This window comes from Paraburkholderia sp. 2C, assembly GCF_054589215.1.
The window spans coordinates 708,776-764,347 of record NZ_BAAILL010000032.1 but is presented as its reverse complement, the minus strand read 5'-3'; the positions used below and the strand labels follow the sequence as shown (position 1 = coordinate 764,347).

The 55,572-nt window shown below is 61.1% G+C and carries 55 protein-coding genes and 3 pseudogenes (2 of these 58 only partly in view); 32 read left to right on the top strand and 26 right to left on the bottom strand.

Annotation, left to right across the window (positions count from 1 at the left end; translation table 11 throughout):
• The 4 genes from ACYPXD_RS11730 to ACYPXD_RS11715 form a co-directional block, all read left to right on the top strand.
• Positions 1 to 264, top strand: the 3' portion of a protein-coding gene (locus ACYPXD_RS11730) for a putative quinol monooxygenase (RefSeq protein WP_459711057.1). 69 nt of this gene lie to the left of the window's left edge; only the last 264 of its 333 coding nucleotides appear in the window; its start codon lies beyond the left edge, outside the window; the stop codon is at positions 262 to 264.
• 34 nt (positions 265 to 298) lie between these two features.
• Positions 299 to 1,120 (top strand): AraC family transcriptional regulator, encoded by an 822-nt coding sequence (locus tag ACYPXD_RS11725; protein ID WP_459711055.1) that lies wholly within the window; start codon positions 299 to 301, stop codon positions 1,118 to 1,120.
• Between the two features lie 161 nt (positions 1,121 to 1,281).
• On the top strand, positions 1,282 to 2,244 hold the full coding sequence (locus ACYPXD_RS11720; RefSeq protein WP_459711052.1) for a quinone oxidoreductase family protein: 963 nt from the start codon (positions 1,282 to 1,284) through the stop codon (positions 2,242 to 2,244).
• A gap of 47 nt (positions 2,245 to 2,291) precedes the next feature.
• Complete coding sequence (locus ACYPXD_RS11715; protein ID WP_459711050.1) at positions 2,292 to 2,468, top strand: DUF1427 family protein; 177 nt, start codon at positions 2,292 to 2,294, stop codon at positions 2,466 to 2,468.
• A 48-nt stretch (positions 2,469 to 2,516) separates the two neighbouring features.
• Here the strand turns inward: ACYPXD_RS11715 and ACYPXD_RS11710 are convergent, their stop codons facing one another.
• A complete protein-coding gene (locus tag ACYPXD_RS11710; RefSeq protein ID WP_459711046.1) occupies positions 2,517 to 3,347 on the bottom strand; it encodes an alpha/beta fold hydrolase in 831 nt (276 codons plus the stop codon).
• Between the two features lie 517 nt (positions 3,348 to 3,864).
• Here ACYPXD_RS11710 and ACYPXD_RS11705 point away from each other — a divergent pair.
• From ACYPXD_RS11705 to ACYPXD_RS11670, 8 genes and pseudogenes are all read left to right on the top strand, one after another.
• Positions 3,865 to 4,398, top strand: a complete 534-nt coding sequence (locus ACYPXD_RS11705; protein WP_459711044.1) for a DUF2844 domain-containing protein — start codon at positions 3,865 to 3,867, stop codon at positions 4,396 to 4,398.
• A gap of 23 nt (positions 4,399 to 4,421) precedes the next feature.
• Entirely contained in the window at positions 4,422 to 5,630 is a 1,209-nt protein-coding gene (locus ACYPXD_RS11700; protein WP_459711042.1) for a DUF3443 family protein, read from the top strand.
• 147 nt (positions 5,631 to 5,777) lie between these two features.
• The gene (locus ACYPXD_RS11695) at positions 5,778 to 7,916 is read left to right on the top strand and encodes a type I secretion system permease/ATPase (protein ID WP_459711040.1); all 2,139 of its coding nucleotides are present in this window, start codon (positions 5,778 to 5,780) and stop codon (positions 7,914 to 7,916) included.
• A gap of 16 nt (positions 7,917 to 7,932) precedes the next feature.
• On the top strand, positions 7,933 to 9,354 hold the full coding sequence (locus ACYPXD_RS11690) for an HlyD family type I secretion periplasmic adaptor subunit (RefSeq protein ID WP_459711038.1): 1,422 nt from the start codon (positions 7,933 to 7,935) through the stop codon (positions 9,352 to 9,354).
• Positions 9,344 to 10,816 (top strand): TolC family protein, encoded by a 1,473-nt coding sequence (locus tag ACYPXD_RS11685; protein WP_459711036.1) that lies wholly within the window; start codon positions 9,344 to 9,346, stop codon positions 10,814 to 10,816. The genes ACYPXD_RS11690 and ACYPXD_RS11685 overlap by 11 nt, the downstream gene beginning before the upstream one ends.
• Before the next feature lie 362 nt (positions 10,817 to 11,178).
• Positions 11,179 to 12,054 carry a hypothetical protein gene (locus ACYPXD_RS11680; protein ID WP_459711033.1) on the top strand — a complete coding sequence of 292 codons (876 nt, stop codon included), beginning with the start codon at positions 11,179 to 11,181 and terminating at the stop codon, positions 12,052 to 12,054.
• A 132-nt stretch (positions 12,055 to 12,186) separates the two neighbouring features.
• Positions 12,187 to 12,405: pseudogene (locus ACYPXD_RS11675) on the top strand (lysozyme family protein); the annotation flags it as partial.
• A gap of 45 nt (positions 12,406 to 12,450) precedes the next feature.
• Positions 12,451 to 12,612 (top strand): Rieske 2Fe-2S domain-containing protein, encoded by a 162-nt coding sequence (locus ACYPXD_RS11670; RefSeq protein ID WP_459711030.1) that lies wholly within the window; start codon positions 12,451 to 12,453, stop codon positions 12,610 to 12,612.
• Here the strand turns inward: ACYPXD_RS11670 and ACYPXD_RS11665 are convergent.
• The 4 genes from ACYPXD_RS11665 to ACYPXD_RS11650 form a co-directional block, all read right to left on the bottom strand.
• Positions 12,609 to 12,860 (bottom strand): hypothetical protein, encoded by a 252-nt coding sequence (locus ACYPXD_RS11665; RefSeq protein WP_459711028.1) that lies wholly within the window; start codon positions 12,858 to 12,860, stop codon positions 12,609 to 12,611. The genes ACYPXD_RS11670 and ACYPXD_RS11665 overlap by 4 nt on opposite strands.
• A gap of 181 nt (positions 12,861 to 13,041) precedes the next feature.
• A complete protein-coding gene (locus tag ACYPXD_RS11660; protein ID WP_459711025.1) occupies positions 13,042 to 14,331 on the bottom strand; it encodes an SUMF1/EgtB/PvdO family nonheme iron enzyme in 1,290 nt (429 codons plus the stop codon).
• A gap of 106 nt (positions 14,332 to 14,437) precedes the next feature.
• Complete coding sequence (locus ACYPXD_RS11655; protein ID WP_459711023.1) at positions 14,438 to 15,226, bottom strand: helix-turn-helix domain-containing protein; 789 nt, start codon at positions 15,224 to 15,226, stop codon at positions 14,438 to 14,440.
• Between the two features lie 146 nt (positions 15,227 to 15,372).
• Positions 15,373 to 15,852: a universal stress protein gene (locus ACYPXD_RS11650; protein ID WP_459711020.1), complete on the bottom strand. Its 480-nt coding sequence runs from the start codon at positions 15,850 to 15,852 to the stop codon at positions 15,373 to 15,375.
• Between the two features lie 268 nt (positions 15,853 to 16,120).
• On the opposite strand from ACYPXD_RS11650, the gene ACYPXD_RS11645 reads away from it, so the two are divergent.
• The gene (locus ACYPXD_RS11645; RefSeq protein WP_459711472.1) at positions 16,121 to 16,810 is read left to right on the top strand and encodes a FadR/GntR family transcriptional regulator; all 690 of its coding nucleotides are present in this window, start codon (positions 16,121 to 16,123) and stop codon (positions 16,808 to 16,810) included.
• A 140-nt stretch (positions 16,811 to 16,950) separates the two neighbouring features.
• Positions 16,951 to 18,465 carry an MFS transporter gene (locus ACYPXD_RS11640; protein WP_459711470.1) on the top strand — a complete coding sequence of 505 codons (1,515 nt, stop codon included), beginning with the start codon at positions 16,951 to 16,953 and terminating at the stop codon, positions 18,463 to 18,465.
• Between the two features lie 205 nt (positions 18,466 to 18,670).
• On the opposite strand, the gene ACYPXD_RS11635 is transcribed toward ACYPXD_RS11640, so the two are convergent.
• Positions 18,671 to 19,267, bottom strand: a complete 597-nt coding sequence (locus ACYPXD_RS11635) for an acyl-homoserine-lactone synthase (RefSeq protein WP_459711018.1) — start codon at positions 19,265 to 19,267, stop codon at positions 18,671 to 18,673.
• A gap of 150 nt (positions 19,268 to 19,417) precedes the next feature.
• Between ACYPXD_RS11635 and ACYPXD_RS11630 the strand changes: the two genes are divergently transcribed.
• Positions 19,418 to 19,726, top strand: coding sequence for a helix-turn-helix domain-containing protein (locus tag ACYPXD_RS11630; RefSeq protein WP_459711015.1), 309 nt, complete (start codon positions 19,418 to 19,420; stop codon positions 19,724 to 19,726).
• Here the strand turns inward: ACYPXD_RS11630 and ACYPXD_RS11625 are convergent.
• Complete coding sequence (locus ACYPXD_RS11625; RefSeq protein ID WP_308836095.1) at positions 19,710 to 20,414, bottom strand: helix-turn-helix transcriptional regulator; 705 nt, start codon at positions 20,412 to 20,414, stop codon at positions 19,710 to 19,712. The two genes, ACYPXD_RS11630 and ACYPXD_RS11625, sit on opposite strands and share 17 nt — an antisense overlap.
• Positions 20,415 to 20,948: 534 nt before the next feature.
• Here ACYPXD_RS11625 and ACYPXD_RS11620 point away from each other — a divergent pair.
• The 4 genes from ACYPXD_RS11620 (at position 20,949) to araD (ending at position 26,422) form a co-directional block, all read left to right on the top strand.
• A complete protein-coding gene (locus ACYPXD_RS11620; protein WP_459711012.1) occupies positions 20,949 to 21,890 on the top strand; it encodes a dihydrodipicolinate synthase family protein in 942 nt (313 codons plus the stop codon).
• A gap of 81 nt (positions 21,891 to 21,971) precedes the next feature.
• Complete coding sequence (locus ACYPXD_RS11615) at positions 21,972 to 23,552, top strand: aldehyde dehydrogenase (NADP(+)) (RefSeq protein WP_459711010.1); 1,581 nt, start codon at positions 21,972 to 21,974, stop codon at positions 23,550 to 23,552.
• A 157-nt stretch (positions 23,553 to 23,709) separates the two neighbouring features.
• The gene (locus tag ACYPXD_RS11610) at positions 23,710 to 24,651 is read left to right on the top strand and encodes an SMP-30/gluconolactonase/LRE family protein (protein ID WP_459711467.1); all 942 of its coding nucleotides are present in this window, start codon (positions 23,710 to 23,712) and stop codon (positions 24,649 to 24,651) included.
• Between the two features lie 37 nt (positions 24,652 to 24,688).
• Positions 24,689 to 26,422, top strand: a complete 1,734-nt coding sequence (araD, locus tag ACYPXD_RS11605; RefSeq protein WP_459711004.1) for an L-arabinonate dehydratase — start codon at positions 24,689 to 24,691, stop codon at positions 26,420 to 26,422.
• Positions 26,423 to 26,490: 68 nt separating this feature from the next.
• On the opposite strand, the gene ACYPXD_RS11600 is transcribed toward araD, so the two are convergent.
• Entirely contained in the window at positions 26,491 to 27,096 is a 606-nt protein-coding gene (locus ACYPXD_RS11600) for a short chain dehydrogenase (protein WP_459711000.1), read from the bottom strand.
• Between the two features lie 172 nt (positions 27,097 to 27,268).
• Positions 27,269 to 27,655 (bottom strand): DUF3005 domain-containing protein, encoded by a 387-nt coding sequence (locus ACYPXD_RS11595; protein ID WP_459711464.1) that lies wholly within the window; start codon positions 27,653 to 27,655, stop codon positions 27,269 to 27,271.
• 540 nt (positions 27,656 to 28,195) lie between these two features.
• On the opposite strand from ACYPXD_RS11595, the gene ACYPXD_RS11590 reads away from it, so the two are divergent.
• Both ACYPXD_RS11590 and epsC read left to right on the top strand, forming a co-directional pair.
• On the top strand, positions 28,196 to 28,429 hold the full coding sequence (locus ACYPXD_RS11590) for a hypothetical protein (protein ID WP_459710998.1): 234 nt from the start codon (positions 28,196 to 28,198) through the stop codon (positions 28,427 to 28,429).
• A 121-nt stretch (positions 28,430 to 28,550) separates the two neighbouring features.
• Entirely contained in the window at positions 28,551 to 29,492 is a 942-nt protein-coding gene (gene epsC, locus ACYPXD_RS11585) for a serine O-acetyltransferase EpsC (RefSeq protein WP_459710995.1), read from the top strand.
• Between the two features lie 23 nt (positions 29,493 to 29,515).
• Here epsC and folE read toward each other — a convergent pair whose 3' ends face one another.
• Positions 29,516 to 30,199, bottom strand: a complete 684-nt coding sequence (gene folE, locus ACYPXD_RS11580; RefSeq protein ID WP_459710993.1) for a GTP cyclohydrolase I FolE — start codon at positions 30,197 to 30,199, stop codon at positions 29,516 to 29,518.
• Positions 30,200 to 30,531: 332 nt separating this feature from the next.
• A complete protein-coding gene (locus ACYPXD_RS11575) occupies positions 30,532 to 30,918 on the bottom strand; it encodes a hypothetical protein (protein WP_459710991.1) in 387 nt (128 codons plus the stop codon).
• A gap of 673 nt (positions 30,919 to 31,591) precedes the next feature.
• On the opposite strand from ACYPXD_RS11575, the gene ACYPXD_RS11570 reads away from it, so the two are divergent.
• Complete coding sequence (locus tag ACYPXD_RS11570) at positions 31,592 to 32,293, top strand: 3-oxoacid CoA-transferase subunit A (RefSeq protein WP_459710989.1); 702 nt, start codon at positions 31,592 to 31,594, stop codon at positions 32,291 to 32,293.
• A gap of 15 nt (positions 32,294 to 32,308) precedes the next feature.
• Positions 32,309 to 32,947 carry a 3-oxoacid CoA-transferase subunit B gene (locus ACYPXD_RS11565; protein ID WP_459710986.1) on the top strand — a complete coding sequence of 213 codons (639 nt, stop codon included), beginning with the start codon at positions 32,309 to 32,311 and terminating at the stop codon, positions 32,945 to 32,947.
• A gap of 8 nt (positions 32,948 to 32,955) precedes the next feature.
• Here the strand turns inward: ACYPXD_RS11565 and ACYPXD_RS11560 are convergent, their stop codons facing one another.
• Positions 32,956 to 33,207, bottom strand: coding sequence for a hypothetical protein (locus ACYPXD_RS11560; RefSeq protein WP_459710984.1), 252 nt, complete (start codon positions 33,205 to 33,207; stop codon positions 32,956 to 32,958).
• Positions 33,208 to 33,349: 142 nt separating this feature from the next.
• Here ACYPXD_RS11560 and ACYPXD_RS11555 point away from each other — a divergent pair, with 142 nt between their 5' ends.
• A complete protein-coding gene (locus ACYPXD_RS11555) occupies positions 33,350 to 33,871 on the top strand; it encodes a DUF6496 domain-containing protein (protein ID WP_459710980.1) in 522 nt (173 codons plus the stop codon).
• A 102-nt stretch (positions 33,872 to 33,973) separates the two neighbouring features.
• Here the strand turns inward: ACYPXD_RS11555 and ACYPXD_RS11550 are convergent, their stop codons facing one another.
• The 7 genes from ACYPXD_RS11550 to ACYPXD_RS11520 all read right to left on the bottom strand — a co-directional run bounded on the left by ACYPXD_RS11550 (position 33,974) and on the right by ACYPXD_RS11520 (position 41,308).
• Positions 33,974 to 35,110 (bottom strand): branched-chain amino acid ABC transporter substrate-binding protein, encoded by a 1,137-nt coding sequence (locus tag ACYPXD_RS11550; RefSeq protein ID WP_459710978.1) that lies wholly within the window; start codon positions 35,108 to 35,110, stop codon positions 33,974 to 33,976.
• Between the two features lie 430 nt (positions 35,111 to 35,540).
• Entirely contained in the window at positions 35,541 to 35,996 is a 456-nt protein-coding gene (locus ACYPXD_RS11545; RefSeq protein WP_459710975.1) for a universal stress protein, read from the bottom strand.
• 215 nt (positions 35,997 to 36,211) lie between these two features.
• On the bottom strand, positions 36,212 to 36,703 hold the full coding sequence (locus ACYPXD_RS11540) for a hypothetical protein (RefSeq protein WP_459710973.1): 492 nt from the start codon (positions 36,701 to 36,703) through the stop codon (positions 36,212 to 36,214).
• A gap of 209 nt (positions 36,704 to 36,912) precedes the next feature.
• Complete coding sequence (locus ACYPXD_RS11535) at positions 36,913 to 37,527, bottom strand: LysE family translocator (RefSeq protein WP_459710971.1); 615 nt, start codon at positions 37,525 to 37,527, stop codon at positions 36,913 to 36,915.
• Between the two features lie 333 nt (positions 37,528 to 37,860).
• Positions 37,861 to 38,760, bottom strand: coding sequence for a PAS domain-containing protein (locus ACYPXD_RS11530; RefSeq protein WP_459710966.1), 900 nt, complete (start codon positions 38,758 to 38,760; stop codon positions 37,861 to 37,863).
• A 780-nt stretch (positions 38,761 to 39,540) separates the two neighbouring features.
• Complete coding sequence (locus ACYPXD_RS11525) at positions 39,541 to 40,617, bottom strand: sensor histidine kinase (RefSeq protein ID WP_459710962.1); 1,077 nt, start codon at positions 40,615 to 40,617, stop codon at positions 39,541 to 39,543.
• Positions 40,601 to 41,308, bottom strand: a complete 708-nt coding sequence (locus ACYPXD_RS11520) for a winged helix-turn-helix domain-containing protein (protein ID WP_459710960.1) — start codon at positions 41,306 to 41,308, stop codon at positions 40,601 to 40,603. The genes ACYPXD_RS11525 and ACYPXD_RS11520 overlap by 17 nt, the downstream gene beginning before the upstream one ends.
• A 142-nt stretch (positions 41,309 to 41,450) precedes the next feature.
• On the opposite strand from ACYPXD_RS11520, the pseudogene ACYPXD_RS11515 reads away from it, so the two are divergent.
• A pseudogene (locus ACYPXD_RS11515) lies at positions 41,451 to 41,753 on the top strand (BufA1 family periplasmic bufferin-type metallophore); the annotation flags it as partial.
• A gap of 14 nt (positions 41,754 to 41,767) precedes the next feature.
• Here the strand turns inward: ACYPXD_RS11515 and ACYPXD_RS11510 are convergent.
• Together ACYPXD_RS11510 and ACYPXD_RS11505 are read right to left on the bottom strand one after the other, a co-directional pair.
• Positions 41,768 to 43,381, bottom strand: coding sequence for a methyl-accepting chemotaxis protein (locus tag ACYPXD_RS11510; RefSeq protein WP_459710958.1), 1,614 nt, complete (start codon positions 43,379 to 43,381; stop codon positions 41,768 to 41,770).
• A gap of 519 nt (positions 43,382 to 43,900) precedes the next feature.
• Positions 43,901 to 44,203, bottom strand: a complete 303-nt coding sequence (locus ACYPXD_RS11505; protein ID WP_459710956.1) for a hypothetical protein — start codon at positions 44,201 to 44,203, stop codon at positions 43,901 to 43,903.
• A gap of 531 nt (positions 44,204 to 44,734) precedes the next feature.
• Here ACYPXD_RS11505 and ACYPXD_RS11500 point away from each other — a divergent pair.
• Positions 44,735 to 45,465 (top strand): annotated as a pseudogene (locus ACYPXD_RS11500) (porin).
• A 203-nt stretch (positions 45,466 to 45,668) separates the two neighbouring features.
• Here the strand turns inward: ACYPXD_RS11500 and ACYPXD_RS11495 are convergent.
• Positions 45,669 to 46,208: a DUF417 family protein gene (locus tag ACYPXD_RS11495; protein WP_459710954.1), complete on the bottom strand. Its 540-nt coding sequence runs from the start codon at positions 46,206 to 46,208 to the stop codon at positions 45,669 to 45,671.
• 440 nt (positions 46,209 to 46,648) lie between these two features.
• Here ACYPXD_RS11495 and ACYPXD_RS11490 point away from each other — a divergent pair, with 440 nt between their 5' ends.
• Positions 46,649 to 47,587 (top strand): MBL fold metallo-hydrolase, encoded by a 939-nt coding sequence (locus tag ACYPXD_RS11490; protein ID WP_459710952.1) that lies wholly within the window; start codon positions 46,649 to 46,651, stop codon positions 47,585 to 47,587.
• Positions 47,588 to 47,638: 51 nt separating this feature from the next.
• Here ACYPXD_RS11490 and ACYPXD_RS11485 read toward each other — a convergent pair whose 3' ends face one another.
• Both ACYPXD_RS11485 and ACYPXD_RS11480 read right to left on the bottom strand, forming a co-directional pair.
• Positions 47,639 to 48,733, bottom strand: coding sequence for an enolase C-terminal domain-like protein (locus tag ACYPXD_RS11485; protein ID WP_459710949.1), 1,095 nt, complete (start codon positions 48,731 to 48,733; stop codon positions 47,639 to 47,641).
• A 41-nt stretch (positions 48,734 to 48,774) separates the two neighbouring features.
• Entirely contained in the window at positions 48,775 to 48,942 is a 168-nt protein-coding gene (locus ACYPXD_RS11480) for a hypothetical protein (RefSeq protein ID WP_459710947.1), read from the bottom strand.
• A 296-nt stretch (positions 48,943 to 49,238) separates the two neighbouring features.
• Here ACYPXD_RS11480 and ACYPXD_RS11475 point away from each other — a divergent pair, with 296 nt between their 5' ends.
• The 4 genes from ACYPXD_RS11475 (at position 49,239) to ACYPXD_RS11460 (ending at position 52,122) form a co-directional block, all read left to right on the top strand.
• Positions 49,239 to 49,529 carry a hypothetical protein gene (locus ACYPXD_RS11475; protein WP_459710945.1) on the top strand — a complete coding sequence of 97 codons (291 nt, stop codon included), beginning with the start codon at positions 49,239 to 49,241 and terminating at the stop codon, positions 49,527 to 49,529.
• A gap of 231 nt (positions 49,530 to 49,760) precedes the next feature.
• Positions 49,761 to 50,129, top strand: coding sequence for a histidine kinase dimerization/phospho-acceptor domain-containing protein (locus ACYPXD_RS11470; protein ID WP_459710942.1), 369 nt, complete (start codon positions 49,761 to 49,763; stop codon positions 50,127 to 50,129).
• Between the two features lie 284 nt (positions 50,130 to 50,413).
• A complete protein-coding gene (locus ACYPXD_RS11465; RefSeq protein WP_459710938.1) occupies positions 50,414 to 51,184 on the top strand; it encodes an MAPEG family protein in 771 nt (256 codons plus the stop codon).
• A gap of 281 nt (positions 51,185 to 51,465) precedes the next feature.
• Positions 51,466 to 52,122 carry a response regulator transcription factor gene (locus tag ACYPXD_RS11460; protein WP_459711462.1) on the top strand — a complete coding sequence of 219 codons (657 nt, stop codon included), beginning with the start codon at positions 51,466 to 51,468 and terminating at the stop codon, positions 52,120 to 52,122.
• A gap of 84 nt (positions 52,123 to 52,206) precedes the next feature.
• On the opposite strand, the gene ACYPXD_RS11455 is transcribed toward ACYPXD_RS11460, so the two are convergent.
• Positions 52,207 to 52,866 (bottom strand): hypothetical protein, encoded by a 660-nt coding sequence (locus tag ACYPXD_RS11455; protein ID WP_459710936.1) that lies wholly within the window; start codon positions 52,864 to 52,866, stop codon positions 52,207 to 52,209.
• A gap of 301 nt (positions 52,867 to 53,167) precedes the next feature.
• On the bottom strand, positions 53,168 to 54,829 hold the full coding sequence (locus tag ACYPXD_RS11450; RefSeq protein ID WP_459710933.1) for an ATP-binding protein: 1,662 nt from the start codon (positions 54,827 to 54,829) through the stop codon (positions 53,168 to 53,170).
• Positions 54,830 to 55,353: 524 nt separating this feature from the next.
• On the opposite strand from ACYPXD_RS11450, the gene ACYPXD_RS11445 reads away from it, so the two are divergent.
• Positions 55,354 to 55,572: the 5' portion of a LacI family DNA-binding transcriptional regulator gene (locus ACYPXD_RS11445; RefSeq protein ID WP_459710930.1), read on the top strand. It continues 801 nt past the right edge of the window; 219 of the gene's 1,020 nt are visible here — the first part of the coding sequence; it begins with the start codon at positions 55,354 to 55,356; the stop codon falls past the right edge of the window.

The window sequence follows — 55,572 nt, the reverse complement described above, 5'->3', positions numbered from 1 at the left end:
AGCCTGCTCGAGGTGCTCGACGAAATGTCCAATGAGCCGGATTTTGTGAACACCTACCTTCATCGTTCAACTGACGATCCCGATACGCTGGTGCTCTATGAAACCTGGGCGTGCAGCCCACCGTATTTCCAGGCGCATCACCTGAAGAAGGCATATCGCGTCGACTACGAGCAAAAGCTCAGCGGATTTCTGAAGGCGGATCGCCGCTTCGAATGGCTCGATCCGGTCCGGTCGTACGAGAAATTGGCGAAGCGCTTAGCATGAGCGCTTGGACAAACCGACGCCCACTGACCCCATCATGCCGAAGGCTCTTCCTCCCGACCTTTCCAGCGACGCCGCCCCGGGCAAGTCGCTGGCAAGGCATTATCCGCGTGGAACGCGGATCGACCCGCATTCGCACGCGTGGGCCCAGGTGCTTTATGCGGTCGCTGGCGTGATGTGGGTCGAGGTCGGGCAGGAGGCGCTTGTCGTGCCGCCGCAGCGCGCGGTGTGGCTGCCTCCCGACTCCGTGCATTCGATCCGGATGATGAGCGCGGTGGACATGCGCAACCTCTATCTGCGCGAAGCCGACGTGCAGCACCTGAGCAAGGCGCCCGACGTGTTCGAAGTGAACGGTTTGCTGCGCGAGCTGATCGCGATGCTGGCGGAACACGAGTCGGAGCGCGACACGCACTACGCCGATCTCGCGTATCGGCTCGTCGCGCTCGAACTCGCACATGCGGCCCGCTATTCGCTGCGTATTCCGCTGCCCGATGCGTCGGATCGCCGGCTCGACACGCTTTGTCGTGCCGTCATCGAGAATCCGTCAGTGGACGTCAGCTTTGAACAGCATGCAGCGTCGGTCGGCGCGAGCGTGAGAACGCTTGCGCGCTTGTTTTCGCGCGCGCTGGGGCTTGGTTTTGCCGAATGGCGGCGCCAGGTTCAGCTTGCGATTGCATTATCGAGACTTGCCGAAGGTCAATCGATCAGCGCAGTGGCGCACGCGCTCGGCTATCGCCTGAGCAGCTTCAGCGACATGTTCCGGCGCGAACTCGGTGTCTCGCCAAGCGAGTTTGCGTCGAATCGGACTTTGGCCGGCCCGAATGCCGACGGCGCCGGGCGTGCGGTAACAGAGGCGTAATCAACGCCTGAGCGGCGCGCGGCCGTTTGTCCGAAACTCGAAACTTCTTGTCCTGAAGCGCAGCGGATGCGGTCCTAAACTTTGTCCTGTCGCTGCTGGAAACCGGGCACGGAAGAACTCGGCAACACCCGGAAGCAGCCTCCACCGATCAAGGAGCAAGCATGAAAGCCGTTCAATTCAAATCGTTTGGTGAGCCGGACGTGCTCGAGTACCTCGAACTTCCGACGCCGCGTGCGGATGCCGACAATGCCATCGTGCGCGTGAAGGCCGCGTCGATCAACCCGAGCGACGTCAAGAACGTGTCGGGGCATTTTTCGCATACGGTGCCCCCGCGCGTGCCGGGCCGCGATTTTAGCGGTGTGGTGGTCGACGGTCCGATCGAATGGATCGGCACTGAAGTGTGGGGCACCGGCGGCGACATCGGCTTTACGCGTGACGGTACGCATGCCGAATTTATTCGCGTGCCCGTGGCGTCGCTCGTGCGCAAGCCCGCGAATCTGAGTCACGAGCAGGCGGCATCGATCGGTGTGAATTTTGTCGTCGCGTGGCTGGGCACGGTCGAATACGCGAAGCTCGCGGCCGGCGAAACGATTGCGGTGATCGGCGCGTCGGGCGGCGTCGGCGGCGCCGTCACGCAGATCGCGAAGGCACGCGGCGCACGCGTCATCGCCGTGGATCGCCACGCGCCGGATCCGAACTCGCCGGCCGGCCGCCTGATTGACGAGTATGTTCCGATTGGCGACGACACGGCTCCGCGTGTGAAGGCGCTTGCGGATGGCGGCGTCGACGTTGTGTTCGATGCGGTTGGCGGCGTGACGTTCGAAGTGGCGCTGAGCCTCGCGAAACGGCGCGGACGCGTGGTCGAGATCAGCGCGACGGGCAAGCGGCGCGTCGAGTTCGATCTGATCGATTTCTATCACAACGAGACGCAACTGTTCGGCACCGATAGCGCGAAGCTCGGCGTGACCGATTCGGCGCCGCTGCTCAAGGCGCTTGTCGAAGGTTTCGAGCAGGGAAAATTCGAGCCGCCCGTGATTGCGCAGTCGTTTTCGCTTGCCGAGGCGAAGGCCGCTTATCGTGCCGTGGCGGGAGGGACGCGAGGCCGAGTCGTGCTGCAGATGTAAACGCGCGACTGTCTACATCTACGACACGCGAACTGGAGGATCAGAACGTGAAAGGCTATCTCGTTTCGCTCGCAGTCGGTGTGCTGGTCGGGCTGATTTACAGCGTGGTCGACGTGAAGTCGCCGGCGCCGCCGACCATCGCACTCGTGGGTCTGTTCGGCATGCTGATCGGTGAACACATGATTGCGTTCGTGCGGCATGTCGTCACGCATATGGCGGGTTGAGTCGTGCGCGGTGCTTCCTGCTGGCGAGGCCACCGCGGCGCGCTGTGCTTACGCTTGTGTGTCCGCTCCCACGTGCTGCTCGAGCCATGCAAGAAGCTCGCGATTGACGAACGACGGGTTCTCGAGACACGAGATGTGGCCGGCATCAGGGACCAGCACATGGCGGCAACCGATGGTCTCCGCCATGCGGATCGCTTCGGACGGCGGGCGCGGAATGTCGAGTTCGCCGCACATCACGAGTGTGGTCGCGGGGTCGAGCGCGCAGAGGCGCGCGACTTCATCGGGGCGGCCGAAGGTAATCCGCCCGAGCGGCGCGACCGATTGCCGGATCTGATCGGCTGAAAACGCCGCGAGCGAACGCTTGAACGAGATGATGAGGTCGCTGTCGGGCGGCGCGCCACGACGGAAAAACAACGGTGCGACCGCGTCGATGATCGGCGCGGGAATTTGCCCGAGCGATTCGATCGTGTTGATCATTTGCGTGTACTGCGCGAGTGTCGCCGCGGGTTCGGCGCCGCGGTCCGAGTCCATGATCACGAGCGCCTTCACACGCTTCGGTTCGCGCAACGCGAGCTCGGATCCCCACATCCCGCCGACCGACAGACCGATTACCGCGCACTGCCCGATATGAAGCGCGTTCAGCAGTTCGCTTGCCTGCGCGGCGAGATCGCCGAAGTTGCGCGTGCTCTCGGGCATCGCGCCCGATTGGCCGTGGCCCCAGAGCTCGGGCACGATCACTTGATACTTTTGTGACAGCGCTTCGATTTGCGGTTGCCACATCGCCGCGTCCCACAAATAGCTGTGTCCGAGCAGCACCGGAAAACCGCTGCCGTGAATCCGATAGTGCAACTGCTGTCCTGCGATGGTGATGAATGGCATGTCGATATGGGCGTGGCGTGCAAGAAATGGTGACTCGAAAGCGGGACTCGAGCGGCAGAAATTCTGCCTGAAGATCGTAATAACGAAAAGTTAAAACGTAAGGTTTCCAATTGGCTGCCGTTTGCACGCCTTCAAGGACGTGGGCCGCTATCGCCAGTCTGCGCTAAATTCGCAAAGCCGTCGGCGCCTTTCTCCAGGAGGGGCGGCGCTCGCGTTGTCTTCCGCTTCTGTTCAATAAATTCCCGATTGATTATAAATAGTTGGAAAATTTGATGTTATATAAAAGTCAGTTACTAATAAATTAAATTGTAAGATTTTATTCAAAAAACAATAACCGTATGCTTTCCTAAAGCTTTTTAACTCACAAGACAAAGCAATGAGGTGCGGTTCGGTCAATCAAATTTCAAATTTAAATAACACATAGTCTACTGGCACTTTTTGAGCGTGGTCCGGTTGTTATACGAGCTATCCGCGTGGTCTTTAGCGCGTAACAACCGAACTCCATTTGAGAAAGGCCATGAAAACTGAAAACAACGTATTGAAAGCAGGATTTATTGGATTGGCCATAGCCGTCGGCATCGGCTTTACCGCGAATACGGCCGTTGCCGCACTGGGCGACTTCCCCTTGACCGGCGCCAATCCTCATGTGGCCGCCAATACCGTGATAGCTGCCGCGTTCATGAAGGCCTCGACGGTGTCGCGGGCTGGCGCAGCAACCTCTCCGGCAAATGCCCCCTTCAGCCTGAATGTCGTTACGCTGCATTCAGGCACCGTCGTGCGCGAATTCATTGCGCCGTCCAGTCAGAAAGTATTCGCGGTTAGCTGGAGCGGTCCGCGGCCGCCGAATTATGCGGACATTCTCGGCGCCTATTCGGAACGTTATCTGAAGCCTTCAGGCGCGGATTTGATCCGTGTGGGAGGTTTGAGCCAACGAAGCCTGAGTTCGCCGGATCTGGTTGTTCAGTCTACCGGCCATATGGGCCGGTTCAGCGGTTGCGCCTATCTTCCGTTGGAAATTCCGGTCGGTGTCTCCCTTTCAGAACTCCAATAATCGGGGCAGACATGAAAAAGCTGATGGCAATTCTCACTTTCGCTTTGGCGCTCGCAGGTTGTGGCGGCGGCGGTGGCGGCACGGGTGGCGCGGTTAGCCAGATTTCCAGCCAGAATCAGGCGGCCAATTCGGTCAACGTGACGGTGGACAACAAGTTCGGCTTTGTGAACGCGCCGTATGTCACGGTCACGATCTGCGCGCCGGGCAGCAGCAACTGCACCACGATCGATCATGTTCTGGTCGATACGGCTTCGACGGGCTTACGCATCCTGCGCTCGGCAGTGCCGGCGTCGTTAGGCCTCGTCAATGCCAGGGACTCGGCGCAAGGCAATACGATGGCCGAATGTGTCGAGTTCGGTTCGGGCGTTGCCTGGGGGCCGATTTCGAAGGTCGATCTGAAGATTGCCGGCGAAACGGCCTCGTCGTTGCCGGTTCAGATTGTCGACGACTCATTTGCCTCGATTCCCGCCGATTGTTCCAGCGCGGGCCCCGATATCGCTGCAAATGGCGCTTCGTCATTTGGAGGCAATGGGCTGATCGGTTTGGACGTCATCCGTCACGACTGTCAGACTTCTTGCCAGTCTCCCGCCGCATCGATTTACTACGATTGCGCGGGTTCGAACTGCACGGGCATTGCCGTGCCGCTGGCGGAACAGGTGCCGAACCCGGTGATACAGTTCGCGACCGATAACAACGGTATGACGCTGAACTTCCCCGCGGTCGGCGAAGGCGGCGAGAGTACGGTCTCGGGCACGATGACGTTCGGGGTCAACACGCAGAGCAACAACATACTGCCGGCCACCGTGCAGCAGATGACGACAACCGTGTTCGGCGAGGTGACCGCCAGCTTCAACGGCCTGCCGATGCCGGGCTTTGTCGACTCGGGCTCGAGCGCGTACTTTATCGTGGACCCGTCCATTAGCCAGTGTCCGACGAGCTTTTCGAGCGAGCCGTGGTTCTGCCCGCCTGCCCCGGAGCCGATTTCGGCATCGCTTGAAAGCGAGAGCGGCGTCACGCTCGGAGTTTCGTTCACCTTGTTCAATGCGATATCCGAGTTGGGCAACGGCGCGAACGCGGCGCACGAGGGTATCGGTCAGAACCTGGGATTGTTTGGCGCGGATGTACTGGACCTGGGCATGCCGTTTATTTACGGCAAACGCATCACCTTCGGCATCCAGGGTAGCGACGATCTCTCGACAGGGACACAGCCGTTCTTTGCGATTCAGTCGTGATCGGCGTCTGCGGAATAGGGGTGCATCGACAGGTGTTCTGGTCGTTGGCTGCCGGCTGCACATTTCTTTCGTCCTGCCAGATATGAACGGAGGAAGTATTTTTTGCAGCAAGCTGATCGACTGCGTGCTCAAGGATCGTGTAACCCCATGGATGAAACGGAACAACTGCACGCTCCGCCGAAGTCAACCTCGGATCCTGGCCTCGTGGCCCTTGTCGTCATCGCGGGCTTTCACGGGCTGGCCGCGGAAGTGGAGCAGCTTCGGCATGCGGCGGGCGGCAAGTCAACGCAACTGGACGACCGCGACCTCGTGTTGTCGGCGCGTTCGCTTGGACTGAAGACACGCAAGGTTTGCGTGTCCGCGGACCGGTTTGCGAAGACCCCGCTTCCAGCGCTCGCGCTCGATAAGGATGGGCGGCATTTCATTCTCGCGGGCTGTGATGGCGAGAAGGCGCTGATACTTGAAGCCGGTGCCGTTGCGCCGACTATCAGCGCGCCCGAAGCCGTGTTTGCGCGCTGCGGCGGAGAGATGCTCATCTTCGCATCGCGCGCCTCGCTTGCGGGCGAGCTGGCGCGCTTCGATTTCTCGTGGTTCATCCCGGCTGTCGTCAAATACCGGCGTCTGCTGCTCGAGGTGCTGATCGTTTCGGCCGTGCTGCAGCTGTTCGGGCTCGTCTGGCCGTTGATGTTCCAGGTGGTCATGGACAAGGTGCTCGTGAACCGCGCCTTCAACACCTTGAACGTCGTCTGCATCGCATTGCTCGTGAGTTCGACGTTCGAGGTGCTGCTGACCGGCCTGCGCAACTATGTGTTCTCTCATACGGCCAATCGCATCGACGTCGAACTCGGCGCGCGGCTGTTCCGCCATCTGCTTGCGTTGCCGCTTGCGTATTTTGCCGTGCGGCGCGTCGGCGACACGGTCGCGCGCGTGCGCGAACTCGAAAATATCCGCAACTTTCTGACGGGGCAGGCGCTCACGGCTGTGATCGACCTGTTCTTCTCAGTCATCTTCCTCGGGGTCATGTTTGTTTATAGCGTGCCGCTCACGCTGATCGTCGCGTTCTCGCTGCCGGTCTATGCAGGCATCTCGATGACGTTCAACCCGTTGCTGCGTGCCCGCCTCGACGAAAAATTCGCGCGCGGCGCGGATAGCCAGGCCTTCCTCGTGGAGACCGTGTCGGGTGCCGAAACCGTCAAGGCGATGGCGATCGAGCCGCAGTTCACACGGCGTTGGGATAATCAGCTCGCGGCCTACGTGGCGGCCGGATTCCGCGTCAGCACGCTCGGCAACATCGGCCAGCAGCTGATTCAGTTCGTCGGCAAGCTCGTGAATCTGCTGTTGCTGTTTTTCGGCGCGCGGCTCGTCATCGAAGGGAGGTTGTCGGTCGGCGAACTCGTGGCCTTCAATATGTTGTCCGAGCGTGTGGTCGCGCCCGTGCTGCGGCTTGCTCAGCTGTGGCAGGACTTTCAGCAGATCGGTATTTCGATGGCGCGGCTTGGCGATGTGCTCAACACCCGCACCGAGCTTGCGCAAAGCCGTCAGGCCTTGCCCGCGATCAAAGGCCACATCAGTTTTCAAGGCGTGCGGTTTCGCTATCGGCCCGACAGCACGCCGGTGCTCCACGACATCTCACTCGAGATTCGCGCGGGCGAGGTGGTCGGAATCGTAGGTCGCTCGGGCTCGGGCAAGAGCACGCTGACCAAGCTGCTGCAGCGCCTGTATATGCCCGAGGCGGGCCAGGTGCGCATTGACGGCATCGATCTTGCGCTCGTCGATCCGGCCTGGCTGCGCCGCCAGATTGGCGTCGTGCTGCAGGAGAATCTGCTGTTCAATCGCTCGATTCGCGAGAACATCGCCGTGACCGATCCGGGCACGTCGCTCGATCGCGTCATGTATGCGGCGAAGCTCGCGGGCGCGCACGGCTTTATCTCCGAGATGCCCGAAGGCTATGACACCGTGGTCGGCGAGCACGGCGCGAACCTGTCGGGCGGCCAGCGCCAGCGCATCGCGATTGCGCGCGCGCTGATGACCGACCCGCGCATCCTGATCTTTGACGAAGCCACCAGCGCGCTCGACTTCGAGACCGAGCACATCATCCAGCAGAATATGCGCCTGATTTGCGAGGGCCGGACCGTGATCATCATTGCGCACCGGCTTACATCGGTCAGGCATGCAAACCATATCGTTGCGATGGATCGTGGCCGCATCGTCGAGCGCGGCGCGCATGAAGAACTGGTCGCGCGGGGAGGGTACTACGCGCACCTGATTGCACTGCAAAACGCCTGATGCGGCGGATCCGGTCATGAAGCTCATTCAGCTGCAGGCCTTCGGCGACCTCCTGCGACGCTACGGCGCAATATTTCGCGCCGCATGGTCGACGCGCAAGCAACTCGATGGCGAGCCGAAGCTCGCGTACGAGCGCGCGTTTCTGCCCGCCAATCTCGAACTCGTCGAAACGCCTGTGCATCCGGCGCCCCGCTGGACGATGCGCGTGCTGGTCGCACTTGCGGCGCTGGTGCTGCTGCTCGCGTTTTTCGGCCGCCTCGATATCGTCGCGGTCGCCGAAGGAAAGCTGATTCCGGACGAGCGTGTGAAAATTATCCAGCCCGCGCTCACGGGCGTCGTGCGCAGCATTCTTGTCGAAGACGGCCAACGCGTTCAGGCGGGCCAGTTACTGATGCAGCTCGACGCGACCCAGGCTGCCGCCGATTCCGACACTGCGCGGACGGCGCGCATCGACGCGGCGCTCGCCGCGGCGCGCGCGCGTGCGTTGCTCGATGCGCAGAGCAGCGGGCATGCGCCGACCGTGCCGCCGGTCGACGGCGCTTCGCCCGCGCAGCAGGCGGAGGCACAACATTTCGCCGAGGGGTTGTACCGCGAGTACGAGGACAAGCTCAACGCATCCGAGGCCGAGCTTCGCAAACGCCAGGCCGAGCTCGAGACGACCCGCGTCGAGATCGGCAAGCTTGCCGCGACGGCGCCGCTCGCGCGCCAGCAGGCCGACGAATATCAGGCGCTCGCGACGGAAAAATATGTCGCGCGTGCCGACTACCTGACGAAAGAACAGGCCGCGCTCGACCAGGAACACGATCTCGCGGCGCGCGCCAGCAGCTCGCATGAATTGATGGCTGCTGTCGAAGAGCAGCGCGCGGATATCGCCTCGACGATGTCGGCGTTTCGCAGCAGGCAGCTCGATGCGCTCGACAAGGCGACGCAGCAGTACCGGCAAAGCCGCAACGATGAAACCAAAGCGGCCACGCGCCAGCAGCTGCTGAGCCTGACGGCGCCCGTGGCCGGCACTGTGCAGCAACTCACGGTTCATACGTTGGGCGGTGTCGCGACCGCCGCGCAGGCCGTCATGGAAATCGTGCCGGACAACACACTCGAAGTCGAGGCCAACATCGAGAACAAGGATGTCGGGTTCGTACGGACCGGACAAACCGCGCTCGTGAAGATCAAGGCGTTCCCGTATACGACCTTCGGCTACCTGAAGGGGACAGTCGTGGCGGTTTCCAACGATGCGGTTCAGGACAGGAAGCACGGCCTCATGTTCGTGACGCGCGTGCGGTTGCCGACCAACCGGATCCGCGCGAACGGCACCTGGGTCAATCTGACGCCCGGTATGGAAGTGACGGCCGAGATTCAAACCGGTAAGCGCAGCGTCGCGCGGTACTTCCTCGATCCCGTCGTCCAGTCGGGCGAGGAGAGCTTGCGTGAACGTTAGGACCGTGTCCCGCCTCTCGGTGCGGCAGTGGGGTGCCGTCGCGTTATGTCCGTTATGCGTGCTGTGCGGCTCGCCGGCGGCATGGGGTTTCGATCCGCTGCTGACGGGTTCGTCGGTGCCCGCGACGGCCGCCGCGAACATGCTCGGCGACGGGTCCGCGAGCGTCTGCGTATTCGGCGCGCTGCCGAATCCGCTGCCTTTGCAGGATGCGGTCGAACGCGCCCTGTGCGGCAACCCGAGAACGCGCGAAGCGTGGGCGCAAGTCAAGGTCGAGGCCGCGCATGTCGGCCAGAGTCGCGCCGCTTATTTGCCGAACATCAGCGCAAGCTGGCAGGGTGTGCGCGATGACCAGAAGACCGATATCAACGACCTGCCGCAGTTCGATTCGAACTTCCGCAATTTTCTGAGGACCGAAAGCGTGTCGCTGAGCTGGGTGCTGTACGACTTCGGCGGGCGCGAGGCGGCATTGAAGAGCGCGACGGAGCTGCTCGCGGCCGCGCAGGCGAACCAGCAGGCGGTGCTCGATGCGGCTTTTGCGAAGGTGGCGAAAGACTACTACGCGGCGCAGGCCGCGCAAGGCGCGCTCGCCGCCGCGCAGCAGATCGAGCAGACCGCGAACGACAGTGTGCAGGCGGCGACCGCGCGCACGAACCGCGGTGTCGCGCCGATTACAGATCAACTGCAGGCACAGACCCAGTATGCGCAGGCTGTCGTGAATCTGACGAAGGCCGAGGGTGACCGGCAGGACGCGCTCGGCGTACTCGCGAACGATATGAACCTCGATCCGAACGCGCCCATTACCCTGCCGGACGTCGGCGAGGGCGTCAAACCCGATCAGGCGTTCAGCGGATCGATTGCCGATCTGATCGACGAAGCGAAGCGCACGCATCCGAGCGTCCGCGCTGCCGAGGCACGCGTCGAAGCCGCGCTCGCGAAGATCAGACAGACGCGTGCCGAAGGTTTGCCGAGCGTGAGCCTCGTGGCGAGATACAGCCGCAACAACGAGCCGACCAGTTTTGAAATCGGGCAGCCGCAACTGCCGACGACGGGCAGCGAATGGTACGTGGGCTTTCAGATTACGATTCCGATCTTTTCGGGCTTCCTGAAGACGTACCAGGTGCGCGAACAACAGGCGAAAGCGGAACTCGAGAGCGACACGCTCGACGAAGCGCGGCAGCAGGTGGGCCTCGATGTCTGGACCAGCTACCAGGCGTTGCAGAGCGCGACACACAATCTCGATAACAGCGCGATGCTGCTCGATATCTCGAACCGCTCGTACGTGGCGGCCCAGCGTCGTTACACGATAGGGGTGGGCAGCATCCTCGAGCTGCTCAACGCGCAGTCCGCTCTTGCAGGCGCGAAACGGCAGCGCATCGAGGCGCTGACCGACTGGCGTTCCGCGCGGCTGCAACTGGCCGCCAAGCTCGGCGAGATAGGCATGTGGAGTCTGCCGGGCGAGTGAGCCGCACTGCGCGAATGCGCATTTCGTTTACGACGCATTCCGCTGCGCCGCGAAATACGAAATCAATTCGTATGGGCACGGACATATTAATTGCATGTCGAATTAAATTGAATCGGATAAGTAACGGGCAAATTGATCCGAACGGGAACGTGTTGTCGGGAATTGATTTTTAATTAATGTGCGGGAATAGTGATTTGAACATGGGTGTTTGAATAGCGATCACGCTTAACGGCTGGAAGCCCTTCTGCATCGGGCGAAACGACCTGATCGCGTGATTATTTTCCAGATATTTCATGTGCCGATTACCAAACACATTTGTGAAATACTCTGGACGTGTTTTCCCTTTCATTTTGGAGCGCAAGATGAACCAAACGCCGAACGTATTTGGAAGCCTCGGTGCGGCTGCAATGAAGCCCGAGCAGATCATCAATAATCCCGACGGCACCTCGACCGTGCTGCTTCCGCAAGGCACCGCAGCCGAGTCGGACCCGGTCATTCGGGAATTCTCGGGTTCCAACGGTACGGGGAGCTTGCTCGAGCAGGTCATCAACTTCAATTCCGGCGGGTCCGATGTCTTTATCGCGGATCCGGGGGTGCTCGCGCAGATCGGCCAGATCGGCGCGGTATTCGGCGCTGGCGACGTGGGAAGTCAACTGGCGTCGATCGACATCAAGTTCACCGGCGCGAACGGAACCGGTAATGCGACGTCGGGCGACGTCAAGACGAAGGACGGCGACACCTACGACTTTCAACTGGCTGGCTTGCCGCCGGGTGAACTCGTATCGGTGCAGGAATTTTCCGCGGCGGCTCAGGGCGGTCGGCTCGAGGAGACGATTAACGTGTTCACGGACGGCCGCATTCAGTTCAACATGCTGGCCGGGAGCGGCCTTCCGAGCGGCGTCGTCTCGATGCAGGAGAACTTCGATATGAACGGCAATCTGGCGAGCGTGCGAACCGCGGAGTCGAATGGCCAGGTAGTCGTCGAGGCGCTCCACTACGACGCGAGCGGAAATGAGATCTCCCAGACCGTGGAGACGTTCAACGCGCAAAATCAGGTCGTATCGTCCACGACCTCGGCGCCGAGCGGTCCCACGCCGCCGAAGATTGGCGGGGAGGCGGCGATCCAGTCGATCATTACGGCGCTGTCGTCGCTCAATCCGCCGGTGCCCGGCACGGGTGTCGCCTCCTCGACCGGCATCGCGCCACAGAAGGTGACGCTCGCTGCGAGCGCGCATTAAGCTTCGACATCGCCGGAGTCCGGTTGCATCCGGTAACAGCGTGGCGCGGCGCTCGCTGGGGGCACGGTATCGTGCGTCGGCGAGTATCGCGCCACCTTTTTGTCGATTCCTGTCGTTGTGCATGGTGAATGCGCCGCGTGGCATCTCAAGAAAAAGATGATCAAGTACGGCAACACGTGGGCTGCGATCGGCGCGTATCACTCGGAAACGCCGAGACAACGCGAAGCCTACGTGCGCTCGATCATGTCGACGCTGGTGTGCCGGGGCGTGTTGCCGCTGTCGCGTAGACGTGTGACTCATGCAATACATCATGCGAGCAATTCACGGTATCGCCACACAGGAAACCGATGATGTTTTATCAGGAATGCTTGGTAAATCGCGGCGTGGAGCGCTGAAGTGGCCGTGGATCGGCCTTTCGCGTGCACGCTGCTCGATGAGCCGGTCGTGCTGTTCCGCGATCCGCAAGGCCGCTCGCATGCGCTCGCGGACCGCTGTCCGCATTGCTTCGTGCCGCTGCATAAGGGCGATGTGCGCCACGGCACGGCTGGTCGTGCCTAACACGACGCGCGCTTCGACGGGACCGGCCGCTGCACGTTGAATCCGCGCGCATAAGCACCAGCCGACGTGCCCGTATGTCCTTTCGACGTGAAGTCGTACTCGTGCGCGGCCTGCTGCTTCATGATCTCGCCGCGATTGATCGCCATCCGCAGGTTGTTGATCACATCCTTCTTCTTTTTCGGGTCGTTCGCGTTCTTGTCGAGCTGCGCGGCGGCGTCATGAGCGCGATGGTCAGTCAGTGCGAGCATCGGCTTGGCACGGCACCCGTCTTCGGCGACGAATGCGGACGAGTTGCTGCGCAATGCTGACACCGCTATGTATAAAGCGAAGCGCCTGCGCGGTTCCAATGCGCGGACGTTTAGTAAGGAAGACGCGCAGCGTCTCGCACATCGCCTTCGGCTACGCGTACGCCAACTATCGCTTAATACCTCAATTCCGCACGCACCGGAACCCGGCATAAACATACTGATACCGCGGTTGAAACCAGTTGCGAAACGTCGGCCGCAACATGCATTGCGCCGTGCGCGGCGAGCCGCCCTTGATCACATAATGCTGGCCGTCGAAGAAGTTCGCCGAGTAGCCGAGATAGAACGGAAACGCTTCGAAGCCGGGCAGCGGTTCGAATAGCGACTGCGTCCATTCCCATCCATTGCCGAACATGCCCTCGGCGCCGAACGTGCTCACGTTCTCCGGATGTGCGTGCACCGGTTGCGGATCCCAGCTGCGGAAATCGAAGTTGCCGGGCAGCGCGTCGGCCGGCGGCGTGCCTTCGATTGCGCGTTGCCATTGCGCTTCGGTGGGCAGCGTCTTGCCGGCCCATCGCGCGTACGCACTGGCTTCGGCGTGACTCACATAGACAGGCCAATCGGGCGGCAACGCCACTTCGTCGAACATCGTGCGCAAGGTCCAACCGTTCTTGCCACGCGTCCAGCCCACTGGATGCGCGATGTGCTCCGCTTCTTTCCACGCCCAGTCCTTGTCGGTCCAGTACGCGCGGTTGCCATAACCGCCGGCATCGAGGAACTGCAGGAATTCGCCGTTCGTCACCATGTAGCGGTCGATCTCGAACGCCTCGACGTCGACGTGCTGTTCGCCATACTCATTGTCCCAGCCGAACTGGCCGCTTTCTCGCGGCATGCCGAGCGTGGCGCGGCCCGCGGGCACGCGAACCATCGTCGTTGCGTGCGCAACCTTGTTGGCGGCAGGTTCGGGTGCGCGTACCGGCGCGAGCTTCTGCTCGAGCGGCAACTGATGCAGCATGTACGCGAGCGTTTCCGCATGCATGAGCCGGTGCTCGATCGCGACCTGCATCAGCTGCGCGGGCGAATTCGTCGAGATGTCGCCGGCGTCGAAATCGAATGTCGCCATCGCATGATCGATTTGCGCACGCGCACGCTGTGCGTAATCGTGCACGATGTCGAGCGACGGCCAGTCGGACGGTTGATCGGTCGGAAAGCCGCCATCGACCGGGTCGATGCCGAACGCGAACAGCTTGTCGAGTTCGGCGTCGAACGCCTGCAGCGGGAACAGGCGGCCTTCGAACAGGTTGTGGTCGAACGCCTCGAGATGGCCGATGTAGAAGACGATGCGGTGACGCTCGCGGATCGGTCTTTCGTACAGATGTTCGGGTTTGACGACGGCAAACAGCGCGTCCGTGACACGACGGGCGTCCAGCAGACGTTGGACAAGCGGGTGCTGCAAACGAAGATCGCGATTCATTTCGCCGGGTCTCCTTGCGAAGGGGACGGGTTTAAGACTGTAACGCGTATTCACTTTTCATGTGAAGCCGCGTGAACGCAAAATCCCGGCGATGAGCGTTTAACGGTTACAGGTCACGCAGTCCTTCCAGGTCGACAATACGAATGAACTTGCCGCGTGCGTCGATCAGGCCACGCTTCTGGAATTTCGACAACGTGCGGCTGACCGTTTCGAGCGTCATGCCGAGGTAACTGCCCATGTCCTCGCGCGTCATGCGCAGATTGAATTCGGCCGACGAATAGCCGCGCTGCGCATTGCGCTCCGACACATCGAGCAGAAACGCCGCGACGCGTTCGTCGGCGTTCAGCGAACCGAGCGTCAACATCTGGCTCGCCTCGCGCACGATCTGCTCGCCCATCAGCTTGTGCAGCCGTTCCTGCAGCGCGCCGCTCTCGCGGCACAGGCGCTTGAGCGCCGCATACGGGACGATGCACACGGAACTGTCCTCGAGTGCGATCGCGCTGCACGCGTGTGTGTCGCTGCAGATGCCGTCGAGTCCAAGCGATTCGCCAGCAAGGCGCAGGCCTGTGACCTGTTCGCGGCCATCGCGGTGCGCCATGGTCGTTTTGAGCGAGCCGGAGCGCACCGCGTACAGGTTTTCGAAAGGCGAGCCCGCGCGATACAGCGGTTCGCCGCGGCGCACCGCGCGCGCCTTGCAGATCAGCGCTTCGAGCTTCGGCAGTTCTTCCGCCGACATGCCCTGCGGCATGCACAGGTGGCGCATCGCGCACGTGGAGCAGCGCGCGACATGGCGGGCCGCTGGAACGGCGCAGGCCGACGGGTCCGCGGAGTATGCGCGTGCTGCGGTGGGCGCAGCCGGGTGCACGGCGATCGGAGTAGCGGCGGGTGTCAGCATGGCGAAGGGCGCTGTAAGGTAAGAATGTCCCATTGTCCCACCGCGTACGCACGCCACTTCGCGTCAAAATGACGCGTGGCCCTGGACGGCCCTCAGTTGTCCTCGATTGCTCCCGGTTGCTCCGGCTTGACCGGTGCCGCCGCCAGTCAGGGGGTGTCGTTTTTCCCCTGTGTCTCGCCGCTTGCCGCAGCGGGGACCAGCAGCACCGGCAACGTCGCTTGACGCACACAGCGCTCCGCGACGCTGCCCAATATCAGCCGCTGCATGCCGCGGCGCCCGTGCGTGCCCATCACGAGCAGATCTGCCTGGTAATCCGCCGCTGCCTTCAGCACAAGCGTCGGCACATCGTCGCTCGGGGATGCTTCGCCCACCGTCACGTCGCCGCTGATGTTGCGCGCCTGCATCGCCTGCGTGAGCTCGACGGTCAGCGCCTTGCCTTGTTGTACGAACTGCTTTTGCAGAATGCCCGGATCGTAGCCGGGCGCTTCGAAATACATCGGCGTGTTCTCGACGACGTAATACGCGCGCAATGTCGCGCCGAACGACGCGGCAAGATGAATGGCGGCTTCGAATGCGCCGCGTGAGGTCTTACTGCCGTCGACTGCTACAAGGATGCGTTTGTACATGGAAGCTCCGCGCAGTAAAAGTGTCGAATGGTCATCGATTGCAGGAAAAGCTTAATTGATCGTAGCGGCGCGTGTGCGGATCTGCATGATGTCAATCAAATGCTTAGCAAGTTTCCGAGCGCATCGCGCGGCCCGGCAGCACATCGTAAGCCATGTTGCGCTTACCGTTTGGGCCGATTCGATGCGCGAAGTTATTCTTTTTTATCGTGTGATCGATACGACTTGCCTTACAATTATGCTCCATGATGACAAGCCGCCTGCCAAGATGATCAACGAGCGAAAATCGACGGGCCTGCCCGACAAGATATACGGCGACATCCTCAATCGCATTCTCGAGGGCGAATACAAGGAAGGCGAGCGGCTGCCCACCGAGCACGCGCTCGCCGAGCGCTTCGAGACGTCCCGGCCCACCGTGCGCGAGGCGCTCGCGCGGCTGCGCGCGGACGGCATCATCGTCACGCGGCACGGCTCGGGCACCACGGTCGCGCGCCGTCCCGACCCGGACGTGCGCCGCTTCGCGCCGCTCGAGTCGCTGTCCGACATTCGCCGCTGCTACGACTTCCGCATCGTGACCGAAGCCGGCGCCGCCTCGCTTGCCGCGCAAATGGCCGATGAAGAAGACATCGCTGCGATCGAGCATGCGTGGGACGAACTCGAGCGCGTGATCGAAACGCAAGGTATCGGCGCAAAGGACGACTACGCGTTTCATCTTGCGGTCGCGCGCGCGTCGAAGAACCAGTTCTTCATCACGATGATGTCGTTTATCGAAGAGCAGATCGCGTTCAGCATGAATCTGTCGCGCAACCTTTCGCTCGTGAAAACGCTCGAGCGGCAAAGGCTCGTGCAAGCCGAGCATCGCGCGGTGCTCGACGCGATTCGCGCGCACGACGCAAGGGCTGCCGGCGACGCGATGCGCACGCATCTGATGAACGCGCGCGACCGGATGTTCGGGTCGTGAAGCGGTGATGTGCTGACCTCCCTTTCCAACTTTCAGGCCGTTTTTGCCGTGCCTTTTTGCGCGTTTGACCGCGTCGTACCGAAGTGAACCCTCCTCATCAGAAGTCCGTTGTCCTGCCCTTTCGCGATGCCTTGCTGGCCATGCTCGGCATCGGCCTTGTCAATATGCTGGTGGCGCTCGATCAGACGGTAGTGAGTACCGCATTGCCGTCGATCGTCTCCGAGTTGCGCGGCTTCGAGTACTACGCGTGGATTGCAAGCGCGTATCTGCTCGCGTCGGTCGTCACCGTGCCGGTGTTCGGCCGGCTCGGCGACTATTTCGGCCGCAAGCGCTTCGTGATCGCCGCGGTGATCGTATTCACGGTCGCGTCGCTGTTGTGCGGCATCGCGACGAGCATGCCGTTTCTCGTCGTGGCGCGCGGGCTGCAAGGCGTCGGCGGCGGGATGATGGTCGGCACCGCGTTCGCGTCGATTCCCGATCTCTTTCCCGATCCGCGCGAGCGGGTGCGCTGGCAGGTGGTGATGGCGGCCGCATACGGTATCGGCACGGCGGCCGGGCCGTCGCTTGGCGGCTGGATGAGCCAGCATCTCGGCTGGCGTTCGACGTTCCTCGTCAATCTGCCGGTGGGCGCGCTTGCGCTGTATTTCATCTGGGCGCATTTGCCCTATTACAAGCGCGCACACGTCGGCGAAGTGCGCATCGATTGGGGCGGCGCGCTGCTCGTCGCGCTTGTGCTCGGCGGTTTTCAGACGTTTATCGAAGCCGTGCCGAAGGACGGGCTGACGGGCGGCAACGTGGCGCTTGCCGGCATCGTCGCGGTCGGCGCAGCGCTGCTGCTGGCCTGCGAGCGGCGCGCAACGCATCCGATCATCCCGCTCGATCTGTTCAGGGATGCTCAGCTTGTTACGCTGTTCACGTTGTCCGTGCTGTCCGGTTTCGTGATGTTCTCGCTGATCTTTTTCGCGCCGCTGCTGCTGCAAGGGGGCTTCGGGCTATCGCCGCAACAGGCCGGCCTGCTCGCGACGCCGATCGCCGCCTGCATCGCAATCGGCAGCTTGATCAACACGCGCATCGTGATCCATATGTCGCGGCCCACCCTGATTCTCTCGATCGGTTTTGGACTGCTCGTCGCGGCGTCGATCGGGCTCTCGGTCGCGACGCCGGTTACGCCGCATCTGTATCTCGAGCTTTCGATGGCGGCGGTCGGTGTCGGGCTCGGCTTTATCCTCAACAACCTGAACGTGTTCGGGCAGGAGATCGCGGGCCGCGAGCGCTTCGGCATCACGACCGCGCTCCTGCAGTCGACGCGCATGGTCGGCGGCATGCTCGGGACGAGCATCGTCGCGACGATCATCAATCGCCGTTATGTGTCGGGTATCGACGACACATTGCGCGTGCTCGGCGAGCCGGTCGCCGCGAAGTGGCGCCCGACGCTCGGCGATCCGCGCATTCTCGTCGACGAAGGCCTGCGCGACTCGTTGCTTGTGCAACTCAAGCGCGCGGGGCTCGAAGGGCCCGCCTTGCTCGATGCCGCGCGGCATGTGCTCGTGCAGTCGATTCATATCGGCGTCGTACTGACCGGTTGCGCGGCCTTCGCGGCGGCGCTGCTCGTGCGCAAGATTTCGCACATCACCTTCCGCGGACGTGGCCGATAGGCGATCACCGCGGCGGCTTGCACAGCGCTAAGGGACAGCAAGCGGACGCAACAGATCCTGCGTGGTCGCCGAAGCGCGCGCATCGATCGGCGCATGGCCCTGGAGCCATCAATCACGCGTGCCGAGCCATCGCAGCAGGCGTGAGCACGCCTCTGCGCTTCTGGTGTTTCGATCCGCGTCCTCGCGAGCTGCGAGGCGTTAGCCGTTATGCCGCAACCGCCATCTGGCCGAACAGTGCATTGCGCGTGTGCTCGCTGACCGCGATATCGAGCGCCACCGCGCGCTCCACACCGATCTGCACCGGCGCGCCAAGGCGGCCGATTTCAATGCCCGTTCTGCGCAGCAGGCGCTCGATCGGCGTCGTCGTCACAGTCACGTAACGCGTGATGCCCATCTTGTCCGCAAACGTGACGAGTTCCTTGATCGCGTGCATCGTGACATCGGCGAAGCCGAAGCTTTGCTCATGGTCGTCGCCGGCCTCGATCGCGAACCGGCTCAGTTCCCAGATGTGCCGTCCGAGCGGCGCGGCGTTGCCGTGCAGCAACTGCGGGAACGTATCTCGCAGCATGTTCGGGCCTTCAGTCGGCATCAGACGCCAACAGCCGCGTACGCGGCGTGTCGAGTCCTGAATCAGCATGTAGTGCGGGCCAAGGGCGTCGTAGCCGTCGACCTCCATGCCCGCGATGATCGGAATGTCCCATCCCATACGCCCGTGAAACACGCGGGCTCTCAGGCGGTACATCTCGTGGAGGTCAGTGTTGTCGAACTCTTTCGGGGTACCAATTCGAATCGCTGCATGCATGATGTTCTCCTCGCCCGGGTCCGTTCCCGTACGCAGAAAAACTTATGCATTCTGGATAGACATTTGCACCTATCCACCTGGATAGGTGTCCGTGTAGTCCCCACGTCATCAAAATTGAGATGAACATTGCCCAACCCAATGGGGATTACCATGGAACTGCTGGAAAATCATTGGCAAGCCGCCGTGCAAAACCGGACGGCAGACGTTTCGTCCGCTGTCGACCGCGTTTTAATCATCGCTTATCGGAAAAAGAGAAAGGAGAGCCAAAGGCAGTTTTGGGCTCGTTTCGGGGTTACGCAATCGCGTGGCAGCCGTTTCGAGTCGGGCGCGGAAATTCCCGCGCCGGTTTCGATTCTGCTTGGCCTTTATTTTTCGAAGACGGTCAGCGATGGCGATCTCGGCAAAGCCGGCCGGGTAATGTCCGGCGAAGCGCGGGAACTGATCAACCTGGATCAATAAGGCCGAGTTGCGTCGCAATGACGGCTGCGGCGCGCCGCGAGTTCACGCCGAATTTCGCGCGGATATTCTTCAGATGGAAGTTCACCACCGCTTCCGAACATCCGAGGATGTGCGAAATTTCCCACGTGGACTTGCCTCGCGCCGTCCATTGCAGGCATTCGCGCTCGCGAGGCGTCAGCTTCGGTAGCAGCGCCTGCGCGTGATTATTCAGGTACGGCTGGCTCGTATCGATCACGAGATCGCGCAGCAACACGAGATTCGGCAGCACCACGTCGATGTGGCGCCAGAATTCGCTCGTCGGGTTGCTGTCGTTCACGAAGCAGATCATTCCCTTTTCCTGCTGCGGGCCGTGAATCGGTAGCGTCACGCCCGCGCGCAGGCCATGCAGGCGCGCTTCCTCGTACATCGACTGCTGCGGGTTCGTCGAGAACAGGTCCGGTGACCAGATCAGCGGCGATGACTTCGTCACGCAGTGCGTGACAGTCGGGTCGATATGCGCAAAGCCGTGCGCGTCGTAAAACTGGCGCCACGCGGGTGCGTACGTGCTGCGCAGGAACGAATCCTCCATCCGGATACTCGGGCGCGGCACGATTGCGACCAGCACGCGGTTGAACCCCCATCCCTCGGCGAGGCGGGCGAGTTCGGCGAACCACGTGCTGTCGTCGGTTGCGTTGAGCATCGGCGACATCTGCTCAAAATAAGGTAGCGACAAGGTAGTTCTCTCAGGGCGCGGCAAGCCATGCCGCGGGCTTCAGCCGCGCGCGCCATGACCGGTTGTTCTGTACTGTATCAATTTAGCATCATTATTCTTCTTTTACTGAAAAAGCGCGATACCGGAAATAATTGATTCCAAACCTTACGTAAAAATCAGACGCGGCATTCGAAAATGGCGAAAACGGACGCCGTATATGGGGTTTTATCGAAACAGTTTCGGCAATTGCGGCCTATACGTCGGGCGATAACGCTCTAATGGACACGCCAAAGCGATTCCATTAATAAGGTTAAATACTGTCCCGCGTGGCGGGACGTCGCCGTTCTGTCATCTTTCGACACTCTTTCGTCACTCGTTCGCGTACCACTTCGCTACCAGTATGAACCACCTGGCCGCGCGCGCGAATACAGCATTGTCCCGGATGTCCCTCAGATGTTGCAAAGTTGTTTGACAACATTGGGTGTCAGGTGATACCCTGGCGCTTTAGCGCATTTTTCGACGCGAGCCGCCATGAATGTTTCTCCGATCCACGAGCTCGAGTTTTCCGCCAGCGTCATGGCGGTGCCGCCGCTTGCGCGCCGCGCGGATTTCAGCCTCGACGCCGAGGAAAACGCAAAGCTGATTCGCCATATCGAAGCGGGCGGCGTGCGCACGGTGCTCTACGGCGGCAATGCGAACCTCTATCACGTCGCGGTCAGTGAGTATCGCGAACTGCTCGACATGCTCGCGGCGAGTGCTGGCCCGCAAACCCGTGTCATACCGGCGCTCGGCGCCGACTACGGCAAGATGCTCGACGAGGCGCGCATTCTCGCGCAAACCGCTTACCGTACGGCGATGGTGTTGCCGTTTTCCGGCTTTACCACGTCGGCGGGCGTTGAAGCGGGCCTTGCGCGCATCGCCGATATCGCAGGCATGCCGCTCACGCTCTACATCAAGAGCGAGGACTATATCGACGTCGACGCACTCGCGCGCCTTGTGAACCGGGGCACGCTGATTGCGGTCAAGTACGCGATCGTGCGGCGCAATCCTTCGGACGATCCGTATTTGCGGCGGCTGCTCGAGCAGGTCGACCGCGTGCGGGTGATTTCCGGCATGGGCGAGCGGCCGGCACTGGTGCATCTGCAGGAATTCGGACTGGCCGCATGGACCACGGGTTCGGGCTGCATCGCACCACGTGCGGTGACCGCGCTCCTGAATGCGGCGAAGTCGAATCGCGACGGTGAAGCGCGCCGCCTGTACGAGGCATTCATGCCGCTCGAAACGCTGCGCGACGAAATCTCGCTGATCCGCGTGCTGCACGACGCGGTGACGATGTCGAAAATCGCGGACATGGGGCCGATTCTTCCGCTCCTCAGTTCGACGCCGATCGAACATCATGCGAAGATCGATGCTGCGACGCAGGCACTGCTCGCATTCGAGCGCCGTCTCGCGGGTTCTTCCGCGAGCGACTGAAGGCGCATACCCACTATTTGGTTTTGAGCCGCGCGCAATTACCCGAATGAACGCTGCGCGGCACACCACAGGAGTTGCAACATGCAGATTACCGGAGACATGCTGATCGGCGGGTCCGCGGTGCGCGGTACCAAGGGCACGCTGCGCGCGTTCGACCCGGCCCGCAACATGGAGATCGAGCCCGAGTTCGGCGCTGGCGGCACGGTGGACGTAGACCGCGCATGCGAACTGGCCGCGCTTGCGTTCGATCCGTACCGTCAGGCGCCGCTCGAAAAACGCGCGCGTCTTCTCGAAGCGATCGCGGACAACATCGTCGGACTCGGCGACACGCTGATCGAACGCGCACAAGCCGAATCGGCGCTGCCGAAGGCGCGCCTCGAAGGCGAACGCGCGCGTACGGTCGGCCAGTTGCGCCTCTTTGCATCGCTCGTGCGCGAAGGCCGCTGGCTTTCCGCGACGATCGATCAGGCGATGCCGGACCGCAAGCCCCTGCCGCGCCCGGATCTGCGTGCGCAGAAGATTCCCGTGGGCCCGGTCGCGGTGTTCGGCGCGAGCAACTTCCCGCTCGCGTTCTCGGTTGCCGGCGGCGACACGGCATCGGCGCTCGCGGCCGGCTGCCCGGTTGTCGTGAAGGCGCACCCGGCGCACCTCGGCACGTCGGAACTCGTGGGCCGCGCAATCCAGAAGGCCGTGGCCGATAGCGGCCTGCCCGAAGGCGTGTTTTCGCTGCTCGTCGGCGCGGGCAATGAAATCGGCGAAGCACTGGTCGCGCATCCGGCAATCAAGTCGGTCGGCTTCACCGGTTCGCGTCGCGGCGGTGTCGCGCTCGTGAATATCGCGTCGAAGCGCCGCGAGCCGATTCCGGTGTTCGCCGAGATGAGCAGCGTCAACCCGTTCTTCGTGTTGCCGGGCGCGCTTGCCAGGCGTGCTGAAGCGATCGCGACCGGCTTCGTCGATTCGGTGACGCTCGGCGTCGGCCAGTTCTGTACGAACCCGGGTATCGTGCTGCTGCTCGATGGGCCGAACAAGCAGACATTTATCGATGCCGCCGCCAAGGCGCTTGCGCAGAAGGGCGCGCAAAGCATGCTGACCCCGGGCATCGCAAACGCCTACAAAGATGGCGTTTCGCAGCGTCGCGAATTGAATGGCGTGCAAAGCATTGCGCAAGGGCAGCAGACCGACGCGACCTGTTCCGCGTTGCCGGTGCTGTTCCAGACGAATGCGATGCAGTTCCTCGCCACCGCGCAGCTCGAGGACGAAATCTTCGGGCCGACCTCGCTTATCGTCACGTGTAGCGACATCCACGAGATGGTAAAGGTGGCCGAGTACATCGAAGGCCAGCTCACCGCGACACTGCAGATCGAGCAGGAAGACTACGAGCTCGCGCGGCAACTGCTGCCGACGCTCGAGCGCAAGGCGGGCCGCATTCTCGCGAACGGTTATCCGACGGGAGTCGAAGTGTGTCACGCCATGGTGCACGGCGGCCCGTATCCGGCGACGTCCGATTCGCGTGCGACGTCGGTCGGCGCGATGGCGATCGAGCGCTTCCTGCGCCCCGTCTGCTATCAGGATCTGCCGGCTGCGCTGTTGCCTGAGGCGCTGCACGACGAAAACCCGCTGAAGCTGCTGCGCATCCTCGACGGCAAGCCGGTGCAGGCGTAATGCCGGCGTAACACGTCACGTAGAAGTAGCAAGCGTGCCGGGCGAAGCAACGCCCGGCACGCTTGCCATTCGAATCGCAAACAAGACCCACGACGCGCGCCGCGCAACGGACCCGTCTTATCGCGCGCTGCAGCCGTCCACGACGACCAATCCCGCGATGACCGACAACACCCGCCGCTATCCCGATCCCTCCGTTCGGATTCTCGATCCGCGTTTTACCGCGTTGCGGCTCGCGTCCGCATCGGTCGAATGCCTGTTTCAAGGTGCGCGCTGGTCCGAAGGACCCGTATGGTTCGGCGACGGCCGTTATCTGCTGTGGAGCGACATCCCGAACAACCGGATTCTGCGCTGGGACGAAGAGACCGGCGCGGTGACGCCGTTCCGCCGTCCGTCGAACAACGCAAACGGCAATACACGCGACCGCGAGGGGCGCCTCGTGACCTGCGAGCATCTGACGCGCCGCGTCACACGCACCGAATACGACGGCTCGATCACGGTGCTGGCCGAGCGTTACGAGGGCAAGCGTTTCAATTCGCCGAACGACGTCATCGTGAAATCGGATGGCTCGATCTGGTTCACCGACCCGAGCTTCGGCATCGACAGCTTCTATGAAGGCGAAAAGCAGGAACCCGAAATGCCGCAGCGCGTGTATCGCGTCGACGGGCAGTCCGGCGAAGTGACGCTCGTCAACGATGACGTGATCGGCCCGAACGGCCTCGCATTCTCACCCGACGAATCGGTGCTCTATATCGTCGAATCGCGCGGCGAGCCGCGCACGATTCGCGCATTCGATGTCGTGCAAAATGGCCGCGCGCTCGCGAATAACCGCGTGCTGATCGACGCGGGTCCGGCGGGCACGCCCGATGGTTTTCGCGTCGATATCCACGGCAATCTGTGGTGCGGCTGGGGCATGGGCAGCGACGAGCTCGACGGCGTGCGCGTGTTTTCGCCGCAAGGCGAAGCGATCGGCCATATCGCGTTGCCCGAACGGTGCGCGAATGTCTGTTTCGGGGGGCGGCATCGCAACCGGCTTTTTATGGCCGCGAGCCACGGACTTTACTCGCTGTATGTGAATACGCAGGGCGTCAAGGGCGGCTAAGAGACCGCGAGGGATGCCTAACCAATCAGGAGCACGTGTGGCAAAGAGGAAGACACCCGAAGAACTGCGCAGCCATCGCTGGTATGGCGTGAACGACCTGCGCTCGTTCGGCCATCGCTCGCGCACCGCGCAGATGGGCTATAGCCGTGAAGAGTACGCGGGCAAGCCGGTCATCGCGATCCTCAACACGTGGAGCGAGATCAACCCGTGCCATACGCACTTCAAGCAGCGTGTCGAGGAAGTGAAGCGCGGCATCTGGCAGGCGGGCGGCTTTCCGATCGAACTGCCGGTGCAGACGCTCTCCGAGCCGTTCCAGAAGCCGACCACGATGCTCTACCGCAACTTCCTCGCGATGGAAGTCGAGGAGACGCTGCGCTCGTATCCGGCCGACGGCGTCGTGCTGATGGGCGGCTGCGACAAGACCACGCCCGCGTTGCTGATGGGTGCGATCTCGATGGACCTGCCGGCCATCTTTCTGCCCGCGGGCCCGATGCTCAACGGCAACTGGAACGGCACGACGCTTGGTTCGGGCTCCGATACGTGGAAGTACTGGGCCGATTTACGCGCCGGCAAGATCACCGAAGACGACTGGCGCGGCGTGGAAGGCGGCATTGCGCGCTCGCCGGGCCACTGCATGACGATGGGTACCGCTTCGACGATGACCAGCGTGGCCGAAGCGCTCGGCTTCACGCTGCCCGGTTTCGCCTCGATTCCCGCGCCCGATTCGCGCCACGCGCAGATGTCGGCGAAAACCGGCATGCGCATCGTGGAGATGGTGTGGGAAGACCTCAAGCCGTCGGACATTCTGACGGCGGGCTCGGTCGATAACGCCGTGACGACCTGCCTCGCGCTGTCGGGTTCGACCAACGCAATCGTGCATATGATCGCGCTCGCGCGGCGCGCCGGCATCGAACTCACGCTCGATCGCTACGACGACGTCGCGCGCCGCACGCCGGTGCTCGCGAACGTGCGTCCGACGGGCCAGTACCTGATGGAGGACTTCTACTACGCGGGCGGCTTGCGCGCGATGCTGAAGGAGCTGGGCGACCTGATCGACGACACACAGCGCACGGTCAACGGCAGGACGCTGGGCGAAAACATCGGCGACGCGGAAATCTTCAACGACGCAGTGATTCGCCGCCGTGAAACGCCGCTGATGCCCGACACGGGACTCGCCGTCCTGCGCGGCAATCTCGCGCCGGACGGCGCGGTGATCAAACCCGGCGCCGCCGACCCGAAGCTGCATGTGCATACGGGCCGCGCCGTGGTGTTCAGGGACTACAACGACATGGCCGCGCGCATCGATAGCGAGACGCTCGATATCGATGAAACCTGCGTGATCGTGCTTCAGCACGCGGGCCCGGTCGGCGCGCCCGGCATGCCCGAGTGGGGCCAGCTGCCGATCCCGCAGAAGCTGCTCAGGCAAGGCGTGCGCGACATGCTGCGCATTTCCGACGCGCGCATGAGCGGCACGAGCTACGGCGCGTGCGTGCTGCATGTCGCGCCCGAATCGTTTATCGGCGGTCCGCTCGCGCTTGTGCGCGACGGCGATCTGATCGAACTCGATGTGCCGCAACGCAAGCTCAACGTGCTCGTCAGCGACGCCGAGCTCGCGCGCCGCAAGGCGCAGTGGGTCGCACCCGCGCCGCGTTTCACGCGCGGCTACGGCGCGATGCATCAGATCCATGTGATGCAGGCCGACAAGGGCTGCGACTTCGACTTCCTGCAGCGCGGCGGCGCGGCGGCGAGTGGCGAGCCTGAAATCCACTAGATCTCAAACGAAGCTTTGCGGTGCCATGCCGGCGATCTGCCGGCATCGCCGCCGCAACGCATCGCGCATCAGAAACCGACACGATAAACGCGTCCCGTCTGCGCGCCTTCCACACTGCGCAGATAGGCGAGCGCCGCGCGTTGCGCGCTAACCGGTTCAAACCCGCGGAAATACGGCGCGTAGCTATCCATCGCTTCAGTCAGCACCGTCGGACTCACGATGTTGATGCGAATGCCGCGCGGCAATTCGATCGCCGCGCCGCGCACGAAGCCCTCCAGCGCGAGATTGACTGTCGTCGCGCTGACGCCTTCGCGAATCGGTTCGTCGGCGAGAATGCCGCTTGTGAGCGTGAACGAGCCGCCGTCGTTCATATAGCGCAGCGCGCCGAATACGACATTGACCTGACCCATCAGCTTGTCGTCGAGACCCTTGCGGAACTGATCGATCGTCATGTCCGTCAGCGGGCCGAAGAACACCTTGCCCGTCGCGGTGACAACGCCGTCCACCCTGCCGATCCCGCTGAAGAGCTGTTCGATGCTGGCGGGGTCGGTGCTGTCGACGCGATGCGCGCCGCGTGTCGCGCCGACTTCGATCACCTCATGGCGTGCCTTCAATTCATGCGCGACGGCGCGGCCGAGCGTGCCGGTCGCGCCGATCAAAACGATTTTTTTCATGTTGTCCGGCTCCTCCACGAAGGTCGATGGTGGAACCGATTGTTACAGTGCATTCGCGCGGAAACAAGCACATTGCACTCCTTCATTTGAAGCGCAATGCGCACCGGCCTCGCTCGGCGCGGTTAAATCGCCCGACGAAACAGGCTGCAAATGCAATACAAATTACCTGTTGCTACTTGTTGCGCTTGAATTCGATGACTCGCCCAGGTCGTTGGTGATTGAGCGCATAGTGGATCCGGCCGCGAAATTCCGGGTCTCTTTGCGCGCGCGACTTTTCTTGCGGATGCCCCGTTTCATCAGGCGGCACCATGCCTTTCTGGACGACCGTATAACCGGGCTCGACTGCAAGCAGCACACCGCTGCCGCCGGGCCGGCTATCGAAGCCCGCGAGGCCGTCGTCCGCTTCGGGCACGTTGTTGTCGAGTGTCGCGTTGCTCGTGGTCACTTCGTCCGGACCGATTGCGCCGTAGCCCGCGAGACGTGCGGCTTCGCGGTTCTTGCCATCGGTATCGACGGTGCTGTCGTGCGTGCGGTCATTGTGCATCTCCATGCTCAGCATCGATCGCTCGGGTGACTTTTCCTGCGGCTGCGTTTGCGATTGCGTCTGCTCGGGTTGCTGCGAGGGTTGTATGGGCTTGTCGGTTTGATCGGCGCTCATCTGCGTTCCTCCTTACGAATCGGCTTCATTGGAGGTTCAGCAAAACCCGTTCCGGGCCACGCACGAAAAATACGAACGCACGCAAACGATGCAAACCCGCACAAGCACGCACAAGCACGCACAAGCACGCACAAGCACGCACAAGCACGCACAGGCGGGCCAGCGCGCGAACGCGCGATCGAGAAGATGGCGAGGTCTGTAGCGCAACGATCAAGCCCGTCTGTTAGCGCGGCGAGTTAAAGCGTCCGCTAAGCGCGCTCGGCATTTTTTTGTGTTTTTTTAATGGACGCGAATTTTCTACAGAGTATCATCGACTTTCGACCAGGCGTTGGCGGTTAGTAATAATCCTAAGCTTTACAGCGCCACAATAATGGCCGACGTGGGTAGTACGGTAATGCACTTTCTCGAACCGTCATTGAGGCAGTCAGGAGCTGATGACTCATGCATGTCGATGCTGCATTCACTCATCGTGGCTATTTGTTGAACTGCTCGCCGGCGCGCGCCGGCGATGGAACCTGGCAGGCGTATGTCGTCGTATCCCGATCGAGCGACGGCGAGCTGGTCGCTAACCGGTTCTTTCCCTCCGAACTCCGCTTCTCCGACGAAGCTGCTGCCATCGCGCACGCGCGCGACTGGGCGGTGCGCTGGATCGACGCAAGCAGTATGACGATCTGACGCAAGGGGCCGCGCGAGCCGCCGCGGCCCTCGCCTGCGCCATACGAGCCCGCAAAAAACGCGGTAATCTCTGGGGACAATTCACTTCTTGCCGTGCCCGCCGCACGGCCGCTGTCCTGCCATGTCAAACGTTTCGCCGAATCAGTGGGGTCTCGAACAGATCGTTGCCGAGTTGCGCGCGTCGCGCGAACAACTGCATCGCACCCGCCATCCGCGTGGCATTCGCGAACTGCCGTCGCGTCAGGCGGTGATCGATATCGTCGCAGGCCTGCGCGCCGCGCTGTTTCCGACGCATTGGGGCGCACCCGATCTGACCGATGAGAGTGTCGACTATTACGTCGGGCACACCCTCGAAAGCACGTTGCGGCTGCTTGCTGAACAGATCCGTCGTGCACTGCGCTTTCTTCCCGAATACGCTGACACGCCGGACGCGGAACTCAGTGCACGTGCGTTCGAAGTGGCACGCGAATTCGGCACGCAGTTGCCCGCGATTCGCGCGCTGCTGGTGAGCGACATTCAGGCCGCCTACACCGGTGACCCGGCCGCGCAACACATCACGGAGATCCTGCTCTGCTATCCGGGCGTGTGGGCGATGACGCATCACCGTCTTGCGCATGCGCTGCATCGCCTCGGCGTGCCGCTGCTCGCGCGTTTCATCAACGAGATTGCGCACTCGGCGACCGGTATCGATATTCACCCTGGCGCGCAGATCGATTCGAGTTTTTTTATCGATCACGGCACGGGCGTCGTGATCGGCGAGACCGCGATCATCGGCAAGCATGTGCGCGTTTATCAGGCGGTGACGCTCGGCGCAAAGAGCTTCGCGGCGGATATCGACGGCGCACTGATCAAGGGCAATTCGCGGCATCCGATCGTCGAAGACGATGTCGTGATCTATGCGGGCGCAACGATTCTCGGCCGCGTGACGATCGGAAAGGGTTCGGTGATCGGCGGCAACGTGTGGCTGACACATAGTGTGCCGCCGGGCAGCAGCGTGTCGCAGGGCAAGGTGCGTGAGGGCGAACGCAGCCGCGAGCGCGGCAACGACGACGGCGCGCGCTAGCGCGTGAGGCGCCGCCGCACGCGCTACGTATTCGCGACAAGCACCGACGACGGGTTACCGACAATCGACAGGAATTCGCGGCGCGTCGAAGGGTCGGTACGGAATGTACCGAGCATCCGCGACGTCACCATCTCGGCGCCGGCCTTGTGCACGCCACGCGTCGACATGCACTGGTGCGACGCCTCGAGAATCACGCCGACGCCTTTCGGCTGCAACACTTCGTTCAGCGTGTCGGCGATCTGCACGGTCATCTTTTCCTGAATTTGCAGACGCTTCGCGAACGCATCGACGAGCCGCGCGAGTTTGGAAATACCGACCACACGATGCTCAGGCAAATACGCGACATGCGCGCGGCCGATGATCGGCACCATGTGGTGTTCGCAATAGCTCTCGAAGCGAATGTCCTTCAGCACGATCATTTCATCGTATCCGTCCACTTCGGAGAACGTGCGTGCGAGGATGTCGTACGGATTGACGTCGTAGCCCGCGAAGAATTCTTCGTACGCGCGTACCACGCGCGCCGGCGTATCGATCAGACCTTCTCGCCGCGGATCGTCTCCGGCCCAGCGCAACAGCACGCGCACGGCATCTTCGGCTTCTTCGCGGGTGGGGCGCGAGGTGGCGTGAGAAGCGGGGCGAGAGATGAGAGATGCGGCCGCGTTTCGCTTCGGCGTGACAGTAGTCAGCTTTTTTTTGCTTGTCGTCATTGTTCCTCCGGTCCCATGCTGTTATCGGTGTCCCGGTATCCGGCATACCGGCACGAAATTTACCCGATTGTATCGAAGCCCGCGCATCGGCGATGCGCACAGCATCTTGCATTGCACCAGTACCATTGTTGGCCGCCGCAAGCGGCGAAGCGACTGAGCCGATTGACTCATTGGGTCCGCGTGCCGATTAAGGAAATGATCGTTCGCGCGATGGCGCAATCGCGCATTCGCGCGCGCGTCATGCGCGGTATGTCTGGCGCAGGGGAGCAGATGTCAGACGAGTGTCCGACGGGACGACGCGACGTGCGTGGGTCGCTTGCGTCGGTTGACGATTACGCGTGAGCCGGGTTCATGCGAATGTGCTTGAGCCATTCCTCGGCCGACGGCAGATGCGATACGAGCGCGATTGCCTGGGCATCGCCGTCGTCCTGCACCGCGATGCAGCTTTCGTTGAGAATGGCCGACTGCAAATAGAACAGAAACGTCAATGCGCGAATGCCGTATCGGCTCGCTATGGCGTCGAGCGAATCAACTTCGTCAAGCAGTTCGCGCACGAAGCGCGACGAAAGGCTCGCGCGATGCATCGAAACAATCGCTTCGACTGCCATGTCGGCGGACCGCGCGGGATCGTCGTCAGGGATGTCGGTCGCGCGAATGGCTTCGGAGTGGACGAGGCACTGCATCACATCGGCAGTAAAGTCGGCACACGAGTACGTCATAATCTATTCCGGATAATCTGACTCACACGCTCGTTAGACAGTCTTCTTACGTTCTTTGCAGGATAGTAAGCAATCCGATATGTGGGCTGACTAACGAAGGCAGCGAAATGCGGCTGGCCATCATTTATATCAAAAACAGCGACCTTTAGCAGCCAGCTTGTCGGAATGTCGGCGGTTCAATGCGAAGTAGCCAACCTTTATGCCCATCGATAGGGGAAACGCGCCGACCTATTTATGCCGAATGATTCGGCGCGCGGCAATACCGCTATATGACGCATGCAATGAATAAGCCGCTCGCGGTCTTTCGAATAGCTAATGGATTTGCCTGAACGCACCTCGACTTGACTGGCGCTGTCGACGCATGGGTGTTCGTTGCGACAACGCAATGCGTTTGCACGCTTGCTCATCGACACTTGAACATGCACTGGCCGGATAACTATTCGGACGTGACCGCGCAAGCGATTGCGACACTGAGTCGCCTGGCCGGGCGACGCGCTTTACGTGCACGGAAAGTCCGGCCTTGACAATCGATCCCGCGCGCTCCGATAATGCCCCGGAGCGTTCGCTAAACGAATCACTGTTCTTATAGCGAACATTTGCGATTCGCTCGCCGCGAGCGCACTTGGCACAGGCGGAAGCTCGCACCGGGCGCAAATCGCATCAGGAATCCGTGATGATCAACAAGATTTTCGAATCCCTTCAGTCCGCCGTCGCCGACGTGCACGACGGCGCGACCGTCATGATCGGCGGCTTCGGTACGGCGGGCATGCCGGCGGAACTGATCGACGCGCTGATCGGGCAGGGCGCGCGCGAGTTGACGATCGTCAGCAACAACGCAGGCAACGGCGAGACCGGACTGGCCGCGCTACTGAAGGCGAGGCGCGTGCGCAAGATAGTGTGCTCGTTTCCGCGGCAGGCCGATTCATATGTGTTCGACGCGCTGTATCGCGCCGGCGACATCGAACTGGAACTCGTGCCGCAAGGCAATCTCGCCGAACGCATCCGCGCGGCGGGCGCCGGTATCGGCGGGTTTTTCACGCCGACCGGCTACGGCACCGAGCTCGCGAAAAACAAGGAAACGCGCGTGATCGACGGCAAGCCGTACGTCCTCGAAATGCCGCTGCACGCGGACTTCGCCTTGATCAAGGCCTATAAGGGCGATCGCTGGGGCAATCTGATCTACCGGAAGACCGCGCGCAATTTCGGCCCGATCATGGCGAGCGCCGCGAAGACAGCAATCGTGCAGGTGTCGGAAGTCGTGCCGCTCGGCGCGCTCGACCCGGAAGAAATCATCACGCCCGGCATTTTCGTGCAGCGCGTGATCGAGGTGCCGCAAGCGGCGCATCGTACATCGTCTTCCGCTGCGGCAGCCTGACGGGGAGACCGGAACATGAAGCGACTGACTCGCGATGAAATGGCCAAACGCGTCGCGCAGGATATTCCCGAAGGCGCGTATGTGAACCTCGGCATCGGCGTGCCCACGCTGGTTGCCAACCACCTCGCGGCGGACAAGGAAATCTTCCTGCACAGCGAGAACGGCCTGCTCGGCATGGGGGCCGCGCCCGCACCCGGCGAAGAAGACGACGAGCTGATCAACGCGGGCAAGCAGCATGTCACGCTGTTGACCGGCGGCGCGTTTTTCCACCACGCCGATTCATTCGCGATGATGCGCGGTGGTCATCTGGACTACTGCGTACTCGGCGCGTTCCAGGTGTCGGTGAGCGGCGACCTGGCGAACTGGCATACGGGTGCGCCCGATGCGATTCCGGCGGTCGGCGGTGCGATGGATCTCGCGATCGGCGCAAAGCAGGTGTTCGTCATGATGGAACACCTGACCAGGCAGGGCGAAAGCAAGATCGTCGAACAGTGCGGGTATCCGGTGACGGGCGTCAATTGCGTAGACCGGATCTATACGGATCTCGCGGTGATCGATGTGACGCGCGCTGGACTCGTCGTGCGCGAAATCCTTGCCGACATCGACTTCGAGACGCTGCAAAAGCTGACCGGCGTGCCCCTGACCCCAAGCTGAAGGCCCGGTCACTCTTCCGCGTCGTGCTCTGCCACGAAGCGGCGCAAATACGCCAGCACGGCAGCCTCGGCCGCCCGATGGTCCGCACAGCTCTTCGAGCCCGCGCTTTCCTCGTCGCCGAATAGCGTCGACGGCGCGTCGTGCACGTCGACTTCCTGTCCTTCGCGGAAGACCCGGATCTCGTGCACGTCTTCCGCGTATTCCGCGACCCAGTGAATCCCTTCGATATGGGCGCCTGCCCTGACTGACGGTATCTTCATCACGGATCTCCAGGTGCGCCGCGGACCAGGTGTCGGCGCTCGCTATAACCATACGCCGTCGGCGCGCTTCGCGCATCGGGGCTTCCGCGAGGCACACAGGTTGCTCGGATATGAATGCCTATAGCCACTCTGGAGGACTGTCATGCCTGAGAGGAAAACACTGAGCCGCGCTACAGCCGATAAGCGCGCGGGCAAGGCGCCGAGCACGCAGGCCGGCGAATTCGTCAAGGAAGAAGTCGACCATGTCCGCGAAGGCAAGCATGGCGTGCGTTCGGCGAAGCAGGCCGTTGCGATTGGCCTGTCCAAGGCGCGGCGCGCCGGCGTCGCATTGAAGCCGCCGAAGGCCGGCAAGACGAGCGAAGCGACGCGCAAGAAGGCGGAGACGGATTCGGCCGCCGGTAAGAAATCCACGGCGAAGCGCAGTGCGAACACCGAATCGAAGACGAAGCGCTCACGCGTAACGACGTCCGTGCTCAAGCGCGAGAGCAGCCGTGGCGCGTCGAGCACGGCGATGTCGAAGCAGACGAAGGCTGCGGCAAGCCGCCGGTCCGCGGCAAGCCGTTCAGCCGCCGCGAAGAAAGGCGCGGCGACGAAGGGCGCATCCGCTCGTTCGGCGGCCGCAAAGAAGGCAGCGCATACGCGAGCGGCACGCGCGCATCACTGAGCCGAAGCTGGAATCGAAGCACCGATTTCCGGCGCGTTGCGGTGCGCTGCGCCGCAACGCGCCGGTGTCGCGCCGCTGTCGTGCATTTACACGCGCGCGCCTTTACATCTGCACCGAGTCGATCAGCGTTCTCTTGCCGGCCTTATAGTCGTACAGCGAAATAACGCCGTGCTTGAGATCGCCCTTCGAATCGAACGTGGTTTCGCCGATCACGCCCTTGTAGTCGGTGTTCGGCATCACAGCGAGGATTTTCGCCGGGTCGGTCGAGTTCGCGCGCTTCATCGCGTCGATGAGGATGTTCGTCGCGTCATACGCGAACGGTGCGTAAATCTGCACCGGCTGGCCGAAACGCTTCTCGTACTTCGCCGCGAACTCCCTGCCGCCCGGCATCTTCTGCAGCGCCATGCCGATGTCCGAGCACACGATGTTGACGGTTGCATCGCCGGCGAGGTCCGCGAGCTTTTCGCTGCACGCGCCGTCGCCTGCCAGCACCTTCGCGCGCAAGCCGAGCTGCTTCGCCTGCCTGGCGAACGGACCGGCCGTCGCGTCCATGCCGCCGTACATGATCGCGTCCGGATTCTCACCCTTGATTTTTGTCAGAATCGCGCGGAAATCGACGGCCTTGTCGTTTGTCGCGTCGTGCGACACCACGTTCATGCCGAGCGACTTCGCCGTTTTCTCGAACTCGTTCGCGAGACCCTGGCCGTAAGCGGTCGAATCGTCGACGATCGCAACGCGCTTCACTTTCAGGCTTTTGGCCGCATAGTTTGCGAGCGCCGGACCTTGCTGCGCATCGGTGGCGACGACGCGGTACGTCGTCTTGTAGCCTTGTAGCGTATAAGCCGGGTTCGACGCGGCCGGCGAGATCTGCACGATGCCCGCATCGCTGTAGATTTTCGATGCCGGAATGGACGTGCCCGAGTTCAAATGGCCCACCACGCCGACCACCTTATCGTCGACGAGCTTCTGCGCAACTTGCGTCGCGGTACGCGGATCGGCCGCATCGTCCTGCGCGTCGAGCACCAGCGTAACCTTCTGGCCGTCGATCGTGAGTCCCCTTGCGTTGCTTTCCTCGATTGCGAGGCGCACGCCGTTCTCGATGTCTTTTCCCAGGTGCGCGATCTGTCCTGTCGTCGGCGCGACGTCGCCGATCTTGACCGTCTCGTCCGCATGAGCGAAGCCGCTCATTGCGAACGCAACAACGGCTGCCGTGCAAATCTTCGAATAGGTTGTGTTCATTTGTCCTTTTCCGGCTAAACGGGTAAATAAAGACTTCTTATTGAAACTGCCTTCTTCTAGTGGATACGGGCAGTCGCGCGAACCCGTCGCGACACGTTTGAGATGCTGCCGCACGAGGTCCGCCTAGTCAGGACGCTTCATCCCATCGGATATTCCGCGAAGTACGGTCTTTCATCGGGAAATGAGAAGTCGCGCGAGATGCCAGGGTATTCCAGGCATTCCCGCAGCGTGAGGGTTGCGCATGGACATGCATGGCAACCGGATGCGGAAAAATTGAAATTGCGCCATCGCCTGAATGCGGCGGGGCGCTATGCGCCCGCCGAGCCGGTGCATACGCGATCAACCCGAACGCAGAAAATAGGCATCCAAACTGTTGCGCGTTGCTGCGACGCGCGATACGAGCTGGGCTGCGTCGTCGCGAGTGCGGGCGCTACGATACGAGCGCGAGACGGCGGTTGCGTGGCGCAGCGTCGTCTTTGATCATCGTCACCGGGCAGGGCGCAAGGCGGACCAGCCGATGCAGAAGCGCGCGTGCCGACCAGCGGTCGAACAGCGACTTGAACGCGCAGCCGATCACGATCTGCCCGACGTTGAATTCGGTCGCGTATTGAACGATCTCGTCGACCGGATTACCGATCTTCAGCGCAAGCTGCACGTACTGTCCCCGCGCAGCGAAGTCGGCCTTCAGCGCCTCGAGCAGATGCTGGCGCGAATCGACGCTTGCCGCGATGGCGCTGTCGGTTGCGATGTCGAGTCCTATTGCGGGAAGCGGCACCACGGAGAGCACGTGCAGCCTCACGCTATTGCGCAACGCGATTTCGGCAGCCAGTAGAACGCTGCGATACGAGACCTCGGAACCATCGTATACGGCCAACACGTATTTCATTGCCAGTCTCTCTTTCGTGATCGACAGCAATTGAGACGTCCGGCAGCAAGGCTTTATTCCGACTGGTGGCTTGAACAGAAATCAAGAGCCGAACGCGATAAATGAAAAACGGATAACGCGAAGCGGAATTGAAACGCAAACGCAACGAAAACCGCGCCGTTGCCGGCGCCGGAAGTCGCAAAACCTCATGCAGCGTTTAGCTCAATCGCCCGCTTTTACTGCTGCATGCGAGAGACGAGCCTTTCACTCAGCTGAACGACTTCGAAAAGCGTACCGGACGTGTAGCGCGTGGCGAGTAGACCCGCGCGCTGCAAATTGCCGTTTTCCGAGTACGCGAGTTCGACCAGGTAGTTCGGCAGGAGCAGCGCCGCCGCGGTGATCTTCGTGGCTTCATCGCGCCCTACGACGCCGAATGCGTGAATGGTTTCACGAAGCTCGAGCGCGGTGTGCGCGAGCAGCCAGAACTTTAAAATTTCCTTATCGGATTCGTTGAGCTGCGACTGCTCGTCGAGGCGGTCGACCAGTTCGACCGTCGCGCGCGCGGCCCGCACGCGGTCGGACACGTCCGCCTCGGGCAGCGTTTCACGGTCTGCAATGCGCGCGAGAAAGAGCCCCTGATTTTCCGCGAGATGATGCTGGCGGCTCAGGCGCCGGAGCAACACCGTGACGGTGTCGTGCGGCGAAGGATGATGTCGTAGACCTAGCATGGCTTGCCAAACACGAATGCGATACGGGAAGCGTGAAGTGTGTCGCCCGATGAAGCCACAACGGAAGCGAGAGGGCACAGCGCCAACACTAGCACGCCTGAATCGCGTATGCATCCACTGATTCAAGCCGATGCGCGCGAACGAACCATGGTTCGTGACGCGCGAGTGCGCTCGGAGACGAAATTGCGGCGCTTACGCGGTCTTGCCGCTCACGCGAAAAAGCGCAGCGCAATCGGGTAGAGCGATGCGACGAGCAGTACCGCCATCGCGATATTGAACGCGCGCAGCCAGCCCGGTTTCGACAGCAAGCGCCGCACTGCGGTGCCGAACGCGGCCCACAGGCAGATACACGGCAAGCCGATGACGTAAAACACGGCCGCCATGATCGACGCGTTGACGTCGAAGTCGGCGCTCAGGTGAATCGTGGTGGCGGCGGTGAGCACCATCATCCACGCCTTTGGATTGATCCACTGGAAGATCAGCGCCTCGTAGAAGCGCATCGGGCGGCGTTCGCCTTCGCGGACGCGCACTTCGCCGGACGTGCCGATTTTCCATGCGAGATACAGCAGATAAACCACGCTGGCCGTTTCGAGCACCGTGTAAAGCAGAGGAAACCGTTGAAAAACCGCACCCAGACCGAAGCCGACCGACAGCATCAATACGACCACTCCGGCGCTGATGCCGAAAATATGCGGCACGGTACGCCTGAAACCGAAATTCACGCCGGACGCGAGCAGCATTGTGTTATTGGGGCCGGGCGTGATGCTGGTGACGAGCGCGAACAGAATGCCGGCGGGCAGGGCGCTCAGAAGCTCGACGGGCATGGGCAGTCTCCGATTGTCTGATGAAAGTGGCTTATCAGGTTAGACGCTAGTCTAGCGACGTCGGCCAGTACAGTACCGATACAGATGTGCAAATGAAATCCGGTACAGAAAATGGACGGGCCGTGCTTCGTCAGGCATTCGGTAAAGCGACGGTGAAAATGAGCCGGGAAGGTTTCCGCACATTGCTTCGCTGCCCACGAGCCATGGCGGTGAAGCATTGAACGCGGCGAGATCATCAAGATTCCGAAGCACCACGATGAGGGCCGTCCTGGCGAACGTGAACTTCCCGAAGCGACGCTTGATGGCGCTCCTCAAGACTTTCTCAAACGGAAATCACATGTTCGCCACGTTCGACGCCGAGCGTGGCACATTCTCGATGCCCAGCGCGTCCGGCACCTGTGACAGCGCGGAATGCCTCAGATGATCGAGTGCCGCCTTGCGTTCGATTTCGGCGGCCGCCCGTGTGGTGAATATCTGGTACACCGCATCGGTCAGTACATCCTGCTCCTTCATTTCCTTGTCGTTGAAGAAGGCCATGTGCCCGATCACTTCGCCCCGGGTGCCGAAGATCGGTATGCCGTAGTAGCTCTCGTACGCCTTGTCGCGTGGGAACAGTTTTCCGACACCCAAAGCATGAAATACCGGACGGCCGTTGCTGTACACCGCCTCGCACGGTGTGCCTGCGAGTTCGAATTCGATGTTTTCGCGGAAGTCGTCTCGAAGCCAGTAAGCAAGCGTCTGAACGCTTTTTGGCGGCCATCCGGTGCATTCCGTGATGAACGCGCATGGCACATCGAGCGCGGCGGCGAAGTGGCGCACAAGCGCACGGAAAAACGCCTCGCCTCCCATCCCCGCGGTGCCTTCCACGATGTGCTGCAGGACGCTCTCGATGTGCTTCACCCGCGTGATATCCGTGTCGAGCGCAACGAGCCGCAATGGCTTACCGCTTGCGTGGCGTATAACGGTGCCGAGCGAACTCACCCATCGATACTGGCCATCCCGGTGCAGGATTCTGAACTGATGTTCGAACGGGTGCTCGTGTCCTTCCATGCGACAACGAAGGGTCGCATCGACGCCTGCGATGTCCAGCGGGTGAATATGCCCGCGCCAGTTTTCGAGTGAATCCGCGAATTCGTCGTCGCCATATCCCAACATGCATTTCCAGCGAGTGGACAGAACGAATTCGTTCGTCTGGAGGTTCCATTCCCATGGGCCGTCGTCCGCGATGCGCATCGCCAGCGCGTATCGCTCTTCGCTGTACTGAAGTTCCGCCTCGAGCGCCGAGCGCTTCGCATCGGCGACACTCAGTGCACTGCCCAACGATGCCGCCTTGTCCCGCAGTTCGCCAACGGCTCGCCGCACTGCCTGCACTTCATCGATCGACTCGCCCCTCGCGTCGGAGCCCGTCGCATTTCCAAACGTATGCAGAATGGTCCGCAACGGACGGCATATACGACGCTCCGCCACCGTACCCGTGACGACGAGCAGCACGGCAAACGCTATTGCGATAACAACCAGCAGACCCCATCGCGCCTGCCCGTGTGCCCATGCGGAAACCGGTCCAACAGCCAGCCCGACGAGCAACAGCATCGCGCAGACGGCAGCCGGCCAGATCAGCTTCCATTTGAGACTCATGCGAAGGGCCCCACTATCGAACTTCAAGCGATTCTGTTCTTCCAAAAGATAGGCGAACATTCCGCGCTGCACCAGCGCGCAAAGGAGGTTCAAACAATGGGAGAAAAATGCGATCCAATCGTGACGGATTCGTGTTGGCTATCCGCCACAGTGGTGTTTATCGCACCGCCGACGCGGAGTGCCCGATGCTTACCACACCTTTCGCTGCGGCCCATACGGTACCCACCTTGGCAGGCATCGGCCTGCGCGCTGCATTTCCTCGAGCAGATACGCGTCGTGTATCCGCTGAGCTTGCATGGCGTCGGGTTGAGCCCCGGATCGACCATCGTTGGCTTCGAACCTGGCCGCTGACGGGCGAGCACGACCGCTCAAAGGCGCTCACGCCATCGCCAGTTCGACAGTGAAGGTCGTGCCAAGACCTGGCGTGCTCTTGACCCAAATCTGCCCGCCATGCAGCTCGATGATGCGACGCGTGATGGCGAGTCCAAGTCCCGCGTTGCCTGCGTCGCCCGATTCGCCGCGATCGGCGCGATAGTAGCGATCGAACAGATTGCCGATGTCGTCATGATGGATACCCTGGCCCGTATCGCTGACCTGGAGTTCGACCCGGTCCCCCTTCTGATGCACGCCGACGCTGATTTCTCCGCCAGCGGGCGTATAGCGCATGGCGTTTTCAATCAGGTTCTCGAGCACACGCTCCATCATTCCGATATCGGCGCAAACGGGCGGGCAGTCCGCGCTTACGCTTGCGCTCAGCCTGAGGTCACGCTTCTCGGCGCTGAGCGCGAACTTCTGTACGACGTCCTGCGCTAGCTCGTTGATCGGAAATGCCTCGACCTGTGGCTTCACTTCGTTCGCTTCCAGCTTGGTCAGATCGAACAGGTCGCGCACGAGCCTCGCGAGCCGCTCACAATGCTTGACCGCAATCTGCAGATATCGGAAGCGGTCTTCCTGCGACAAGCCATCGTGCTTGATAAGCACCATCTCAAGATATCCCTGCATCGATGCAAGCGGTGTTCGGAGATCATGCGACACGTTGGCGAGCAACTCACGGCGCCCGCGATCCGCCTGTTCAAGCTGTGCGAGTTGCATCGCGATGCGCTCGGACATCTCCTGAAACGCGGCGATGATGCGCCCGATCTCGTCATCGTTGCCGTCGGACGTCTCCACCCGTATCGGCTTTGCGAAACCGCTGGCCCGAAACGCCTCGATGGCGGACGCGAGCCGGCGAAGCCTGAGCGTGAGAAAGCGGAAAACGACCAGTGCGGCGATCAGGCTGAATGCCACCGTGCCGACCACCAGATTGGCGACGAGTTCGAACAGCCGCTGCGTCTCGAACATGCGTTGCGACGTCACGATCATGACCGCACCGATCGCGATAAACACCACCATCAGCGAAATCGCGAGACGGCCGTACAAGGTGGCGAGCAGACGCGATTCAGTCTTCGGGCGCATTGCGGAACTTGTAGCCGACGCCCCATACCGTCTGAATGTATTCCGGCGAGTTCGGATCGATTTCGATCTTCGCGCGCAGCCGATTGATATGGGAATTGACCGTGTGTTCGTAACCGCTATGGCTATAGCCCCATACCTGGTCGAGCAATTGCCCGCGTGTGTAGACGCGTCCGGGGTTCTGCGCGAAGTGAAGCAGTAACTGGAATTCCTTGGCCGTCAACAGGACAGGTGTGCCACGCAAAGTCACGTCCCTCCTTTCGACGTCGATCCTCAGATCGTTGCATTCGATCAGCGTGTGCGCGCCGGCAGCGGTATTGGCCAGCATGCCGACGATCCGGAAAATCGCTTTTACACGTGCAACGAATTCCAGCACGCTGAACGGTTTCGCCAGATAGTCGTCCGCGCCCATCTCGAGGCCCAGCACGCGGTCGAGCTCGGTCGATTTCGCCGTCAGCATCAGGATAGGCGTATAGCGGCGCTCCGACCGCAGACGCCGGCAGATCTCCAGCCCGTCGACGCCTGGCAGCATCAGATCGAGCACAACCAGGTCGTACGGTCTGGCAAGCGCTTCAGCGAGCCCGGCCCTGCCGTCGTTGAGCACCGTCGTCTCGCAGGCGAGGCCCGCCAGCTGCATGCGCACGAGTTGGGCGATGTCATTGTCGTCTTCGATCACCAGCACGTTGCGAGACATGGCCTGCATCCTCAACCTGGGAGACGCGATCGCCCGTCGGAATGCGTGAATTCGATGGGTCTAGATCATTCTAGATCGCCGATGGAGCGTGTCCAGCGGATCGCGCATCGTGATGAAAATTTGACTTCCGGGCAACCAGGCCGTGCATGGTATTTCGCAGCCTTCATCCTGGGACACAGGCAAGCGCGCCTGCCCTCATCACCCCCCAAAAGGAGGCACCACGAAAAGCGAACGCATCATTCAAGGCGCCGTTGCGAGTCTGCTTGCGATCGGCGTCGCGACGGCCGGTACAGCCACGTTTGCGGCCGGCGACTTCGAGAAATGCGCGGGTGTCGCCAAGGCAGGCAAGAACGACTGCGGCACCAGCAAGCGTTCGTGTCCCGCTACCGCAAAGATGGACCGCGATTCCGAAGCATGGATTCTCGTTCCCAAGGGCACGTGCGACAAGATCGCGGCCGCTCATCCGCAGATGTCGGAGTTCGCCAAGCCCGGCGGAAAAAGCGGCGAATCGGCCTGCGCAACAGCATCGGTGGTGACTTCGACCTTGAAGACGGCAACCGCCTCGTGCAGGGATCGGGCCTGCTCGTCCATCGAATGAACCGCGGCGGAGGCCTGCTCGACCAGCGCCGCGTTCTGCTGCGTCACATCGTCCATCTGGGTAATCGCCCTGTTGACCTGCTCGATGCCGGCAGTCTGCTCGTCCGATGCCGAGGAGATCTGTTGCATGATGCTCGCAACCTGGTGAACCGAAGACACCAGCTCCCTGATCGTATTCCCTGCGTCTTCAACCAGCTTCGATCCCTGTACCACGCGCCCGGCCGACTCACCGATCAGCGCCTTGATCTCGCCCGCGGCCGACGCGCTGCGTTGCGCGAGCGTTCGCACTTCGGTTGCCACTACGGCGAACCCGCGGCCGCCTTCTCCCGCGCGAGCCGCCTCCACCGCCGCATTCAGCGCGAGAATGTTGGTCTGGAAGGCAATGCTTTCGATGACCGAGATGATCTCCGACATCTTCATCGAACTCTCCGATATGCCGCGCATGGTATCGACGACGCGTCCGACGGCGTCTCCACCCCTGCCCGCCGTGCCGGCTACCGACTGCGCGAGCCGCGTTGCCTCGCGCGCGTTGTCCGCGTTCTGCCTGACCGCGCCGGTCAGTTGGTCCATGCTGGACGCGGTCTGTTCGAGCGACGCGGCCTGCTCCTCGGTACGCTGCGACAGGTCGGCATTGCCCTGAGCGATCTGGCTGGCCGCGATCGCAATCGAATCGCTCGACGATTTGATCCCGACGACAATCTGGGCGAGCTGATCCTTCATGAGCGCCATGGAATGCATGAGGCTGTTCGTATCGCCCTTTCTGGTGATGACCGGGACCAGCAGGTCGCCGGACGCGATCTTCGCGGCCAGTTCCGCCACTTTCGCCGGCTCGCCACCAAGCCTGCGCGAAAGCGCAAGCGTGATGAGTACGGTCACCAGCAGGCCGGCCACCACCGCCGCCACGGTGACCGACAGGAGCAGGCGCTTCGCGCTCAGATAGGCAGCATTGGCGACGTCGCCCTCGTCGCTTGCGCCCTGCAGATTCACATTGGTGATGACGTCCAGTTCCTTTTCGATACTGGCACGCAACGCATTGCCCTCGCCGGCGAGAAGGGCCGCCGCCTCGCCCGCATGCCCGTCCCTGACCAGTGCGCGAACCCGCTTGTCCACCTCCAGGTATCGGGTCATCAGCGCCTGAATATGCGAGTACGCTGTCTGCTCCGCGGTTTCGTGCAGGTCCGTTTCATACTCGCCCGCGGCTTTCCCGTAGGCGTCCAGCGCATGGCCGACTTCCACATCGACCTGTTTCGCCTCTTCGGGCGTTTGTGCCGTGACTTCACGAAATTCCTGAAGCACCACTTCCTTTAAGGCTGCCCGCATCTGTGCGCTCGCCTCGATGCTGGAAATCCAGTTATCTCTCAGCGATTCGACATGGTCGTTCTCGGTGTAAATGCCGGAAAGGCCGAGCATGCCGACGCCGATCAGCATCAGCAGAATCACTCCGAATCCCGTCACAAGCTGCGTGGCCACTTTCATGCTGCCAGGTAACTTCACGATACCACCCCGTATATTGATGTTGTCAAAGAGAGCGCACTCCTGTGCGTCTTAATGTCCATCGAGCGCTGGGGCAATCCTGCTTTCAGTGTGCTTAACCGGACCGTCCCATCAACAGACCACTCGGTCTCCCGGTGCCGGAAGGAAAAGGCCACGCCGCAACGACCATAGGATTGAGTCGGTGGACGTCACGGGTAATGACAAGCGAACGAAAAAAAAACTGGCGAACCGGATCGGGTCCGGAAAAGCAGGTTACGAACGCAGGAAAATGGTCACGCCATCCTGGCGTGACATTGTTGTGACATCTCGAATGCGTTCTGGCCACACTTCGAGCGGCCGTTGGCCGCCCGGTGGTCAGAGGACGATCAAGTCGATTCGCGGCATCCCTGCGGAGAATATCTAGCGCTGGACGCGTCATCCCTTCTATCGTGGCCATCGAACGGGCCGGTGCCGGGAAACCGGCGGCCGGACAGCTGACGCGTCAGCAAAACGGACTCCATCTCAACACTGTGAGGGTCGAGGCCGTGCCTGCAAAGCAGGGGCGGCAGGCGCTGTCGTCACGACGTCTGTCGCTGACGAACCGGATGGATTGGTCTCACCCTTCTGTGCCTCCTTTTTGGCAGCGTAGGACATGGCCGGATCCCGCTTGTTTCCCTTGTTCTGCGGGAACTTGCCGCTCAACTCCGCGGCAATCAGATCCGCGCGAACCTGTTCGCGCGTTAGCGAAGCGGCGGTGACCGCATGACCAGGCAGCGACCACGTGAATACGGTCGCAACGATCAAAGCATAGTTAGAACGTTTCATGCCGATGTCTCCTTAAGTCATTGCCGTCCGTCGTTTGCAACGGCGTTGCGCGTATCGTAACCGCGCAGAGCAGGGCGAAGAAGGCTCGCCGGCTGAATAACACAGATTCCGTGGCGCGAACGATGTCGCGCACCGCGTGGTTAAGGCATCTATCTCGTTCAGTCTTAAGCGAACGTGTCAAACATCATGGTTTGTGATCCGAATCGATAGGGGACATCGCTTCTTGGTCGGGCCATGCTGCTAATTTTGGATCACAGTGTTCTCCATAATTTCATCTTCTATGTCCAACGCGGCTGGAACTGATTTGCCAAAAAAGCACGGCCCCGATAGTTCACCCCGCCAAGGCGTTGCGTCCTGCGAGCAAGGATCGCGTTAAGGTCAGCTGTGGCGCGAGGCGGCCGGATCGATACGTGCACTTTGACAAGCTATGTAAGAAATAAGTATGGTTAGATCTGCTTGTCGTGCTTATCCAGATCAATAGTCCTTATGAAAAGGCGCTGAAATAACACGTCCCATCGGGAGATCACAAACATGAGAAAGAGCCTTATGTTTGCTGCGTCGTTGAGTGCGTTTTCAGCAGCAGCACTCGCACAGAGCAGCGTCTCACTGTATGGCCTGGTCGACGCGGGTATCACGTACACGAACAACGTGAAGGGTCACTCGCTCTGGCAGGAAACAAGCGGCGCAGTCAATTCGACCCGCTGGGGCTTGCGTGGTACGGAGGACCTGGGTGGCGGTCTGAGTGCCATTTTTACTTTGGAAGGTGGCTTCAGCACCAACAACGGCACGCTTAGCCAGGGCGGCCGCGAATTTGGCCGTCAGACGTTCGTCGGCCTGGCCGACTCCAAATTCGGCGCGCTGACCTTCGGCCGCCAATAATGACTCAAGGTTTTGGCGTCAACCCGACCACGGCCGGCCAGACCATCTCGTTCGGCGGCAACAGCGTTCACTTCCAGAACTTCGAATTGAATGGGCACTATGCGCTAACGCCGGTCGTTAGCCTCGCGAGCAGTTACACGTACACGCAGGCCAATTTCGGCGCGGGCTCGGAGCCGAAGTGGGGGCAGGTGAACCTGCAGGCGGCCTACTATCTTTCGAAGTTGACGACGGTGTATCTGCAGGGCGAATACCAGCACATGATGAACCGCGAAGGGCTGAATGGTCAGACCATCCGCGCGATGATCAATAACACTGCCAGTGGCGGTGCGTCGTCGACGGGTAACCAGGTTGCTGTGACGGCGGGCCTGCGCGTACGCTTCTGAACCGGCCGGCATTGCCGCATTGAGGGTACCGCTGATCCGCCTCCCTTGATGCAGGCAGCCAGCGGGACGCAGAAACCATCCGCCACCGACCTCGCAATGAGGCGGTGGGCAATGACAAAGGATGTCACTTTTTGCGGAGCGTTTTCTGAATTTGTGAAACCAGATAAATTAAGTGTTAACGGTTATGAGTTGAAACGCCTATCTCACATGGTTACGCCGCCGGTTAGCGGAACGGAGGATGTACCGCCAGTCTGCAGAGCCCGGGCCTCGATCACTCGGGCAACGTCTTGCTTGAGCAGGTAGACAGAGACAACGAGCAAAACCAGATCCTTCAAAAGGAAGGCCGAAACGATGGTCATGGCAGGAAAGCCTCCCGCGGCGGCATCCCACGCGCCAGGTGCGAATGGAAAGATCGAGAAAGTAGCAATGAAGCTGAACGTGGAACCGAGCGCGCCGAGCACACCCAGTTTCTTGTTCCAGTACCCGAGGAACAGCAACGAGCCAAAGGTCCATTCGGCGGTTCCAAGCAGAATGCTGGTGCCTCCCACGCCGAGGACCGGAATCATCCAGAAGATAAGCGGGCCGTGGGTGATTAACGGAACAAGATCTGTAATTTCGGCATTAAACCATTTGTCGTAGCCGAACCACGCGAAGATGATCACCATTGCCGCGCGCAGCAGGTGGTAGTCGAGATTGCGCGTCAGAAGACCCGAACGGCCAAGCAGGTTGACAAGGTAATTCATGAATTTCTCCATGTTGGAATTGTGAGGCCTTCGGCATCGGTGGCAGCCTGCGAAAAACCGTACCCACATGGCTATCCACCCGCTGTCGTCCACGGGCCATTCAAACTCGAAGAATAAGTTCAAAGGAAGAGGCTGTTGCGTACGTTCGCACGCTCATTTAGTTGCCTCTGCCCGAGGTCAAATTGAACAGATCGGTCAGGTGTTGGCTTCGATCCGTCAAGACAGGTTGCCAAAGCAATTCGAACATGTCGCTGCCGTGGCTTGTTCAATTCGACCGCTCGCACGTTCGAATTCGATGAAAGTGCAAAGGATGGTATGGGCTGCGGCTGCAAGGGATATTTTCAGGTATCCGTTGCAAGTTCTCACGTGGACAAAGCGTCATTGCGAAACTAGCGCGAGCCGTCAGTCGGCAAGCGTTGAATTCAATGCGAGGAGGGACAGTGGCAGAAACCGACAACAAAGAAAGCGCACCGCCCTGGGACGCTGCGCGAGTGAACCTCATGTCGAGAGAGCTTGCGCCTGGTGTGTTCGCGGTGATGCCTGACGATGTGCTCGCCAAAGACCACGTAGGCACCACCGCGGGTTTCGTGATTGGCGAGCGCGGTGTGCTCGTCGTCGAGTCGATGTTGAACGGCGATCTGGCGTCACAACTCATTGGACTGGTGCGGCGGGTGACAGCCAAACCCATACGCTTTCTCGTCAACACGAGCTATCACGGCGACCATGCGTACGGGAATTACCTGTTTCCCGACAGCACTGTCGTGATCCAGCATCCGGCGACCCAACGCTACATGGCGGAAAATTTCGAGGAAGATCGCCGTTTCATGATCGGCCTGATGGGTCAGGGAAAGGGGATCGAGCGCGTGCAGGTGCGTACCGCCGACATCACGGTCCCGCAGATGCTGGGCGTCGACCTCGGCGATCGCATGGTCGAAGTGCGTCACTTCGGCTTCGCGCAAACGCCCGGCGATCTCGTCGTATGGGCTCCCGATGCCAGGGTGCTGTGGGTTGGCAATATGATTCAAGCGCCGTCTCCAGCGCTTCCCTGGCTCCTCGAAGGGCGGCACAAGGAGACGATCGCTACCTTGACCCGCGTGCGCGAATTCCTGCCCGAGGACGCCATCATCATTCCCGGTCACGGCCGCCCGATGCGCCCCGCGGATATCGAGTTCCCGCTTCTTTATCTGCGTGAACTCGATCGCACCGTACGCAAGGCCATTGCCGAGGGCCGATCGGTCGAGGAGACCGTCGATGTCGCCGTTATGCCGCACTATTGCTCGTACAGCCTCTTTGATTGGGCGCACAAGATGGTCAATGTACCTGCCGCTTACAGGGAGGCTTATCGCGAGAGTCAGGGCGGACTAGCGTCCGACACGTGAGGACGTGGCATGGGCGTGAGCTCGCTGCGCGGATTGAATCCATCGATGGCGTCAGTCGATTCGATACGCTTCGATGGCCGCTTCGTTCCATGACAATCCGTTGCCCGCTTTGCTGGTTGGGACCGCAAATCCGTCTTCGATACGCAGCGGCTCTTCCAGTACGGCATCCGCCCAATCGACGTATTCCAGCCAATGGGCGGTCGGTGTCGCGGCAAGCAGGTGTGCGCTGACTTCGGGGAAGAGATGCGACGAGACTTCGCGCCCGACCGACGCCGCGATGCCGGACGCGAGGCGCCACCCCGACACGCCTCCGATGCGGTCGAGATCGAACATCAGGTAGTCGCTCGCATCGGCCTTCGCGGCCTCGAACACCGGTTGCACCGACACGAAGTTCTCACCGAGCTGGACGGGAGTATCGATGCGTGCGGCGATTTGCGCGAGCTGTGCATAGCTGTCGTGCCGGATCGGCTCTTCGATCCAGTAAACGCCTTCGCCGTCGAGCATCGGACAGTATTCGAGCGCTGTCGCGATGCTCAATGCCTGGTTGAAATCGGTCATTAGCACGACGTCGTCGGGCAGACGCTTGCGCACGGCGCGAACTGCGGCCAGGTCGTCTCCGAAAGAGGCGCGTCCGAGTCGCATCTTGACCGCGCGGAAACCGTCCGCCAGCAACGCCTCCGCTTCGTCGGCCGCGCGTGGCGGCTCGACGAGTCCGAGGCCGTTGCTGTTATAGGCGGGTATAGGCCGTGGCGATCCGCCGAGCAGCGTCGCAAGCGGCACATTCGCGGCGAGCGCGAGCGCGTCCCACGCGGCGGTATCGATTGCCGAGGCGAGCATGCAGAGGGGGCCATACAGCCCGGTGAGCTTGAAATAGCGGGAGAGCGCCTTGCCGATGTCGAGCGGACAGACGGGCTGCGCGGCGAGGAACGCGCTCAGGTCCGCGACCATCGCTGACATCGCGCGTGCAACCGTATCCAGATAGCAGAACGCGTAGCCGTGACCCGTGATGCCTTCGTTGGTTTCCAGCGTGACCAGCAACAGCGGAGCGGCGTTGAAAGTCTGCGCGCTCGTACCGAAGGTACGTCGCATCGGTACCGACACCGCAGTGGCGGTAAGCGAGCGGATGGTCAGCGAGGATGTCGTCATCGGGATGTCTCCTGCACGGATTTGTCCGGGGGGAAGCGGCTTCAGCCGGATGTGTGCCCGCCGGCGCTCGGTTCGGGATTGTCGGCAATTGTCGTGCTTCCCGGCGTTGGCGCGTTCAACGCCTCGCCCATCGGCGCGACGCCGCCGCCCAGCCACGGCAATGCGAGGCGGTTGCCGCTTTCGAGGTCATGATGCGTCGCCGACGTCATGCCTTCGGGAAACGTATCACAGAAGATGTCTGCCGCGCGTCGCGCTGCCTGCGTGAATGGTCGATCGGCTCATAAAACCGCGATATAGGCTCACGAGGCAGAGGTAACAGCGCAGAGCCGCTTATTTGCTGGAATACGGCGTTGTCTCAATGAACGGGATAGTAATTTCCGGGTAATAGGTGCAAGGATTCGACGGTTAAGACCTACACTTTCCCTGTCGCCGCGAGAACGCTTAAACGAATGGGCAATCGCGAGCAAAGGCGTAATCCGTCATCTATATCCGAATTGGAGTACTTATGAACACGAAGATCATTGCAACAGTGCTTATCGCCGCGTCCGCAGCCCTGGCCGCTCCTGCTTTTGCAAGCGGATACGGTCCCGCTCCGTTCTATCATCCGTCGACCGGCGCACCGGTTTCGCAACGTGGTCAAAGCGCGCAAACGCTGGCTGCTGAAGCGCAGCAGCAGAATGACAGCTCGACCGCGTACGGTGGCGTGTCCAGCGGTACCAGCCAGGCCGGTACACGTGCGGCTACGCAAATCGATAGCGTGCGGGGCCTGGATTCGTCGCTTTATCGCCACCACTAAGCTATCGGTCGCGTCGTCTGCCGGGCTATCGGGTCGGGCAGCAGGCAGCCGGGCACCCTTGGAGCCCGGCTGCTTTTTTTTAACCACGAATTCCGGGTCAGCCTCAAGACATCGAATGCAGTGATCCGAAATAGCATGATTGTGAGTCAGACGAAAATTGCCCTCGCTTGTCTCCGTGACTTACTGTTTGTACTGTCAGTCACGTGAACAATCACTGGTGAGGAACGAAGAATGGATACGGGTACAAGAACAGGAAAGGGCGACAGGGGCGACCGACGCTACGAGGTAATTAGCGAGATATTGGAGGCGAGGCAGACGGCGCAATTGGAACAGTTCGTCGCATTTGTCGTGCATGAGATCAAGCAGCCAATTACCGCGACGCTGATCTCCGCGCAGGCCGCTCGCCGCTGGTTAGCTGTCAACCCACCTAATCTGACGGAAGCGCAGGAAGCTTTAAGCAACATCGTTCGTGCAGCGATGCGGTCGGATGAAATTGCTAACCGGGTTCACAAGCTTGCGACGCGAAGGCGAAAACGCCTATTGAGGTCGCGGCGGCTGGGGCAATCAAGGAGAAAAGGGCCCGGCTCAAAGCCGGGCTAATGGAAATGATCCACGGCACCACTGGGACGGGTAAGGAGGTTAGTGATGCCGTTAATAAGAGTACATGTGATATCGCTTTTCGGGAAGCGCTTTATAAGCGAAACCTGTTTTTTATTAAAATAATGGTTACAAATTGAACGGGAATCCAGGCTGCGTGTACCAGCTTTCAAGTCTTGTTGAGCCGCCTGTCTATGTACTCGCGAATCTGTTCGTCAACTTTCTAAAATCATTTTTAGAGGTTACATGGCAATATCGTGCCGTTCCTACGTCAGACGAAGAGAGTCATGTCTTACGCGTGGAACACGCGACGGGATCTTGATCGGCCTGCCGTAACGCATCGCGATATCCTGGAATTCGAGAATAGTGCGGATCGGAAGTTAAAGATAAACGTGATTTTCAGACTGGTGTTGCGAAATGAAATGCACACGTTGAGGCTGGAGCTGCGTGTGGAATATTTTCGACGCAAAGACGTTCTTCTCGCTAAGCAATGTAGACGATGGCATGCATCGCCCGCCAGAATACGCCGGCATGGCGGAGCGCAGTTATTCGCGGCACTGGGCCTTTCGCGAAGCGTTCCAGTGCAAATGCCTAACACTTACTATTTCGCGTCTTCATTTGACATGTCGAAAGGTATTCTCGCACCAGCAGTCCTGCTCGCCTCATTCTCGTCCTTGCTGCTGTGGGGACCAGCGTTGTTAGAGTTTGCATTTTCCATCCTGATTGGTATTCCTCCCAGCCGATCTGCGAACTGGACGCGCTATCGGTCGATCATGACTGGCTCGCGCGAAAGCGCTTCGTGGGTCAACCACGATGTCAGCCGTTTGCTGGAAGCGCCGGTCATTTTTTATGTCCTTTCTCTGGCGCTGGCCGTGGCGGGCCAGCCAACCCGATTCGACTTTTGCACTGCCTGGACATACGCAGTCATACGGATGGCATACAGCATTAGCTGGACGGTGCAAACCAGCAATCCAGTACGTGCCGTATTGTTCTTCTCGTCGGTGTGCGTGCTGCAGTTACTGACCATACAGTGCGTGCTGCAACTACTGGCGCCCTAGCGCTCCGCCTGGCACGAGCGCTTTCGAGTGGTGGATCATGCGCCCGGCGTGCAGCGGCAGCGCTCGCGAAGATCTTCGAAAGGCGGCGACTGCGCAAGCTTTGTTCCCGCTTTTCCCAGGGAAACCGATCAGCGCATGGTGCTTGGCGCATGGTGTGCTTGCGAGAAGTTTGCTTTGGCGCGACGCGAGACAGTATGCTTTGTGAAGGCAGGTTTCTACAGCGGCGTAGGCGTGACCTCCATGCTGCCGCGCAGCATGGAGCGCCGCAAAGGCTCGGTGATATGGACCAGGCGGACAGCGCGATTGTCTACGTTGTGGATGACGAAGAACCGATACGAGAGTCGTTACGCGATCTGTTACGCTCCGCCGGATTCACCGTCGAGACTTTTTCGAATGCGGACGAGTTCCTTGCATTCGAAAAGCCCGATGCTGTCGCCTGCGTCGTTCTGGACGTGCGCCTCAAAGGACAAAGCGGCCTTTGCGTTCAGGAGTGTCTTAACGCAAACCACGTGCGCCTGCCCGTCATTTTCATGACCGCGCACGGAGACATTGAAATGTCGGTCAAGGCGCTGAAGCGAGGCGCAGTCGATTTCTTCACCAAACCGTTCCGCGAACAGGATCTGCTCGATGCGGTAGCGGCCGCGCTGGACGCCGATCGTAAGCGTCGCGAAGAAACCCGCTCGCGCGATGGACTCATGCGCTGCTATGACTCGCTCACGCCGCGCGAGCGCGAGGTAACGGAACTGATCGTCAGGGGTTTTCGCAACAAGGAAATCGCCACGCAAATGGCTCTTAGCGAAGCCACCGTCAAAATCCATCGCAACCAGGCAATGAAGAAAATGGGATCGTGCTCGCTTGCGGAACTCGTCCTCAAGATGCGGGCACTTGAAGTCGACCCGGAGGTCGCTGCGCCAGGTGCGCTCAAACCGGTGCGATAGGGGATCCTGCAGGTTCGTGCGAAAACCTGTTGTGTCGTTGTTGCCCCCGCACCCGGTGTTCTTCGACGCTCATCGGCTCGAGCATCAGGTATACAGGCTCGATACCGGCGAAGGGCCGTCGCCGGTTTCGGTTGCGGCGGCCGCCTCGGCCTGCACGAAAGCGGCTTCAAAATCGCCGAATTCCATGTTGTCGACCTTGCCATCGTGATTGCCATGTTGATCCATCAGCTGTCCCAGGCTCTGCGCAAACGAGGCGCTCCCACCATCCGTGTCTGTCTTTGCGAGGCCCGCAAGGAACTCGCTGTGAGAGATCGAACCGTCTCCATCGGCATCGAACGTCGCGAAGAGCTGGTCCGCTTGCGCTTTGCTGCCGCCGAAATCTGTCACGAGCTTCTCGAATTCGGCTTTCGACACGCCACGGTCCAACGAAACGAGTGGCCGCGCCGCAGCCGGCTCGGACGATCCAGCGATTTGCGGGCCCAGCGGATTGGAATGAAGCGTCAATGCCGTGATGCCTTTGGCCGCCAGCTGTGCGAACGCCTGGGCGCTCGGGTCGAAGGTGACCGGACGCGAGGCAGCGGGAGCTTCGCTTGACGACGTTCCGGGCTCGACGTTCGAGGGTTGCGCGGGAGTGGTGTCCATCGGCACGAAGAATAGTGAGTCGGCATTGCTGCCGGACGATCGTTTGCCGGTGGGGATGGTGTATCTGTCGTTGAACAACTCACTGATGGGTGTTAGCGCCATGATGACTTCCTTGCCAATAATGTGGTTTGCGACTGCCGACCTGGCGATGCGATGAGCCGGTCGGCTCCGCGCATCGCCTACCCTGGACGAGTGTAGCGATCCGTCAGAGTGTGAAAACAGCAAATAGCGGAACAAAAGGGATACATATCAAGCGACTTTTGCGTGACGGTCCGGAATCACTTCCGATTACAGAACTCGAGATCGTGAATCGAAACGATCTGGACCGCAGCCTTATATGAGCTTCCATTTTTATGATCCGCCGTCTGTATCGCTGATGCGCCATCCGCGGTGCAAAGCCGATTCATCCCTCCGCAGAATCCATGAGCGGTAACTTGAATTCGAAGATCGCGCCGCGCGGTCGATTGGCGCGCGCGCTGATTTCGCCGCGATGCGCAAGGATGATCTTGCGGCATATCGCCAGCCCGAGCCCCATGCCCTCGGCTTTGGTGGTGTAGAGGGGATCGAAGAGCTGTTGGGGATCGTCGACGGCGAACCCGGGCCCGGTATCGATGAACGACATGCCGAAATAGGCTGTATCCGGTTTGAAGCAGGAGATATGCAGTTGCCGCGCGTGTCCGGCATTCTGGGACATGGCATCCAGTGCGTTGTTCGCGAGATTGACCACGACCTGCTGGATCTGGACACGATCGGCGCGAATCGGAATAGCTGTATCGTCGATAGAGGCAACAACAGAGACGCGCTCGCGTGCAGCGCGCCCTTCCACAAGGGTGAGTGCTTCGCGTACCGCCTCGATGATGTCGATCTCGGCCAGTTGAGTGACGGAGCTGCGCGCGAGCGCTCTGAGGCCACTGATCACCGACGCCGCGCGGGCAGTCTCGTCAGACATGCGCTTCAGGGACTCGCGGACTTCCTTGTCACCACCGGGCTTATCGAGCCAGCGAAGGGAGCTTGCCACGCCGAGCCGGATCGCTGTAATGGGCTGGCTGACTTCGTGAATGATCGAAGCCGCAAGCTCGCCCAGCGAAGCGAGACGCAGCGCTGTCGCCAGCTCCTGCCGGGCCGCATTGAGCCGTTCTTCATCACGTCGACGCTCGGTCACATCCATCAGCACGCCGTAGTAAGTCGGATCGCCGACATGATCGACGTCGAGAGCTCCTTCGCACGCAATGTACTTAAGCTCACCGTCGAGCTCGATACGGTACTCGAACTTGAGCGGTGCGCCGCGCGACACGCAGTCCGCAAGCGTATCGATGATGCGCTGCCTGTCTTCAGGGACGATCTTCGATGTCCATTCGCCGAAATCGATCTCAGCGAGCGCAGGATCGTAGTCAAAGAGCTTGTAGCACTGAAGCGAGCCGAACGACTCCCCGGTGCGCGTGTTGTAACGGAAGTCGCCCATCCGTCCGACCTGCTGATGCTTGATCATCGCGTTATGTGTTTCGCGAAGGGTCTCTTCCGCGGTAGCCCGGACACGCTTCTCGGCCTCAAGGCGCTGGCCAAGCCTCAGACAGGCAATGGCCTGCGCGGCGTTCGCGGCGAGGACCTCAAGGGCTTCCGTCATCGAGTTGCTTGCGGCCTGCCCCGTCCCAAGCTCGACGCAGACTATGCCGAACCGTCGGCCCGAAATCCCGATCGCGGCACTTAACACGACGGGGTGGAAGCCATTGGTCCGTCGTTGTTCCGCGAATGGAAGACCGAAGCTGATCGTGGTTTCTTCAAGCAGGCTGGGATCGATCATGTCGAGCGGCTTCGGCGCTGACAGATGGTTCCAGTGGGCGCCCGCCGGCAGTGCGATTCCGGGCGCCAACGACGCTTCGATCTCATGCCCCGCAAGAGCGTCAAGCTTCACATGACCATATGACGCACCGGTCCAATCGCGCACCTCGGCGAGGAGCCGGCGGGCGATCGCAATCGCTGTCCGCCCGCGCGCTATTGCCCGGCACGCCGCCGCGAGCGAGCGGCGGGGCCGGGCCGGACGTTTCAGGTCGGACGACGGAGGCATGGCGTTCCTGAAAGCGGGAAAAATCGGGAGATCGTTACAGATGACTAACTATTTTGCGCGGCGCGCTCAAACGCGTCTGTCGCGATGGACCCCGGGGGGCGGGCAAGAGCACCCGGCGCTCACCGTTCAGCATATTCCGGTCCCGAGTTTGAACTTGGCTTACCTCGCGGGCTACGGTACCTGATCGAAGTAGGGTACGCCGGTCCGATACCTGGAAATACGAACAATCGAGCATTTATCGGGTATCGACAACCCCGACTATATGGGCGGGACGCAGAATTCAGCCATCACCAGAAAGTGTAGTCCCAGGCGTCTGGTCGCCTGAGGTCCGTTCTTCGCCAGGCGTTCCGTCCGGCAGCCGGCATTGCGAGAGGTCGCCGCTGCGTGAGTACACGCATACAGAAAACTGTTGCCCGATTTCGTTGGCAATGGCGCATTTAAAGCGACAAAAACGCTTGCATTTCACGTACAGAAAACTATCTTGAGTTAACAAAATGACTCCAGCTCGGCACCGGAGGAGACCCATGCCGGCTACACGTACGATGATTGCGCGTCGCGCCGGGGTCAGTGTGGCCACGGTGGATCGCGTGCTGCGCGAAGACCAGGGGGTGCGCCCCGAAACAGCCGAACGCGTCCATCTCGCGCTGGCCACGCTGCGTGACGAGCGCGCGAGTCGCGGCCGGCCGCCGAAAGCCAGCTCCTTCAGGGTCGCTTTCGTTTTGCCGCAAATCAATTCCCGCTTC

Excerpts from the sequence above, each read along its gene's own strand:
- ACYPXD_RS11465 (WP_459710938.1), top strand. The coding sequence starts at position 50,414 with ATGTCTTACGCGTGGAACACGCGACGGGATCTTGATCGGCCTGCCGTA.
- ACYPXD_RS11455 (WP_459710936.1), bottom strand. The coding sequence starts at position 52,866 with ATGGCGCTAACACCCATCAGTGAGTTGTTCAACGACAGATACACCATC.
- ACYPXD_RS11610 (WP_459711467.1), top strand. The coding sequence starts at position 23,710 with ATGACCGACAACACCCGCCGCTATCCCGATCCCTCCGTTCGGATTCTC.
- ACYPXD_RS11720 (WP_459711052.1), top strand. The coding sequence starts at position 1,282 with ATGAAAGCCGTTCAATTCAAATCGTTTGGTGAGCCGGACGTGCTCGAG.
- ACYPXD_RS11695 (WP_459711040.1), top strand. The coding sequence starts at position 5,778 with ATGGATGAAACGGAACAACTGCACGCTCCGCCGAAGTCAACCTCGGAT.
- ACYPXD_RS11550 (WP_459710978.1), bottom strand. The coding sequence starts at position 35,110 with ATGAACACAACCTATTCGAAGATTTGCACGGCAGCCGTTGTTGCGTTC.
- ACYPXD_RS11555 (WP_459710980.1), top strand. The coding sequence starts at position 33,350 with ATGCCTGAGAGGAAAACACTGAGCCGCGCTACAGCCGATAAGCGCGCG.
- ACYPXD_RS11615 (WP_459711010.1), top strand. The coding sequence starts at position 21,972 with ATGCAGATTACCGGAGACATGCTGATCGGCGGGTCCGCGGTGCGCGGT.
- ACYPXD_RS11565 (WP_459710986.1), top strand. The coding sequence starts at position 32,309 with ATGAAGCGACTGACTCGCGATGAAATGGCCAAACGCGTCGCGCAGGAT.
- ACYPXD_RS11725 (WP_459711055.1), top strand. The coding sequence starts at position 299 with ATGCCGAAGGCTCTTCCTCCCGACCTTTCCAGCGACGCCGCCCCGGGC.
- ACYPXD_RS11630 (WP_459711015.1), top strand. The coding sequence starts at position 19,418 with ATGGAACTGCTGGAAAATCATTGGCAAGCCGCCGTGCAAAACCGGACG.
- ACYPXD_RS11700 (WP_459711042.1), top strand. The coding sequence starts at position 4,422 with ATGGCAATTCTCACTTTCGCTTTGGCGCTCGCAGGTTGTGGCGGCGGC.
- ACYPXD_RS11460 (WP_459711462.1), top strand. The coding sequence starts at position 51,466 with ATGGACCAGGCGGACAGCGCGATTGTCTACGTTGTGGATGACGAAGAA.
- ACYPXD_RS11600 (WP_459711000.1), bottom strand. The coding sequence starts at position 27,096 with ATGAAAAAAATCGTTTTGATCGGCGCGACCGGCACGCTCGGCCGCGCC.
- ACYPXD_RS11660 (WP_459711025.1), bottom strand. The coding sequence starts at position 14,331 with ATGAATCGCGATCTTCGTTTGCAGCACCCGCTTGTCCAACGTCTGCTG.
- ACYPXD_RS11475 (WP_459710945.1), top strand. The coding sequence starts at position 49,239 with ATGAACACGAAGATCATTGCAACAGTGCTTATCGCCGCGTCCGCAGCC.
- ACYPXD_RS11530 (WP_459710966.1), bottom strand. The coding sequence starts at position 38,760 with ATGCGCATCGCGGACGACGGCCCATGGGAATGGAACCTCCAGACGAAC.
- ACYPXD_RS11635 (WP_459711018.1), bottom strand. The coding sequence starts at position 19,267 with ATGCATGCAGCGATTCGAATTGGTACCCCGAAAGAGTTCGACAACACT.
- ACYPXD_RS11570 (WP_459710989.1), top strand. The coding sequence starts at position 31,592 with ATGATCAACAAGATTTTCGAATCCCTTCAGTCCGCCGTCGCCGACGTG.
- ACYPXD_RS11690 (WP_459711038.1), top strand. The coding sequence starts at position 7,933 with ATGAAGCTCATTCAGCTGCAGGCCTTCGGCGACCTCCTGCGACGCTAC.
- ACYPXD_RS11520 (WP_459710960.1), bottom strand. The coding sequence starts at position 41,308 with ATGTCTCGCAACGTGCTGGTGATCGAAGACGACAATGACATCGCCCAA.
- ACYPXD_RS11625 (WP_308836095.1), bottom strand. The coding sequence starts at position 20,414 with ATGTCGCCGATGCTCAACGCAACCGACGACAGCACGTGGTTCGCCGAA.
- ACYPXD_RS11655 (WP_459711023.1), bottom strand. The coding sequence starts at position 15,226 with ATGCTGACACCCGCCGCTACTCCGATCGCCGTGCACCCGGCTGCGCCC.
- ACYPXD_RS11640 (WP_459711470.1), top strand. The coding sequence starts at position 16,951 with ATGCTCGGCATCGGCCTTGTCAATATGCTGGTGGCGCTCGATCAGACG.
- ACYPXD_RS11705 (WP_459711044.1), top strand. The coding sequence starts at position 3,865 with ATGAAAACTGAAAACAACGTATTGAAAGCAGGATTTATTGGATTGGCC.
- ACYPXD_RS11680 (WP_459711033.1), top strand. The coding sequence starts at position 11,179 with ATGAACCAAACGCCGAACGTATTTGGAAGCCTCGGTGCGGCTGCAATG.
- ACYPXD_RS11575 (WP_459710991.1), bottom strand. The coding sequence starts at position 30,918 with ATGACGTACTCGTGTGCCGACTTTACTGCCGATGTGATGCAGTGCCTC.
- ACYPXD_RS11620 (WP_459711012.1), top strand. The coding sequence starts at position 20,949 with ATGAATGTTTCTCCGATCCACGAGCTCGAGTTTTCCGCCAGCGTCATG.
- ACYPXD_RS11495 (WP_459710954.1), bottom strand. The coding sequence starts at position 46,208 with ATGAATTACCTTGTCAACCTGCTTGGCCGTTCGGGTCTTCTGACGCGC.
- ACYPXD_RS11665 (WP_459711028.1), bottom strand. The coding sequence starts at position 12,860 with ATGCTCGCACTGACTGACCATCGCGCTCATGACGCCGCCGCGCAGCTC.
- ACYPXD_RS11525 (WP_459710962.1), bottom strand. The coding sequence starts at position 40,617 with ATGCGCCCGAAGACTGAATCGCGTCTGCTCGCCACCTTGTACGGCCGT.
- ACYPXD_RS11470 (WP_459710942.1), top strand. The coding sequence starts at position 49,761 with ATGGATACGGGTACAAGAACAGGAAAGGGCGACAGGGGCGACCGACGC.
- ACYPXD_RS11480 (WP_459710947.1), bottom strand. The coding sequence starts at position 48,942 with ATGACGTCGGCGACGCATCATGACCTCGAAAGCGGCAACCGCCTCGCA.
- ACYPXD_RS11485 (WP_459710949.1), bottom strand. The coding sequence starts at position 48,733 with ATGACGACATCCTCGCTGACCATCCGCTCGCTTACCGCCACTGCGGTG.
- ACYPXD_RS11560 (WP_459710984.1), bottom strand. The coding sequence starts at position 33,207 with ATGAAGATACCGTCAGTCAGGGCAGGCGCCCATATCGAAGGGATTCAC.
- ACYPXD_RS11650 (WP_459711020.1), bottom strand. The coding sequence starts at position 15,852 with ATGTACAAACGCATCCTTGTAGCAGTCGACGGCAGTAAGACCTCACGC.
- ACYPXD_RS11710 (WP_459711046.1), bottom strand. The coding sequence starts at position 3,347 with ATGCCATTCATCACCATCGCAGGACAGCAGTTGCACTATCGGATTCAC.
- ACYPXD_RS11510 (WP_459710958.1), bottom strand. The coding sequence starts at position 43,381 with ATGAAAGTGGCCACGCAGCTTGTGACGGGATTCGGAGTGATTCTGCTG.
- ACYPXD_RS11535 (WP_459710971.1), bottom strand. The coding sequence starts at position 37,527 with ATGCCCGTCGAGCTTCTGAGCGCCCTGCCCGCCGGCATTCTGTTCGCG.
- ACYPXD_RS11595 (WP_459711464.1), bottom strand. The coding sequence starts at position 27,655 with ATGCTGAGCATGGAGATGCACAATGACCGCACGCACGACAGCACCGTC.
- epsC (WP_459710995.1), top strand. The coding sequence starts at position 28,551 with ATGTCAAACGTTTCGCCGAATCAGTGGGGTCTCGAACAGATCGTTGCC.
- ACYPXD_RS11450 (WP_459710933.1), bottom strand. The coding sequence starts at position 54,829 with ATGCCTCCGTCGTCCGACCTGAAACGTCCGGCCCGGCCCCGCCGCTCG.
- ACYPXD_RS11545 (WP_459710975.1), bottom strand. The coding sequence starts at position 35,996 with ATGAAATACGTGTTGGCCGTATACGATGGTTCCGAGGTCTCGTATCGC.
- folE (WP_459710993.1), bottom strand. The coding sequence starts at position 30,199 with ATGACGACAAGCAAAAAAAAGCTGACTACTGTCACGCCGAAGCGAAAC.
- ACYPXD_RS11590 (WP_459710998.1), top strand. The coding sequence starts at position 28,196 with ATGCATGTCGATGCTGCATTCACTCATCGTGGCTATTTGTTGAACTGC.
- ACYPXD_RS11540 (WP_459710973.1), bottom strand. The coding sequence starts at position 36,703 with ATGCTAGGTCTACGACATCATCCTTCGCCGCACGACACCGTCACGGTG.
- ACYPXD_RS11505 (WP_459710956.1), bottom strand. The coding sequence starts at position 44,203 with ATGAAACGTTCTAACTATGCTTTGATCGTTGCGACCGTATTCACGTGG.